The 57671-nt window shown below is 56.3% G+C and carries 49 protein-coding genes and 1 pseudogene; 16 read left to right on the top strand and 34 right to left on the bottom strand.

Translation table 11 applies throughout. The features are described from left to right. Window positions 1-243 precede the first annotated feature (243 nt). The gene (locus HY010_11925; protein ID MBI3476432.1) at window positions 244-858 is read left to right on the top strand and encodes a type IV toxin-antitoxin system AbiEi family antitoxin domain-containing protein; all 615 of its coding nucleotides are present in this window, start codon (window positions 244-246) and stop codon (window positions 856-858) included. Further along, window positions 855-1682 (top strand): nucleotidyl transferase AbiEii/AbiGii toxin family protein, encoded by an 828-nt coding sequence (locus tag HY010_11920; GenBank protein MBI3476431.1) that lies wholly within the window; start codon window positions 855-857, stop codon window positions 1680-1682. Before HY010_11925 ends, HY010_11920 begins: the two co-directional genes overlap by 4 nt. Window positions 1683-1848: 166 nt before the next feature. Here HY010_11920 and HY010_11915 read toward each other — a convergent pair whose 3' ends face one another. The 7 genes from HY010_11915 to HY010_11885 form a co-directional block, all read right to left on the bottom strand. After that, entirely contained in the window at window positions 1849-3606 is a 1758-nt protein-coding gene (locus tag HY010_11915; GenBank protein ID MBI3476430.1) for an ABC transporter ATP-binding protein, read from the bottom strand. Between the two features lie 389 nt (window positions 3607-3995). Continuing rightward, entirely contained in the window at window positions 3996-4343 is a 348-nt protein-coding gene (locus HY010_11910; GenBank protein ID MBI3476429.1) for a hypothetical protein, read from the bottom strand. Between the two features lie 168 nt (window positions 4344-4511). Next, window positions 4512-4700 carry a DUF2892 domain-containing protein gene (locus tag HY010_11905; protein ID MBI3476428.1) on the bottom strand — a complete coding sequence of 63 codons (189 nt, stop codon included), beginning with the start codon at window positions 4698-4700 and terminating at the stop codon, window positions 4512-4514. Window positions 4701-4727: 27 nt separating this feature from the next. Next, window positions 4728-8030 (bottom strand): efflux RND transporter permease subunit, encoded by a 3303-nt coding sequence (locus tag HY010_11900; GenBank protein MBI3476427.1) that lies wholly within the window; start codon window positions 8028-8030, stop codon window positions 4728-4730. Then, window positions 8030-9157 carry an efflux RND transporter periplasmic adaptor subunit gene (locus HY010_11895; GenBank protein ID MBI3476426.1) on the bottom strand — a complete coding sequence of 376 codons (1128 nt, stop codon included), beginning with the start codon at window positions 9155-9157 and terminating at the stop codon, window positions 8030-8032. The genes HY010_11900 and HY010_11895 overlap by 1 nt, the downstream gene beginning before the upstream one ends. Then, window positions 9154-10530 carry a TolC family protein gene (locus HY010_11890; protein MBI3476425.1) on the bottom strand — a complete coding sequence of 459 codons (1377 nt, stop codon included), beginning with the start codon at window positions 10528-10530 and terminating at the stop codon, window positions 9154-9156. Before HY010_11890 ends, HY010_11895 begins: the two co-directional genes overlap by 4 nt. Then, window positions 10527-10994: an OsmC family protein gene (locus HY010_11885; GenBank protein MBI3476424.1), complete on the bottom strand. Its 468-nt coding sequence runs from the start codon at window positions 10992-10994 to the stop codon at window positions 10527-10529. The genes HY010_11890 and HY010_11885 overlap by 4 nt, the downstream gene beginning before the upstream one ends. Window positions 10995-11143: 149 nt before the next feature. Here HY010_11885 and HY010_11880 point away from each other — a divergent pair, with 149 nt between their 5' ends. Further along, on the top strand, window positions 11144-11620 hold the full coding sequence (locus HY010_11880; protein ID MBI3476423.1) for a rhodanese-like domain-containing protein: 477 nt from the start codon (window positions 11144-11146) through the stop codon (window positions 11618-11620). A gap of 93 nt (window positions 11621-11713) precedes the next feature. Beyond that, window positions 11714-12208 (top strand): TlpA family protein disulfide reductase, encoded by a 495-nt coding sequence (locus tag HY010_11875; GenBank protein ID MBI3476422.1) that lies wholly within the window; start codon window positions 11714-11716, stop codon window positions 12206-12208. Between the two features lie 6 nt (window positions 12209-12214). Here HY010_11875 and HY010_11870 read toward each other — a convergent pair whose 3' ends face one another. Both HY010_11870 and HY010_11865 read right to left on the bottom strand, forming a co-directional pair. After that, a complete protein-coding gene (locus tag HY010_11870; protein MBI3476421.1) occupies window positions 12215-13093 on the bottom strand; it encodes a sigma-70 family RNA polymerase sigma factor in 879 nt (292 codons plus the stop codon). A gap of 215 nt (window positions 13094-13308) precedes the next feature. Next, window positions 13309-14886 (bottom strand): hypothetical protein, encoded by a 1578-nt coding sequence (locus HY010_11865; protein MBI3476420.1) that lies wholly within the window; start codon window positions 14884-14886, stop codon window positions 13309-13311. 342 nt (window positions 14887-15228) lie between these two features. On the opposite strand from HY010_11865, the gene HY010_11860 reads away from it, so the two are divergent. After that, on the top strand, window positions 15229-16047 hold the full coding sequence (locus tag HY010_11860; protein ID MBI3476419.1) for a hypothetical protein: 819 nt from the start codon (window positions 15229-15231) through the stop codon (window positions 16045-16047). Between the two features lie 450 nt (window positions 16048-16497). Here the strand turns inward: HY010_11860 and HY010_11855 are convergent, their stop codons facing one another. After that, window positions 16498-17184: a GntR family transcriptional regulator gene (locus HY010_11855; GenBank protein MBI3476418.1), complete on the bottom strand. Its 687-nt coding sequence runs from the start codon at window positions 17182-17184 to the stop codon at window positions 16498-16500. A gap of 347 nt (window positions 17185-17531) precedes the next feature. On the opposite strand from HY010_11855, the gene HY010_11850 reads away from it, so the two are divergent. The 4 genes from HY010_11850 (at window position 17532) to HY010_11835 (ending at window position 23195) form a co-directional block, all read left to right on the top strand. After that, window positions 17532-20399, top strand: a complete 2868-nt coding sequence (locus HY010_11850; protein MBI3476417.1) for a TonB-dependent receptor — start codon at window positions 17532-17534, stop codon at window positions 20397-20399. 11 nt (window positions 20400-20410) lie between these two features. Then, window positions 20411-21175 carry a cyclase family protein gene (locus HY010_11845; protein ID MBI3476416.1) on the top strand — a complete coding sequence of 255 codons (765 nt, stop codon included), beginning with the start codon at window positions 20411-20413 and terminating at the stop codon, window positions 21173-21175. 164 nt (window positions 21176-21339) lie between these two features. Beyond that, a complete protein-coding gene (locus tag HY010_11840) occupies window positions 21340-22395 on the top strand; it encodes a hypothetical protein (protein ID MBI3476415.1) in 1056 nt (351 codons plus the stop codon). Then, window positions 22392-23195, top strand: a complete 804-nt coding sequence (locus HY010_11835) for a nucleotidyl transferase AbiEii/AbiGii toxin family protein (protein MBI3476414.1) — start codon at window positions 22392-22394, stop codon at window positions 23193-23195. Before HY010_11840 ends, HY010_11835 begins: the two co-directional genes overlap by 4 nt. A 594-nt stretch (window positions 23196-23789) precedes the next feature. On the opposite strand, the pseudogene HY010_11830 reads toward HY010_11835, so the two are convergent. The 21 genes and pseudogenes from HY010_11830 to HY010_11730 all read right to left on the bottom strand — a co-directional run bounded on the left by HY010_11830 (window position 23790) and on the right by HY010_11730 (window position 45152). Beyond that, window positions 23790-24178: pseudogene (locus tag HY010_11830) on the bottom strand (DUF302 domain-containing protein). An 88-nt stretch (window positions 24179-24266) separates the two neighbouring features. After that, entirely contained in the window at window positions 24267-24701 is a 435-nt protein-coding gene (locus HY010_11825; GenBank protein MBI3476413.1) for a hypothetical protein, read from the bottom strand. 191 nt (window positions 24702-24892) lie between these two features. Then, window positions 24893-26320 (bottom strand): hypothetical protein, encoded by a 1428-nt coding sequence (locus tag HY010_11820; GenBank protein ID MBI3476412.1) that lies wholly within the window; start codon window positions 26318-26320, stop codon window positions 24893-24895. Between the two features lie 145 nt (window positions 26321-26465). Beyond that, window positions 26466-26825: a hypothetical protein gene (locus HY010_11815; GenBank protein ID MBI3476411.1), complete on the bottom strand. Its 360-nt coding sequence runs from the start codon at window positions 26823-26825 to the stop codon at window positions 26466-26468. A gap of 47 nt (window positions 26826-26872) precedes the next feature. After that, the gene (locus HY010_11810) at window positions 26873-27589 is read right to left on the bottom strand and encodes a FecR domain-containing protein (GenBank protein MBI3476410.1); all 717 of its coding nucleotides are present in this window, start codon (window positions 27587-27589) and stop codon (window positions 26873-26875) included. Window positions 27590-27660: 71 nt separating this feature from the next. Further along, window positions 27661-29046, bottom strand: a complete 1386-nt coding sequence (locus tag HY010_11805; protein MBI3476409.1) for a sigma-54-dependent Fis family transcriptional regulator — start codon at window positions 29044-29046, stop codon at window positions 27661-27663. Then, a complete protein-coding gene (locus tag HY010_11800) occupies window positions 29012-30883 on the bottom strand; it encodes a CHASE2 domain-containing protein (GenBank protein MBI3476408.1) in 1872 nt (623 codons plus the stop codon). Before HY010_11800 ends, HY010_11805 begins: the two co-directional genes overlap by 35 nt. A 360-nt stretch (window positions 30884-31243) precedes the next feature. Next, window positions 31244-31573, bottom strand: a complete 330-nt coding sequence (locus HY010_11795; GenBank protein ID MBI3476407.1) for a hypothetical protein — start codon at window positions 31571-31573, stop codon at window positions 31244-31246. 263 nt (window positions 31574-31836) lie between these two features. After that, window positions 31837-32148, bottom strand: coding sequence for a glycoside hydrolase family 13 (locus HY010_11790; protein MBI3476406.1), 312 nt, complete (start codon window positions 32146-32148; stop codon window positions 31837-31839). Between the two features lie 250 nt (window positions 32149-32398). After that, a complete protein-coding gene (locus HY010_11785; protein MBI3476405.1) occupies window positions 32399-33061 on the bottom strand; it encodes a tetratricopeptide repeat protein in 663 nt (220 codons plus the stop codon). 134 nt (window positions 33062-33195) lie between these two features. Further along, complete coding sequence (locus HY010_11780) at window positions 33196-34488, bottom strand: type II restriction endonuclease (protein ID MBI3476404.1); 1293 nt, start codon at window positions 34486-34488, stop codon at window positions 33196-33198. Between the two features lie 13 nt (window positions 34489-34501). After that, window positions 34502-34981, bottom strand: a complete 480-nt coding sequence (locus HY010_11775) for a GAF domain-containing protein (protein MBI3476403.1) — start codon at window positions 34979-34981, stop codon at window positions 34502-34504. Window positions 34982-35151: 170 nt separating this feature from the next. Then, a complete protein-coding gene (locus HY010_11770; protein MBI3476402.1) occupies window positions 35152-35493 on the bottom strand; it encodes a cytochrome c in 342 nt (113 codons plus the stop codon). A gap of 55 nt (window positions 35494-35548) precedes the next feature. After that, window positions 35549-37807 (bottom strand): hypothetical protein, encoded by a 2259-nt coding sequence (locus HY010_11765; protein ID MBI3476401.1) that lies wholly within the window; start codon window positions 37805-37807, stop codon window positions 35549-35551. 39 nt (window positions 37808-37846) lie between these two features. Beyond that, entirely contained in the window at window positions 37847-38818 is a 972-nt protein-coding gene (locus HY010_11760; protein MBI3476400.1) for a DmsE family decaheme c-type cytochrome, read from the bottom strand. 49 nt (window positions 38819-38867) lie between these two features. Then, window positions 38868-40136, bottom strand: a complete 1269-nt coding sequence (locus HY010_11755) for a cytochrome c3 family protein (protein ID MBI3476399.1) — start codon at window positions 40134-40136, stop codon at window positions 38868-38870. Further along, a complete protein-coding gene (locus HY010_11750; GenBank protein ID MBI3476398.1) occupies window positions 40117-41202 on the bottom strand; it encodes a cytochrome bc complex cytochrome b subunit in 1086 nt (361 codons plus the stop codon). The genes HY010_11755 and HY010_11750 overlap by 20 nt, the downstream gene beginning before the upstream one ends. A gap of 1 nt (window position 41203) precedes the next feature. After that, on the bottom strand, window positions 41204-41668 hold the full coding sequence (locus HY010_11745; GenBank protein MBI3476397.1) for a Rieske 2Fe-2S domain-containing protein: 465 nt from the start codon (window positions 41666-41668) through the stop codon (window positions 41204-41206). A gap of 40 nt (window positions 41669-41708) precedes the next feature. Next, a complete protein-coding gene (locus tag HY010_11740) occupies window positions 41709-42059 on the bottom strand; it encodes a cytochrome c (protein MBI3476396.1) in 351 nt (116 codons plus the stop codon). Window positions 42060-42802: 743 nt separating this feature from the next. Continuing rightward, a complete protein-coding gene (locus HY010_11735; protein MBI3476395.1) occupies window positions 42803-44215 on the bottom strand; it encodes a sigma-54-dependent Fis family transcriptional regulator in 1413 nt (470 codons plus the stop codon). After that, complete coding sequence (locus tag HY010_11730) at window positions 44208-45152, bottom strand: sensor histidine kinase (protein MBI3476394.1); 945 nt, start codon at window positions 45150-45152, stop codon at window positions 44208-44210. Before HY010_11730 ends, HY010_11735 begins: the two co-directional genes overlap by 8 nt. A gap of 655 nt (window positions 45153-45807) precedes the next feature. On the opposite strand from HY010_11730, the gene HY010_11725 reads away from it, so the two are divergent. From HY010_11725 to HY010_11715, 3 genes are all read left to right on the top strand, one after another. Then, entirely contained in the window at window positions 45808-46266 is a 459-nt protein-coding gene (locus tag HY010_11725; protein MBI3476393.1) for a DUF302 domain-containing protein, read from the top strand. A 929-nt stretch (window positions 46267-47195) separates the two neighbouring features. Continuing rightward, the gene (locus tag HY010_11720) at window positions 47196-47618 is read left to right on the top strand and encodes a hypothetical protein (protein MBI3476392.1); all 423 of its coding nucleotides are present in this window, start codon (window positions 47196-47198) and stop codon (window positions 47616-47618) included. A 183-nt stretch (window positions 47619-47801) separates the two neighbouring features. Continuing rightward, a complete protein-coding gene (locus HY010_11715) occupies window positions 47802-48167 on the top strand; it encodes a serine/threonine-protein phosphatase (GenBank protein MBI3476391.1) in 366 nt (121 codons plus the stop codon). Between the two features lie 46 nt (window positions 48168-48213). Here HY010_11715 and HY010_11710 read toward each other — a convergent pair whose 3' ends face one another. The 3 genes from HY010_11710 to HY010_11700 all read right to left on the bottom strand — a co-directional run bounded on the left by HY010_11710 (window position 48214) and on the right by HY010_11700 (window position 53552). Beyond that, a complete protein-coding gene (locus HY010_11710; GenBank protein ID MBI3476390.1) occupies window positions 48214-50349 on the bottom strand; it encodes a glycogen-debranching protein in 2136 nt (711 codons plus the stop codon). Next, a complete protein-coding gene (gene glgP / locus HY010_11705) occupies window positions 50346-52187 on the bottom strand; it encodes an alpha-glucan family phosphorylase (GenBank protein MBI3476389.1) in 1842 nt (613 codons plus the stop codon). Before glgP ends, HY010_11710 begins: the two co-directional genes overlap by 4 nt. Before the next feature lie 1107 nt (window positions 52188-53294). Continuing rightward, a complete protein-coding gene (locus tag HY010_11700) occupies window positions 53295-53552 on the bottom strand; it encodes a hypothetical protein (GenBank protein ID MBI3476388.1) in 258 nt (85 codons plus the stop codon). 683 nt (window positions 53553-54235) lie between these two features. Here HY010_11700 and HY010_11695 point away from each other — a divergent pair. The 4 genes from HY010_11695 (at window position 54236) to HY010_11680 (ending at window position 57521) form a co-directional block, all read left to right on the top strand. Then, entirely contained in the window at window positions 54236-54655 is a 420-nt protein-coding gene (locus HY010_11695) for a hypothetical protein (protein ID MBI3476387.1), read from the top strand. Between the two features lie 172 nt (window positions 54656-54827). After that, window positions 54828-55217 (top strand): hypothetical protein, encoded by a 390-nt coding sequence (locus HY010_11690; protein MBI3476386.1) that lies wholly within the window; start codon window positions 54828-54830, stop codon window positions 55215-55217. 113 nt (window positions 55218-55330) lie between these two features. Continuing rightward, window positions 55331-55543, top strand: coding sequence for a hypothetical protein (locus HY010_11685; GenBank protein MBI3476385.1), 213 nt, complete (start codon window positions 55331-55333; stop codon window positions 55541-55543). Between the two features lie 889 nt (window positions 55544-56432). Next, on the top strand, window positions 56433-57521 hold the full coding sequence (locus HY010_11680) for a trypsin-like peptidase domain-containing protein (protein ID MBI3476384.1): 1089 nt from the start codon (window positions 56433-56435) through the stop codon (window positions 57519-57521). Window positions 57522-57671 lie beyond the last annotated feature (150 nt).

Here is a 57671-nt window from a genome sequence, read left to right as displayed (position 1 = left end):
AGCAGGCTTGGGCAATCGCAGTGGCGTGGGTGTCTGTTCGGCTTTCCGCCTTACTTAATAGCACTAGCGGTAGAGTGCACTGAAAAGGCTCGCGTCCGGGGCAACTCTCTCCCTCGTACCACTGGCGCTATCTATCTGTCTTTGAGCACGATAGAGCCAGACAGGCCCAAACTACCATTTGTCACTTTAATTCCAATATGGAACTATATTGACAGGTAGGCGAGAGCGGCGCATACTGCGGACATGCCCCGTTCCCGCATTCACGAACTGCTTGCTCTGGCCGAAGAGAATGATGGCCTGGTAACCGCAAGCCAGGCCCGTGCCATCGGCATCGTGGATTCTGTCTTGGCGCGCATGACGCGCCGAGGAAAGCTCGCACGGGCCGCGCGCGGCGTCTATCGAATCCCTTACTTTCCTACTGATCGGTTATCTCAATACAGGGAGGCAATCTTGTGGGCGCGCGCGAGTCATGGGCCCGAAAAAGTCGCGCTCTCGCACGAAACCGCGCTGGCCGTGTATGAGATCTCCGATGTTAATCCGGCGCGGATCCATATTACAGTCCCCAAAGATGCAAGACTCCGGCGCACGAAGCCGAAGGGGATCGTGATTCATCGCGGCACCCTCTCGCCTAGGGATGTGACCACGCACGAAGGCCTACCGGTCACGACCGTGGCCAAGAGTGTGTTGGACGTCATGGACACAACCGGAAGATTGGGATTGGCCCGCCAAGCCATCAAAGATGCGCGCAAGGAAGGATACATAGGCGCGGCGGAAGCGAACCGGATCACACGCCAACTGAACCAGCACGCACACGACGGCGGTAGAGTTCAAGCGGCTACGGAGCACGTGACGGCGTGAGTGCAAGACCCGTCGAACGCCTGGAGAAGACTCTTGCCCGCGTGGCACGCGAGCAAGGGCTCGACCAGGAACGTCTCCGAAGGTGGGTGTCTTTTCTCGCGCTCTGCGGAGTGCTGGAACGTGCGCTCGAGACTGGTGTGATTGACACCTACTATCTCAAAGGGGGAGTTGCGATGGAAATGCGCTTCGCGCGCGCCGCTCGCACAACCAAAGACTTTGACCTTGGCCTTCAAGGCAACCGTACGGAGCGCATACGGAGATTGGAGGCGGTGCTGAAGTTGGGATTCGATGACTTCACCTTTCGGCTGAAGCCCGAGATACATCAGATGGAGCTTGCGGACACGGTGCGAGTAGAAGTTGCGGTGCAGTACCGAACGCGGGCGTGGCAGACGGTCGATATCGATCTCGGTCCGGGAGAGGCGCAGGAAGTGGACTTGGTCGAACCAGCCATTACGGGGCTGACTGAGATGGGCTTACCGATGACACCGCAGGTGCGATGCCTGGGCATCAACGAGCAGATGGCCCAGAAGCTGCATGCTTGCACGGGGCCACAGCGAGAGGACCGCGCGCGGGACGTTCTCGATATTCTACTGGTGGACATGCTTGGCCAGCTCGACTACATTCGCGCCCGCGCCGCTGCGGAGCGAATTTTCACGGAGCGCGCTACACATCCATTTCCCCCGAGCACGTCACTTCCGGCAGAGTGGCGACGGGAACTTGAGAACCTTGCCCAGGAACTGGGATACGCGACGGCAAATGCGGAGGAGATTGAAGCCAAGTTCGCGTTGGTCGTTCAAGCAATCGCAACCGCATCCGCTGATTAGCAACATCCGTCGAGTCTGCGTCGGCGGCCTTGGCCTGCTTGGTCGTGAAAAGCCCTTGCTGGTCCTCGGCGAGCTCGTAGAGCCGCCGAAGTGCTTCTGTGCGAGGTTCGGAGACACAATACTTCAAATAGATTGAGGTATTTTGAAAGTCCCATTTTGACCAGCTCTATTCGGCCACCAGCGCGCAGGGTGGGGCGCCAGCAGTGAACAGTCGAGAGTATGCGCCACTGTTCGCGAGAAGTGCTGCTGGAACGTCATCCTCGACGATACGCCCCGCATCGAGAACGATCACTCTGTTAACGCAGTGCAATGCGGATAGACGGTGTGAAACCACGACGATCGTAGTACCCGGCAAGATTCTTCGTAGGCTGCTTAGCAACTGTCGTTCTGAACCCGCGTCGAGCGAAGAAGTGGCTTCGTCCAGAATCAGGATGCGCGGCCGCTGGAGGATTGCTCTGCCGATCCCCACGCGCTGTCGTTGACCGCCCGACAATTGATGGCCTCCCGGGCCGATCCGCCGGTTGAGACCCTCCCGCAAGGCGCTTGACCCAGTTGCGAGCCCCACATAGTCCATCACTTCCTTCAGTTCGGATTCCGAGGCTGTGCCTTTTCCCAGCCTAAGGTTGCCGGCCAACGTCGTATCGAAGAGCACTGGGTGAGGTGGGACATAGCACACCTGCTCACGAAGGCTTTCGATTTCGATCTCTCGTACATCCTGGCCGGCAACGGAAATCGATCCCGAGTCCACGTCGTAGAGACGGGCTATGAGTTTTGCCAGCGTGCTCTTACCAGCGCCGTTTTCTCCCACAATGGCCACTTGATCGCCTGCCGGAATCTCCAGGCGCGGAATGCACAACAATCCATCGCTTTTCGGGTATCCAAAGCGCACATCGGCCAACTGGATTGTCCACGGACGATTTTCAGGGAATTTGATCGCGGTCGGGCAGGTCTTGATCGCAGGCTCTAACGCCAGAACGCTTTGCACGCGACGGATACTGGCAAATGTTTTCTGCGCCCGTGCGTAAGTCTCCGCCACACCACTCAAGGGTTCAAAAAGTTGGGCCAGATACGTGTAGAACGCGACCAAACCGCCCACCGTCAGCGTACCTTCGAGCACACTCCAGCCACCGTATCCAATAACGCCGGACATCGCCAACCCGATAGTCAGGCTGGTGAAGAACGTGAACCAAACCCCAGTCCGGAAAAGCCTGGTAAGTGACCGAACCGAGGCACCCAACAAACAAAACGCCGTGCGCTCCTGTCGTTGCTCCCGACGGAGGAGTTGTATGGCAATGATCGACGAAAGGTGTTCCTGCAGGAAACTGCTCCACGCTACTTGGTTTTGCTGCACTGTCTCGGAATCGCGTTCCAACCGGTTTCGGAAGTGCTTTCTCGTGAAGACAAAGACAGGAATGAGCGGCAAAACTACCAGGGTCATCCGGGGATTCAATATCAACATCGCTCCCAGCGTCAGTAGTGTGGCTAGAAGGGTCCGCAGGATGGAAGGCACCAGATCGGAACCTAGAAATGAGATTTCATCAATCGGATCCTTTAGCGGATACATTGAGGCGCCCACCGGTGTGCCTTCGTGATAGTCGGCGGAGAGTGTGTCTAGATGCCGGAGAAGCCGCATGCGCAGAGCTAGCGCCAGCTGCTGGGCTGCGAGCATAGTCAAGTAGCCGCCTCCCGTCGTCAGCACCGCTCGTCCCTGATGGCAGAGGAAGATGAGCACGACAGCCGCGACCAAGAGTCCCACCCTCCGACCCGGGAGAACCACATCAATCATCCATTTCAAGACAAGCGGCGAGAGAAGCGCTAGAAAGCTGCCGACCGACATGCAAAGAAAGCTGGCGATGTGCCAGCGAAGGAAAGGGCGCACCTGCCGGAACAGCCAGCGCATTTCTGAAGGGATCCACGAGATCATGCTGGTCCGCGCAGCTTGCGAAACGAAAGACCGCTCCAGCGGAAGAACGAGCAGGTTACGCTGACGGTCGGAACAGCTTCCACACTTCTTTCAAAGTGTTCGCGATTCTGACAATCGGAAGTGATTCGTCAGCAATCGGTCAGAATGCATCTCCAAACGATCGCGGTGCACGTTCGGAATTTCAACTGCAAGCCGTTCAGAATGCCCGATAGGCATTTCCAGTGAGCCTCTAGAGTTCCCTAATATGGATTCGTTTCGGAGTAACCCGACTTCGGGGTAGCAATCCGGCCAACTTCCTTGAGGCTCGTTTATTGATGGTTCCGGTTTGCTCGTCAATCAGGCGCAATCCCTGCGAATGGCCCCGGGATATTAAGCGGAGGGCGAAGTTTCTACGCGACGCCTGCCAGCGCCTGATTGACCATTCTTACCCACAGAGGTGGATCGTCTGCCGGGCAGTTGTAATCTGCTCCGCTGACATCCTTATCTCGTCGGCGAAGGGATGCCACAATCGGAACTCCAGGCAGAGTCTCTCGGAAATGACTGACAAGGTTGCATCGTTCTTCCCAAGGGGCGCCATGCCCGATCAGGACGACACCCACTGATTCATGGGACAGATTGAGACTTCGCGCAGCATGCGAACCGAGAGCAGAAATCACGGGATGTCCAAGTGATTGGAGGATCTCGTTACGGATTGACAGCAAGCTCTCACGAAATTCGACCTGCACTATCGTAGTCATCGTTCTTCGGAATGCGTGCCTTTCGGAACAGCCTTGCGCCGAGACTCGGCGCAACCCTGGCTCCTTCAGGTAGGAACGCCAAGTTTTGGCAGAAGCCATTGCGTCAAGACTACGTAGGCGACAAGAAATACCACTCCCCAAACCCAATTAGGCATGTTCACTCTCCCCCTACTTGCCCACGCCGAGTTTACGCAGGAATGTCATCATCGGGCACCAGTTCGTGAATCCAGACTGAAACAGATTCAGGCCAACAAAAGCCGTGAAAAGATACCAGTACGGGTTCACGTAGTGCCCAAGTGCCAGGGACAACAGAATAAAGCTGCCAGCGATCAAACGAAGTACACGTTCTACGGTCATTGCAGTTCTCCTTCAAACAAGGTGCTCCTACGTAATTTCGCATTGCGGTGTTTCGCATTCAGCGACATTTTCGGGGGAATGCGGGTGCTTCGGTGGAACCGAGGTTCCCCTCTGAGAGAGGTAGTAAAGGACCGGGACTGCCATCCGTGACAGAACGGTAGACGCCACCTCACCTGCCATTAATGAGAGCGCCAAGCCCTGAAAAATCGGATCGAACAGGATCACGCTCGCTCCTACAACGACCGCAGCCGCAGTGAGTAGCATTGGGCGGAAGCGCACTGCGCCCGCATCGACGACGGCATCCTCCAATGACATACCTTGCGCACGGCGGAGTTCAATGAAGTCAACGAGAATGATGGAATTGCGCACGATAATGCCGGCGCCGGCGATGAAGCCGATCATCGAGGTCGCTGTGAAAAATGCCCCCATCAGCGCATGCGCGGGCAGAATGCCAACCAGCGTGAGCGGAATCGGCGCCATGATGACCAGGGGGGTGACGAACGATCGGAACCAGCCCACGACCAGCACGTAGATCAAGACCAGGACAGCCGCAAAGGCGAGTCCCAGGTCGCGGAACACTTCCACCGTGATGTGCCACTCGCCATCCCACTTCAACGAGAAGCGGTCGGTGCGCTCCGGCATGGTCGTGCCCTTGTACTGCTTTACCGCATAACCATCGGGCAACTTGATACTGTCGATGGCCTCGCTCATCTTCATGATGGCGTACACAGGGCTTTCTTCTCCGCCCGCAACATCTCCCGTCACGTAGACGACTGGTTGCAGATTCTTGCGGTACACGCTGGTATCGATTGTCGTTTGTTGAAGGCTCGTTACTTCCTGCAGGGCGATTTGCCCACCGGAAGGCGTCGGCAGCTTCAGATTGCCAAGGTCTTCGATCCCAGAGCGATCCGGGCGCGCCAGTCGCACATCGATAGGGATGTCTTCTCGTGAACGGGAATCGTGAAGCAATCCCGCGTTGGCGCCGCCGAGCCCGACCTGCAGAGTGCGCGTCACGTCGGCGGGTGAGATACCGTGGAGCGCGGCCTTGTCCAGATCCACCTTCATGTCGTACTTGATTTGCGGGTCTTCGACGTACCAGTCCACGTCCACGACGCCTGGCGTTTGCTGAAAGACCTTCTTGACTTGAGCGGCCAGTTCAATTTGCCCTTTGTAGTCAGGCCCATAAACTTCGGCGACAAGAGTTTGCAAGACCGGCGGACCAGGCGGGACTTCCGCGACCTTGATACGCGCACCGAAGGGCACGGCAATCTTGTCCAACTCCGGCCGCAGCCGTCGTGCAATTTCGTGGCTCTGAGCCTTGCGATCATGGCGCGAGAGCAGATTCACCTGGATATCAGCCTGGTTGGGCTGATTCCGCAAGAAGTAATGGCGCACAAGCCCGTTGAAGTTGTAAGGACCGGACGTTCCGGAATAGACCTGATAATTGATAACCTCGGGCTGTTGGCCGAGATACTGTCCCAAGGCTTGCGCCACGCGGGTCGTCTGTTCCAGTGGCGTGCCATCGGGCATGTCGATGATGACCTGGAACTCACTCTTGTTGTCGAAGGGCAGCATCTTTACACGAACCCACTTCAACGGGACAAAAGTGACCGCCGCGAGCAGTAACAATACGACACCACCGAGAAACATCCAGCGGCGGCGTGCGTCGCGGATGAGCGGGTTCATCATCCGGCGATACAAACGAGTGGTCCAGCCTTCAGTCTCATGCCCGGACTGATCGCTACTACCGGCATGTTTCCTCAGCAGCCGCAATGCTGCCCACGGAGAAACCACGAAAGCAACAATCAGCGAAAACAACATAGCCGCCGACGCTCCCACTGGAATCGGGCGCATGTATGGACCCATCAGTCCGCGCACGAAGGCCATGGGCAGGATCGCGCCGATTACCGCGAAGGTGGCAAGAATCGTGGGATTGCCAACTTCGTCCACCGCCTCGACCGCGACTTCAGATAAGGATCGCCCTCGGCTTTCCGGCAACCGAAAATGGCGCACGATGTTCTCGACCACAACGATGGCGTCGTCGACCAGGATGCCGATGGAGAAGATCAGAGCAAACAATGTGACCCGGTTCAGGGTGTAGCCATACAAATAGAACACGGCGAGTGTAAGAGCGAGCGTGACCGGCACCGCCAAAAGTACGACGCCCGACTCCCGCCAGCCCAGGGCAAGTGCAATCAGCAATGTGACCGACAAGGTCGCGATCAGGAGGTGTTTGAGAAGTTCGTCGGATTTGTCCTTCGCGGTCTCACCATAGTTGCGCGTGACCGTGATGGTCAGATCATTGGGAAGCACATAACCACGGAGAGCATTGACCTTGTCCAGCACGTGCTCGGAAATGTCGGTGGCGTTCGTACCTTTGCGCTTGGAAAGCGTAATGGTTACTGCGGGATATTCTGCCCCGCTTGTCTGTCCTGCGCCACCGCGAGCATTAGCAAACAGGACGTAGGTGTTTGCTTCGGCGGGGCCGTCCTCAAGCTTCTCCGCTACATCACGCAAGTAGACGGGGCGTCCGGTATGAACCCCGACCACGACCTGACGCAGGTCGTCGAGACTCGTGAAAAAAGTTCCGGCTTCGACCTGAAACTCGCGATTGTCACGCGCAAAACTACCGGCTTGGCCACGGCTGTTCGCGTTCTGGAGTTGCTCCACGATCGTGCCCGGCGTAAGGCCGTAGGCCGCAAGTCGTTGCGTGTCGAGCACCACTCGTATTTGCCTCGGCTGCCCGCCGATGATCTTGGTCTCAGAAACGTCGTTGAGCGGTTTGAGTGAGTTTTCCAGCTCCCCCGCGATTCGCCGCAGGCGATAAGAGTCATAGTCTTTCCCCCACAACGTCAGGGCCATGATCGGCACGTCGTCAATCGAGCGGACCTTAATAATCGGTTGTGAGACGCCGGGCGGGATACGATCAAAGTTGGAGTAGAGCTTGTTGTAGGTCTGTACGATCGCATCTTCTTCTTTGGCGCCAACGTAGAAACGCACAACCAGCATGCTCACACCCGGATGGCTGATCGAGTAGATGTACTCAACGCCCGGCACTTCGCGCAGCAACTTCTCCATGGGAAGGCTGACGCGCTGTGCCACCTCGTCCGCCGACGCACCCGGCATCTGCACAAAAACGTCGAGCATTGGCACCACGATCTGGGGCTCTTCTTCCCGTGGCGTCTTGAGAATGCTGAAAGCGCCAAGGAGCAGCGCAGCGACGATCACCAGCGGTGTCAGTTTCGAATCAATGAAACTGTGGGCAATGCGACCGGCTAGGCGCAAGCTCTTCGGGGGCTGTATTACTGATTTGGATTTGCCATCAGTCATTACTGGACCTCAATCCGTTTGCCATTCAGGTCGACGGCACCCGGTTTGGCCACGAGCCGCTCGCCATCCTGGAGGCCTGCCAGCACTTCGACCTCAGCCCCGGAAACCTTCCCCAAAGTGATGTAACGCAAGCTCGCAACCTTGTTTTGGTCCAGCACATAAATACCCTGCAATTGGCCGCGTTCGACGACCGCCGAGCGCGGAATCAACAGCGCCTGCCGCTCGCCCCGAGAAAACTGTGCTCGCCCGAACAGCCCCGAACGCAGCCGTGCGTCTGTGGGCAAATCGATTTTCACCAAAAACGTGCGACTCTCAACGTCAGCGGCCGGAACGATTTGCACAACCTTACCTTTCAGACCCGCGTTGTCGAGAGCATCAATGACCACCGAAACCTGCTGTCCGGTACGCACGTACCGGAGATCGTTCTCATTTACGGTGGCCTCCAGTCGATAGCGGTGCACGTCCTCGACGGTAAAGATCGGCATGCCGGGTGAAGCCAACGTGCCGGAATCGGCTTTCTTCTCCGTCACCACGCCGTCGAATGGCGCACGAATCCGCGCGTAATCCAGAGACGTGCGCGCTTGGCTCAATGAGGCTTGCGCCTGCGTCTGGCCTGCCTTTGCCATATCGCGATGCGCGAGTGCCGCTTGTTGACGGGCTTTCACTTCGTCGAACTCCTGCGGACTTACGGACTTTTTTTCGAAGAGAGTTTGGTAACGCTTCAACGTTGATTCCGCCAGGGCCAGGTCGGAATCTGCTCCGACCAGTTGCTGTTGGGCGGCAAGGTCGGCTGCGGTCGCGCGGTCTGCGGCGGCTCGCGGCTGGGACTCGTCGATCACGGCAAGCACTTGACCGCGCTTCACGTGATCTCCTTCGTGAGCCCGGATCTCGACGATGTTCCCCATCATTTGGCTGGAGGCTTCGCTGGTCTGGGCTGCACGTACCGTTCCTACCGCCACCAGCAAATCGGGCACGTTGGCTTGCTGCACGGTGAGCACGGGAATGTTCTGCACGATTTCCGGCGTACGAGCCGTCGGGTTTTTTTCGTCGGAGCAGCCGGCTAGGCTGACAACCGCGAGTAGCAGCACCAACAACGAAAGTCTGCGCATGTTATTTATACGATTCATGGCATCACCACGGGAGATTGCGGATTCAAGCTTCCGCTCGCCAACTCCAGGTTGGCGTAGCTGGTCTGGAAGTGATAAATGGCTTCCCAGTAGTCGGTCTGGCTGCGGCGCGCCGCATCTTCAGCGCCCAACAAATCGGTAATCGTGGTCAATCCGCTGTCGTAGCGGTCCTGGTTGATGCGTAGACTTTCCTGTGCCTGGGCGATTGCCGCTCGCGCCACTTCGATCTGTTGTCGGCTAGCATCCGTCTCATAGTAGGCTCGTCTCACTTCGAGTCTGACTGCATCGCCCGCTGCCTGCTTCATTGCCACAACCTTTTCTTCGAGGGCCCGCTGCTTGGAGAGTTCCGCGCGTTTCGCTCCGCCTTGAAAGATGTCAAATTGCACTTCGATCCCACCCAGCCAATTGTTGCCCCCGCCACCGGCGACGAATGTAGGGTTATCCATTTCCCAGCCTGCAAAGGCGTTCACCCGCGGACCGAATGACGACTTAGCAATCGAAACGCTCTGTCGTTGCGCGGCCTCCTCGGAGGAAATGCGCTTCAAGTCTGGACGATTTGCGAGCGCCTGCTTTTCAAGATCCGGCATGGCCGGGATCGAAAGTGTGCGCTCAGACAACAGTTCGGTAGTCTGGAACGGAGAATCAAGCGGCACACCCATCACCGTGTTCAGCTGTGCACGCGCCACTTCCAGATTGTTCCTCGCGCGGATCACTTCCTGCTGTCGCGCCGCCATGCGAACCTTCGCTGTCAGCAGATCTGACTCTACAGTCAGCCCGCTGTCGAATCGCGCCTGGCTGCGGTCCATGATCGACTGGGCTGTTTTGGCCGACTGCTCGGCAACTTCCAGTTCCTTGGCCGCCAGCAGAACGTCGTAGTAGGAACTGACCACCCGGAAGACAATCTCCTGATCCGTGCGGTCTAACTGGTGTCCGGTAGCCTCGTTCATTTGTTTTGCCTGATTGATGCCGTGCCAAGTGGCGAACGAATCAAACAGGTTCCAGGTTCCCCCAAACCGCGTGCTGAAGTTGCCGAAGGGCAGAGGCGTGTTGAGCTTGTTCAGTGTGAAGTCGGCCTGGGTAAAACGCTGCTGTCGTAGCTTGCTCCCGAATACGTACACGGGGTCATCACCACGAGTCACCGTTTCCGAAAAACTCAAGTGCGGCATGAGGAAGGAACGCGCGGCGCGAACTCCCGCAGAGGCCACCTTCGTATCCGCCATCGCCACCTTACGCAGTGGATTTTTCTCCATCGCGATATTCACCGCCTGCTGCAGAGTGAGGGACGAGGGTTGGGCTTCTTGCCGAGCCGAAGCCGACACACAAGATAGCCACAACGTCGCGATGCTCAGAACCACTTTGAATAAGGTTTTCAACCTTGCACTCCCGCGGCTTGAACCGGTTTCACCCACTCTCTCTTGTCTTCAACGATTTCGTAAGTTGTATGAAAACTCGCGGTCTTCTGCACCATCGCGCCCACCGAGCAGTACTTCTCTTCCGAGAGGCGGATGGCCTCCTCCAGCGCCGCCACGTCAAGCTCAAAGCCGGTGACTACATGGTGGATTCGCACTGCCGTGAACACCTGGGGCGGCCGTTCTGCTTGATCGGCTTCGACCCGTACCTCGTAACCAGTCACCTTCTGGTGGTACTTCTGGCGGAGGACGGTGACAACATCGAACCCCGTGCACCCGGCTAGTCCGGCGGCGACCAGTTCAATCGGCTTCGCTCCGGTGCCTCCGGCCGCATCGTCTAACAGCAGGTGGTGGCCAGTTCCGGTCTGGGCCACAAATTGGCGCTGCTGCTTAAGTGGTTGAGTCAGTTCGACTTTGGCTGTGATCATGATTGCCTCCCGCTGTTTGTATCGACCAAGCACACGAATAAATGCAGAAGGGCGGATTTTGTTACAGGAAAATTTCGGCGATACGCGGAGTTGCGCGCTCTCTTGCCACCTATATGATTAGGAATTGATAATGCGGAGAGAATTTCAAAATGAGTCCGATCAAAGTTCGTCCGACACTCCTTGTCCTCGTCTTTGGGACCGTTGCTATTGCACTGGCATCCGTGGCGCTTGCGTCTCAGGCGAACCTCATCCCGGCCTCCCGCCTGATCAACCCCGACGACCTGGTCAAGATTCTTCAGTCCGGCAAAAGCGAGAAACCGCTAATGATTCAAGTGGGTTCCCACGTCCTCTACACCCAGGCTCACATCCCCGGCTCGGAGTACATTGGACCGGCCTCCAGTGAAAGTGGCTTGCGGTCTTTGCGGAAGCGAGTGGAATCCTTGCCGCGAAACAAGTTCATCGTTTTGTATTGCGGCTGCTGCCCGTGGAGCCACTGTCCGAACATCAAACCGGCCGACGATGCGCTGCGTGCAATGGGCTTCACCAATGTGAAAGTTCTCTATGTTGCGGACAACTTCGGAACGGATTGGGTCGAGAAAGGCTATCCGGTTGGCAAGGGAGACTAGGGAACTGGACGCTTCCTGGCTGAGGTCGGCATATTGAAGAAAGGGATTGTCCGCGGTTTGGCACTGATCGCAGTGGTAGCGGGACTCTATTTCATGGCCCGTCATCATGGCGTGCCCCCCGGCACGAGGGGCACGAGTATCGGCAAAGAATCTCTGGCCCCCGATTTCTCACTTCCCGACATAGCGGGACAGAAACTCGATCTCTCATCCTATCGGGGTAAGGTCGTCCTTTTGGACTTCTGGGCAACCTGGTGCGATCCCTGCCGGGAGGAGATCCCGCATTTCGTCGAACTACAAAACAAGTACGGGGATAGGGGCCTGCAGATCATCGGCGTTTCCATGGATGATGGACCGGAACCTGTACGCGCGTTCTACCAGCGCTTCAAGATGAACTACCCGGTTGTGATGGGCAATGCGCAGACGGGTGAACTTTATGGCGGAGTCCTCGGGTTGCCGATCGTGTTCGTGATCGGGCGGGATGGCCGGATCAGTGCCAAACACATTGGCGCAACCGACATCTCGGTCTTTGAAAAAGAGATCGTCAACCTTCTGCCGAGCAAAGCTGGCTTGAGTCGGCCAGGCTCGTAACCGTGACTACTGTCGGATGTTGTTCGCGACCAGGCGCTCGTAATCAGCAAGCACCTTCCTGCGCAGTTCGACTGCCTTCTCGCGGGCGGGACGCTCTGCGGGTGATCTTCGGCACTGTTCGACGGTTACCTTGAGACTAGAGAGGAACGCCTCGCACGGTTCGCAGCCTTTCAGGTGCCGCTCCAATTCCTCACAAAGCGTATCATCCAACTGCTGGTCAAGATAGTTCGAGAGCTCAGCAAACATGGCCTTGCAGCGAGCAGGTCTGGGCTGTTGGCTGCCTGGCTGTTCTTGGGAAGACGGTCGCGAAGCGACGGACGATCTCCCGGAGCGTGGTTTCAACGCTCTCATCAATTCTCTGCGGACAAATAGCCTTGCACGGTGAAGACGAACGCGGACTGTTCCGGAACGCAGCCCGGTAATCTCAGCAACCTCCTCGTCGGTTAGACCCTCCATATCGCGCAGGACCAAAACAATACGGTATTGTGGCGGCAGCTGCTGAATAGCGTCGCGCAAACGACCCGCTTCTTCACTCCGGATAGCGAACGCCTCTGGGTTGATGCTGCCCTCACTCCCCAGCTGCTCAAGTTCTTTCCGATCGGGCATTAGTTCTTCCAGGGAAAGATCCTGCTTCGGAGCGAACTTGCTTCGGCGCCGACTCATCAGGCAGCGATTCTTTGCCACTTTATAGAGCCACACCCCGAGGGCTTTGGGGCTGTCGAATTTGGGCAGGTGCGGAACCGACTTGAGGAGTACCTCTTGCATGGTGTCTTCCGCGTCCTCGCGTTGGCCGCAGACCCGCATGCTAAAGGAGAAGACGGTATTTTGGAGTAGAGCCAGGGCCTGCTCCAAAGCGTCGTCGTCACCCCGCTGCAAGAGTTGCACGGCTTCTTCTATGTCGGAACGCATCGCGTCGAATGTAGCACTCAGTCGCTTGGCTTCGCCAATCGGTGTGTTCGGTTCTTCATGACCAGCTCAAGCCGCCAACTCAGAAGCACAAATGGCCAAATCCGGATTAGTCGCAATCCGAAGCTGTCGCACCGGCCCTCATTTTGTGTAGGCAGCGACTCAGACAAATCGGGAGTCACTGAGGGTTCTTCTCACAGGGTTCTGGCGATGGCCACAATCTCCCCGACGACCTCAGCATCGTCGTGATTCCGCAGTTGCTCCTGGGGCTGATAGTTGGCCGAGAACGGATGAATCACCAACATGCGGTTCTCAAGGCTGCAGCATCCGCACGTGTAGGTTCCATTCCGTCTCAACAGGACATATACCGGTTGCTGCCACAGCGGTTTTGACCGGAAGTAGATGGGCTTTTTTCTATGGCGATTCAAAATCACGAGCAGTCCGTTGATGAGTAAAGGGTGTAGCGGGTTGGATTCTCCTCCAACCCAGAAGAAATCACGCAGAGAGAGACCGTTCAGGCCGGACAAATCGGAGAGCGACTCGCGCAGAAACCATGGCACATGCCCTGATTGTCTAAGCAAATTCCCAAGGAATCCGTTTTCGGGCGGCTCATCAGTTTCGTCGACAATCCCCCTTGAGGCGGCCGAAACCTTCCGAGGAAGCAGCCTATCGGGAATTGGCTCACGGCCTGCGTCCTCCAAGCGTAGTCCGATGCTCTTCAGAAATGTGACGAACTGCAAGCCGTAGATTGCGCAAAGCGTGATTGCCTTGTGCGCATGCCGCGGCGGAACATCACGCGCCTCGTAGTCAGACAGCGAGCCTGCCGCTGCGAAATATTGTTCATCTCCAAGTTCTGCGGCAACCCGGCGGCTCATCGCGGAGGCCTCCCGAAATGACAAGGCCGCCCTCAAGCGGGCGGCGCGAAGCAGATTGGTGAGTTTTGTGTCATCCCACCTTAATGCCAGCGGCCTCCAATGCTTTGCCAATTCTGTCGGCACCTGCGGTTGCTCTGCCTTGAGCAAAGGTCGTATTTCGAGATCGAGGATCCCAAGGACCCTGGCTTCCTCATGCAGTTGCAGTTCGATCTGAGCATATGGAAGCTGCCCACACAAAGGCATCACGCGGTTCTTGCCCACGGTTTGCAGTCGGCAGCAGTTCAAGCCGTTCGAGTGCTGGATCAGAAACAGCGGCTTTGAATCTGTTCCATGCCCGGATGAAAACATCTCTTGCGTAACCCGTGTGTCAGCTCGCACGATGCTTCCCGGAAGCAAGTCCGGAAAGGCGAGCGCGTCTTCTCGGCCAATCTTCACATACACGAAATTGCTTTTGTAGGTTCGGGCAATCGAGCGAAGGCGCCGTGACGGTGCCAGTTCTACTAGTCGTCCAAGCGGAGAAATTCCAGGAGCGCGAACATTCCCAGGTTTGTTTCGCACCCATGGAATCCAACCCTCGGGGTCATCGAGCGAGGAATCGAGCAGCAAGGTGCGTTTTGCGGACAGCAGAACTTGCAACCGTGCGATGTCCTCAGGTCTGAACCCAAAGACTCGCAGCCAATCATTGAAGTTGTAGCCGGAGACCTTGCTCAGCGCAAATAGTTGGTGAAGGCTCGGGCTGAAGGTCCCAATGCCGATATCGTAGTACAGGTTGTGAGGCACGAAATATGGCGACGACCTTCCATACAGATTCCTCGTTTTTTGTGAGCATTGATAGAGGGTGAGTCCCTTGCCCTGCAGGATCGCTTTGACTCGGTCCACGAGTTCTGTCTTCGACAAGCTTCTGGGCTCCGCCACGAAGTTCTCGCTTTGAATCCACAAGGATCCTTGGTGCGGTGATATCTGCTCGCAAGGCTGTGCCGTTTTGTATACGCGGTACCGATGGCAAGGCTGAAAAGTTTATGAACTTTGCTCGTTTCTACGACCAGGCTTCTTTCTGACCCTCTACGACTGCCCTTAGTAGTTTCTAGCTATGATCGGTCGGATTAGCGACCAGCGAGAAAATGCTGGTTTCACGGGGAATAGAACGGAGTATGATTTTGCAGCTTCCCCTGTGTCCGGTTGTTGCGTTTTTGTAACCCCAACGTTTCGGTCTACGCGACGAAGGAAGTCCTCTGTATCATGCCGACGCGTATGTTGGAGTCGACCCCGAGCCCGGAAGCTGGGAAGCTTCTTCGAGAAGAGCGCCGCCGCGCCCGCCTCTCAACACGTGCGGTGCAGAAACTTAGCCAGCAGATCGCTCACGAAAAGGACAGTAATCAGGACTATTACATTTCCCACGGCTGGCTCACAGACGTCGAAAATGGGAAGTTTACCCCGAGCATCTACAAGCTCTACAGTTTGAGCCTCATCTACAAATGCAATTACTTAAGAGTCTTGGGCTTCTTCGGGATCAACATCCTCGATGCCGCCAAGGAGCAACGTCTGGTCAGCCTGCCGCACACTCATTTGATTGGGTCGAATCTCGAGCTGCCCGGACAGACGATTGTGCTTCCCGTTGAGCTTCGCAGGAACGTGGAGCTTGCGAGGACGAACCTGGTCTCTCGGATGTTTGAAAGCTGGGGTGAGATTCCCGTCGCTCTCTTGCAGCAATTGGACCTGCGGAATTGCCTTTGCGGGTACATCGGACTTGAGGACTACACGCTCTTTCCGATGATTCGCCCGGGCTCGTTCGTCGAGATTGACGAGCACCAGAACAAGGTAAAACCAGGCAATTGGCAGAACGAGTTCGACCGCCCTATCTATTTCGTCGAACTCCGCGGTGGTTACGCCTGCAGCTGGTGTGAACTCGACGGGAATCAACTTATCCTAGTTCCAAGTCCACAGTCGAGGGGGCCGATCCGGCACCTTCGATACCCAACCGAAGCGGACATCGTCGGCCGGGTTACCGCGGTGACTATGCGTATTGCAGAAGTGGAGGGGCACCAACCAAGGGAGTGAACTACTGGCAGTACGGACGTATTGGCTACCACAGCGGCGCTCAATCATTCTCTTGACATTCGGGAACGCGAAGCATATCGAGGCCGGAAATAGGCCTTGCAACAGATACGCCATAGGAGAAGATCTCAAAGATTGTGACACTTGCGCCGCGTTGCGGTAGCAACAAGATAGAACAGCACTAATCAGCCGGCTGCGCCATCAGCTTTCAATGCGACGGCAGCCGGCGGTGGGGTTACAGAGCTGTTGAGCCGGCTCGTTCCGGTCTATCTAGCACTTGGACCCAAATCGAAGCTTGTTACTTCCACGCGCCTGCGATATTCGCGGGCGTAGTCACATCGTACCCCCCTCGATTCTGAAATGCGCGAGTGAGAAACGCAGCACGGCGGAACTGCCCTTACGTCGTGGATCACGACCGTCATTAGGACACATCGTTTGAACACGAACCAAGGCTCAGCCGTGGCTCGACCTCCCAGTGGCCAGCTGTAAAACCTTGTCCTTGGAACCGACGATGTGGTCGTACATGAGCCTGCGGGCGTCCGGCGCATCACGGCGTCGAATAGCATCCACGATTTCGGTGTGCTCTCGAGATGGGACCTCGCCGTAGTAGCCAATGTCAATGGCGGCATACATGATTCTTTCCATTTGACAGCGGAGGTCCGCGACGGCCCGAACGAGGAGGCGGTTCCGCGTAAGCTGCGCAATACCGACGTGGAACTTGGTGTCCGCTTCGATGAACTTCTCGTAGCCGGCACGATCGTTGGTCCTATACTGCATCTGGGCCAACTCGACAAGCTGTTCCATAAGAGAGGCATCCGCCCATCGACGGGCTGCTAGCTCGGCGCAGAAACCCTCCATTTCGGAACGGTACTCATACATTTCATTCAGTTCATGAATCGCTAAGTAGCTGACGAAGTAACCCTTGTTGGGTACCAGGCGGAGAAGATTCTCCTGCTGCAGCCGCATCACTGACTCACGCACGGGCGTGCGGCTGCCCCGGTATTTTCTCGCCATCATCTTCTCGTTAATAGCCTCGCCAGACTGGTAAACGCCATGGACGATGTCACGTTTGAGCTGCTGATAAATCCGCTCTGCGAGCGTGCTCCGGTGCCGGGCGGCGGCAGGGGATTTGGACTCCATTCTGCGGGCCGGAACCTGGGTACCTCCAGGTGAGCCCGATCGCGAGCGACCTGTACTTTTGGTCTTTGGCAAAGGCACCTCTCTTGATTCGCGAATGTCCACAGGGGCCCAATGAGCGGGGGGAATCGCTATGCTCACAATTTGTTTACGGTATACCACAAATATACGCAGATGAATAGTCTTGACATACCCTAAAACACTGCGGTAGCTTTCTCAGCCAGCCTCGGCGGATCCCGGAGCCAACAGCGAAGTGTAAGCCTCTGAAGCCGAATCAACCATTGCGGCACCGTGGAAGTTAAGCAGCATGGAGGAAGGTGTCAGAAACTCGAGTCTCGCGAGGGGGCAATATGCACGTTTGTCGGTGGTTAATTTGTCTAGCGGTTCTGCTGGGGTGTGGAGTAGGGGTTTGGGGGCAGCTTTCTACGGCTTCGCTACGAGGTACGGCTCTCGATCCAAACGGAGCGGTCGTTCCGGGTGTCACGGTGACAATTGAAAATGCCGGGACGGGAGTAGTGGAGAGGACCCTAACTACGGATGACACTGGAGGCTACGCCGCCGACGCCCTGTCGCCCGGGGCGTACACGATTTCTGCCAAGAAAGACGGGTTTGCGACTCAAATTCACAAGATCGACATACAGGTTGGACGAGTCGTAGTTGTGGACATTCGCCTCACCCTAGGCTCCCTAGAACAGAGTGTTACTGTCAGCAGTGCAGCACCCCTGGTAGACCGTGAAAACTCCGGGATCGGGGGAGTGGTCGATCCGAAGTCGGTGAGCGACCTTCCCCTGAACGGACGACAGTTCGGGGATTTAGCGGCTTTGGTTCCTGGAGTTTTAACCGCGCCCAATTTTGATCCGATCAAAACCCGAATCTTTAATCTTTCTGCTGGCGGTTCTGATGGGCGCAGTTCCAACTTCACCATCGATGGCGCGGAGAACTCCGACATTGTCAACGGTGGGCTCCTGCAGAACTTCACCATCGAGGGCGTTCAAGAGTTCTACGTTGCTACTGCGCGATTCGGCGCCGACCAGGGCAGGGCACTCGGGGCGGCTGTGAGCGTCGTGACCAAGTCGGGCACGAATGACCTTCATGGAAGCTATTTCGTGTTTTATCGCAACCAGGATCTGAACGCTCGCGATCCTTTTCAGACGCGTAAGGCGGATTTTCATCGGGCGCAGCAGGGTTTCACCCTTGGAGGTCCTGTATTGAAGAACCGCACTTTCTTCTTCGCTGCGTACGAGAACACGGGCGAAAAGAATCTAGGAATCGTAAATACGAACGGGGCATATCCAGAGTTTGAGGGAAGTGTTGGCTTACCGTTTACCTCGCGTCTTGCTACTACCAGGCTCGACCATCAGCTCAATAGCAAGCAAAAGTTGATGTTTCGCTTCAACTATGAAAATAACTTCAGCCTGCAGGGGATCGGTGGGATACGGGCGGCCGACAATGGCATCCGCAGTACGAACCAGGCCTACTCCGCAGTCCTGTCGCACACCCACGTTTTGTCCCCCCGAGTGCTGAACACAATCATGTACCACTATGCCCACTTCAACAATCACCTCCTGCCGCTGTCCGCGACGCCCGAAGTGGACCGGCCGAGCCTGATTACAGGCGGTGCTTTCAACACCACACAGAAGACCTTCATTGAACGGCACCAGCTTCGAGACGACTTGGCTCTGAATATCCCCTCTTCTTTGGGCACTCACAACATCAAGCTCGGGGTGGATTACAACCATGCTTTAGCAAAGTCATTCCTCGAGTTCGCCGCTCGTGGCCAGTTCATTTTCTTCAGTGATGCACCCCTAACCCAGACGGACGCCGACTTTGCGTTCTTTGGGGTGGGAAATTTCCAATTCCCGGATTACAAAGACAACATTCTCGGACTCTATGGCCAGGATGACTGGAAAGTAAATCAAAGGCTGACGCTGAACCTCGGGCTACGCTGGGATCTCTCCACCAATGAGAATAATCCCGGTTTCAGGTCCAACATCGCTCCTGGCGGATCGAGGAGCAAAGACTTGAACAATTTTGGGCCACGCATTGGTTTTGCATGGGATCCGGTTGGTCACGGCAAGACAATCATTCGCGGAGGTTACGGAATTTTTTACGCACTGCCGGTTGCTACCGATCCTGCGGTTGAGAGCGCGTTTGACGGTCGCCGCATCGGATTCGCATTTCTACCGGGACCGATCAACATCAATGATCCATTCCCGGGGCTTACGCAAGAGCAGATTCGAGCCCTAGTGTTTTCCCAGCCTCAGTTCCTGCTCATCTCGCTTGCCAATCATCTGCGGACTCCCTACGCACAACAGACTTCCATCGGGGTCCAACATGCATTTACCGACACGTTGGGAGTTACGGTTGACTATGTGCACAATCTGGGATTGAAAGAGCGACTCGGGATAGACGTCAATATCGATCCGGCGGGGGGCATCGGTTCGCCGGACACCCCGCTGGCTCAGGAGTTTGGAGCTGTGACGGCAGCTTCCTATGGCCCGGTGATTCGTGTCACGGATGCCGGGCGTTCCTCCTACAACGCCCTTGAAATGTCTGTGAACAAGCGGCTGAGTCATCGTCTTACGTTTCTGGGGTCGTACACGTGGTCCCATGCGGTCGACTTGGGCGACGATTCGATTGGTTCAACCGTGGCAAATCCGTTTGACCTGAGGTCCGAGCGTGGGGACTCGAACCGGGATCAACGGCACAAATTCGTCTTCAGCGGATCGGTGTCGATGCCGCACGGGTTTGACCTTTCGACCATCACTTCCTTTGCCTCGGCCCGGCCTTACGACCTTGTGACGGGCTTTTCAGCCGACGGTTTTGCACCGAACCGGCCCGATGGTGTGACGCGCAATAGAGGTGCGCGGGATGACGCCGCAACGATTGCCGCCATTAACGTCGCACGTGCCTCGCAGGGTTTGTCACCGATTACAACGACATCGCCTCGGTCATTCTTCTTCTATTCAACCGATCTGCGGCTGACGAAGCAATTTAAGATAAAGGAGCGGTTTCGTATTTCAGCTTTGGCCGAGGCATTCAATATCTTCAATCACGTGAACTATCTCTCGAACGGCGGCCCGACTTTCTCGGGGCAGAGTGGAGCCCAGAACAATGTCTTTGCTGCCGATTTCGGGAAGCCTCGGCGCACGGCTGGAGGCGTTTTGGGATCCGGAGGTCCGAGGGCAGCACAACTTGGATTGCGAATCGAGTTCTAGGAGCGTACAGTATGCGTCGCTTGTCACTCACGGGGGCAATTCTTGTAGCGTCGGCAGCTTTTGCAGCGGGCGCTGACAAGGGGAAGATCATCGACCTGACCGACACAATCCGCGTCGGGCTCGTGGAGCAAACGGCCGGTCGAGCCATGATCGACCAGTATGGGATCCACGAAGTCACGATGGAACCTGAGATGAACTTCAAGGTCACCACTGGCCGGTCTACCTTCCTCGGGATTTCGACTCAGGTGGGAACGCACGTCGATGCTGGAGCACACGTAGAGCCGGATGGGTGGACGGTGGATCAGATCGATCTGGATCACCTGATGGGTCCCGGAGTGCTAGTGGATGTGCGTGGAAAAACCGCTGCGGATCCAGTCACTCCTGCTGATCTGGAGAAGCAGAACATCCAAGAAGGGGACATCGTGGTTTTCTACTTCAACTACCATCCGCCAAAACCCGGGGAATTGTACTCGCAATCCTACTTGACCGACGAGACTGCACGTTGGCTGGTCGGGCGCAAAGTGCGCGCGATCGCCAGCAATACTCCCGGTGTTGAGAACTTTAAACGGGGTGTGTCTCAGCACTGGACAGATCCGGAGAACCAGAAAGTTGCTTGGCCAGTGCACAAGATTCTGCTTTCCCAACGAATCCCAATTCTTGAGGGACTAACGAACCTCGATCAGTTACTGGGAAGAACATTCCGGTTTATCGCTCTGCCCCTAAAAATTGCCGGCGCAGATGGTTCGCCGATTCGCGCAATTGCGATCCTGCAATAGGCCCCGCAGACTTGCGGGCACGGTCAGTCGGATGGCGCGCGAACACAAGCTAGCCTAGCGCCATTTGATTTCCAGAGATCGAGGTCGTCAGGAGTCGAGGCGACCCATATGTCCTCGTTATAGCCTTGTCCGTTACTAACGGACATGATATATTATCGGACATAATGAGACAGGGAACCGAATACGAACGCGATCTGGGGCGCTACCTGGAAGCCATCCGGGCGCTGCCGTTCGTGACGGCGCTCGACTGGAAGGTTGCGCCGCGAGGCGCCGGAGACCGCGAAATCGACGCTGAAATCAAAATCACGACACCCCGGCGCAAGTTCAAATTAGCGGCCGAGTTCAAGCGCACCTATATGGACCGGGCGAACTTGAATGCGCTGATCGCGCAGCAGGCCCACGTTCGCCAAAAACTGAAAATGCCATTACTGCTAATCGCCCGGTACATTCCCGCTCCGATGGGGGAACGATTGGCCGAAGCTGGCATCAATTTCGTCGATGGGGTCGGAAATCTGCATGTGAATCTGGGAGGTGACTACTATGTTTTCGCGGTTGGGCGCAAAGAAATAAAGCCCAAGGTTGCGGAACGAAGGACCACCGCCGCGATGGTACAGGCGGCGTTTGCCTTCCTAGTGGACGCCGACGCCGTTCATTGGCCGGTGCGGAAGTTGGCCGAGGTGGCGGGGATTGGTAAGACGGCGGCGGCAGAGGCGCGACAACGGTTGACGGAAACGGGGGTGCTCCACGCGGCGCGCGCAGGGCTCAAGATCGCGGACCGGAAAGCGCTCGAAGAGGATTTCGTCGGCGGGTACGAGCGCGTGCTTCGTCCGGAGTTGTTAATGGGAAGGTTTCGCCCGCTGGAGCGCAACCCGAATACGGTTTTAGAGAAGATCAAACAACGTGCCGGGCAAAATGAGGTGCAATGGGCAGTGACCGGCGCGCCGGCCGCTTTCCAACTGCAGCGTTTTTACCGCGGCGAAGAGGTGCCCGTTTTCATTGGAACAGCCCCGGATCGCCTTACCCGGGACTTGAAGCTGTTGCCGGACAAGAATGGAACGGTCACGTTGCTTCGTGAGTTCGGTACGTTGTTTCCGTGGCGGGTTGAAGGCGGTGTCCCGATCGCGCACCCGTGGCTCATTTATGCTGAGTTATTGCATGAAGGCGGACCACGCGCCATCGAAGCCGCCACGGAAATTCGAGAGAAATTCCTCCTGCCATGATTGAGCTTTTGCCAGAGCAAGTCGAAGCCTTGCGGCAACTGCAAAGAGCGTGTCAGGACGCTGGTGTGGATGCTGTCATTATTGGCGCCACCGCCTACCGCGTTTGGATTGACGATGATCGCCGGACACAGGATGTGGACGTCGCCCTAGCTGTGGACATCGACCAACTCGGATCTCTGACCGACCGCCTGCAAGCGGCGGGATGGACGCAGGACCCCAAGCGAGAGGAGCGCTGGTTGACGCAGACCGGCGCCCGCATCGATCTGCTGCCGATTGGAGAGCAGGCCCGCCGGACGGGCTACGTGACCTGGCCGAAAGCTGAGATGAGGATGAGCGTGGTTGGCTTTGAGCATGTCTTTGCCGAAGCGGTGGAGAAGGAGCTGATACCAAACCTGGTGATGAAGGTCGCTCCGTTGCCTGTGCTGGCGCTGCTCAAGATCGTCGCCTACATGGACGATCCGCATGGCCGTGGCAAGGACCTCGAAGACCTGGGCCGGCTGATGGAGCAGTATGAACTGGAGGGGGAGCGCCGGTTTAGCGACGAAGTTTTCGAAGCGGGCGCCGATTTTGAATCGGCTGGCGCTTTTCTACTCGGGCTGGATGTTGGCCGGCTGTGCACAGAGAGCGAGGCCAACCTCGCAGGCAACCTGATCGCGGTGCTCCAGGATGAAGACCAGCCCGCCCAGTGGACGTGGGCGAGAAGGCACGTCGGGGAGCCTGCGGTCGAGGAAGGGAAAAAGCGGCTGGAATCCTTCGCCGCGGGTTTTGTCATCGGACAGCGGCAAAGCCATGCTCGCTGAAACTCCGGTCAGCGTCCGTCACTTCATCTGACAGCGCCCGCCATGCGCCAACAGTCGGACCCACCGCGTCTCATCGAAATCAGCCCTAAAATTCACCTTCCAGACTTTTCACTCGTATCGACCTAACTTCTCCTCAGAACGAGTAGCGGAGCGCCAGAGTCAGGTTGTTGGCGTTAAAATCTTGGCTCCCGATCGGAGCAAGGCCCGGCGGGTTCGGAACAGACCTTGGATTGTATCCATAATACGCCCAGGTGGTTTTCCGTGAGGAAGTAAGGAGTTCCGGAATGCGTTTGCATCGCTCGGAATGATTCATGGCCTCCCTAGCCTTTTGAAACAAAAAACTTTGCGCCATCAACAACGGCCGTCCCAAGAATCGGATATTGCGTTCTTAGGCACTCGCTACCTCTCAGGTCAAAGCCGTAAAAAAATCGTGCTACGCTTAGTTTCAACTGAGAGAACCGGGTCGCGGGTTCGTGGAAACGATATACCTCCACAAGCTCACTGCAGGAGAGCCCACGGCCCGCCCCGGATCTTTAGGTGGAGCCTCGTCATTACCGGCTGTTGGTCCGGGTTGTGAACGTCCGTTCAAATGCGTCATTTCGCTTCGTTAATGATCTCCAGTACCACCTGTTCCACTTTGGAGGCGATCTCGTCAATACCGGCTTGCGGATAGAACTCCACCAGAGTGGACGGCAACATCGTGGTGATAAACGTCTTCTCCGCTTGGGTGTAGACAGCAACAGGACACGGCAGCATCAGCGCTATGTTGATATCTTTCTTCAGAACCTCGCTCGCGTAGCGCGCATTGCAGATCTCGATGATCTTCAGCGGGTCTCGGGGAAAGCCCTTTTCCGCGAGCGTGGCGGCAACGTCGTGAGTGTGCAGTACACGGAAACCTTTTCCGCGGTTTTTTGTTCGATGGCCTGGACGGCCACCTCAAACGACTTGCTGGTCTCGACTGTGTAGTGGAATTCTTTTTTCATGAGCACCTCATCTGAATGGTGATAACGGCGAAAAACGCAGCGGTCAGGCGTTCGACAGAATAGTTTCTTCAGATCATATCGCTGCCGGTCACGAGGCAGCAGCCAAGTTCCATGCTGGCCGGGACATATCCATCGCATCTTCGCAGTGCAGGTCGTTGCGCAAGTAGTTCGTACTCGTAGGCTTCCAAAATGGATAGAAGAGATCGGTCGTCGTGGAGTCCTCTACCCAGTCGGAGCCGTCCCAATACTCAACCGTCCAGCGAAAGCGGAAGCCGCCCTTGCTCCGAGTCTTTAGTCGGTAGTGGCCCGAGACGGCGAGCGCAAAGCAACGTACAGCTTCTTGATACGTGTCGAAATCCTGATGCCAGCCGTCCAGAAATACGGTGAAGTGGGTGTCCCAGATCCACTCGATCACGATTGAAAACCCCGCTGAGCTTGTTGGAGGGATACGAATGAAATGTTGCCCAGTCTCATATGGGACTTGGTCGCACTTCTTCAATTTCTCCAACAGATCTTCAAACATATATCCCTCCTGTTCTGGACACTGCCCCCGTGTCAACACGTGGCGACCGTGTCACGTTGCTGTGTGCACTGATGCTTGCCGCTACTAGCCTTAATAAACGCGGTTGGCCGGATCTTCGTTACACAAAATCGCATGGAGGCGGCGGACATCCGACTTCTACGGGAAGCCGCGTGCCCCCCCTGCTCGCCAATCTACGGTGCCATAATCCGGCCGGCGACAAGCTTGTACGAGCCGGCGTCGAAGAACAACAGGCCGCGGACGTGCACCGTGCTGCCGTTGGTGATCGTGGTCATACCCCACAGTTCTGTTCCCGCTTGCTGAAAGACATTTACGGTCGTCGAGCCGGTCAGAGTCGTGAAGGCGCAGTCAGCGGGAAGCGTGAGCGTGAAGGTGGTCGGCGCAGCGCCTGCGTAACCTGAGACGGTCCCACTCAGACCCTGCTGCTCCAAATCGATCTCGCTGGCGTTGATGGTTCCGCCGCCCATCATCCCACCCATGCCGCCGCCATGCATCATCCCGGTGCTGCTGACAGCCTCGACTCGTTGCCCTTTGAACACGTTGGTTCCATCAAAAGTAGGAGTGAACGGCAAATTACTCATGTCCACGTGATCGCTATCGATATTGAAGACAGCCGTTGGACTGACATTCACCGTTAGTGTGCCCGCAAGGTCAGAGCCCATCATCCCCGAACCTGTGCCATCCATCGTGCCAATGGTCAACTGTGTCACAGGACTGCCGGTCAGGCTCGTGACCAGACCGTCCGCCATCGAGCCGCCGGACATCGACATCATCGATTCGACTTTCTTGGCCATGAAGGTTCCGTCCGATTGCATGTTGGCGTCTACCATGACGATCATGCCGTTGGACATGCCGCCCATCCCGCCCATCCCTTCAAACTGTGTGCTGGAGCCGGTCGTCACAGAGATGTTCTGGGAACTCTGCATCATCGACATCATGAAAGAACTCCCGGAGAAGCTCATCACCGTTCCCGTCATGTGCTCCATCCCGCCATTCTGGGGATCTTGAGAATTGCCTGTGCAGCATGGATTCATCGAGGCCGTCATGGTGGGCGTCATAGTTACGTTGCCGGAGTTGTCAATCGAAACCGACGACGCCATGTTCATGTCTAGGTTCAGAACCATTGGCGTGGTGCCAACTGTAAGGCGTGGATTGAAATTCACCGTCGCCCTCATCGGCCCAGAAACGGATTTCTGTACTAACTGCATCGAAGTCGGGTCCATGTACAAAACCATCGCCGAGGAAATATTGATGGTGGCACCTGAATACGTGCCCTGAGGTACGTTCAACAGGGAGATCGGCGCTACCGTTCCCATGAGATGCATCATTTCCACCGGAGTAGAAGAGGAGACGACGGTCACGCTGCGTCCACTCCCATTGGTGAGTGTCATGGATCCAATGGTCATGCTGACCGCGACCAGTCGGTCCGAAGGAGAGTCTCCAAGATTGACCTGGAGAGCCGTAGTGTTCGGCTGGGGATTCGGTGAAGAGGAGGACGTTCCGCCTCCGCAACCAAGCAGGAACAGGATTGACACAAACAGGGCAGCGCATGCGCCGTAAGTTGCGCCTCGCCAGATTTCTTTCTCTAACCAGTTCTTCATGATCTTTAACCTCAGAATAGGATTTCTTAGAAAGGTGGCCTTGCTATCGAAGCTTTCACCTGGACGAATCGGGAACGGGCCTGCTGCCAACCCGCTCCCGACTGACGTCGCTACGGATTCCGTCCCGCAGCGATGCGGGTGATCGCTAGTGTCGGTGTGTGCTCCCCTGACGTCTGCCGCCCTGGTTGCTTCCGTGCTGACCATTGTTCGTATTGCGGTTCCGGTTCCTGTCATGACGCTGATTCTGGTTTTGGCCGCGTCCCCACTGGTTATTGCCCTGATTGCCCGCCCAGCCGCCGTTGCCCCACTGTCCCATTTGGCCGCTACCCATCGAGCCCCAGTTTCCGGAACCCATGTTCTGCGAGCCGCCCATCTGGCGTCCGGAACCCATGCTCCAGCCACCACCATTGCCATGACCCATGCTGCCGCCCCTCTGGGCCAATACCTGAGTTGGAACAACTGCCAGCAAAACCAAAGTAAGAAACACCGTTACCATGCTTTTCATTGCTTTCACCTCGAAATGAGATTGAGGCTAAAGTGCACTCGGACTTACTACTTGTGCGGCCCCGTTTGTCCCATGCCGCCTTTGTTGCCCATGCCGCTGGCCGATCTGCCTGCTCCCATGCCCATGTCGCCCCATCCGCCCATATTCATCCCATCCATGCCCATCAGACCGGGCATTGGTTGGGTCATCATCTGCGGTTGAGTTGGCCGTTGCTGGCCGTGCTTCATCCAGCACGACTGCCCAGGCTTCAGCAGCACCTCGTTCTGAGGCTGGAGCAGGCTCGCCACGCTGACGAGACCCTCTCCAACGCCCACCTGAGTGTCCCCAGTCTGATCGACCGACACACTAAAGATGGTTCCTCTTACCGCGATAATTGCGGTGGGTGTGGTCATCGATTTGGGATTGGGTCTGCCACTCAGTTTTTCGATCTGCACGCGTACGGTACCGAGGAAGACTTGAAGGAATTCTTTGCAACTGCCGGTCTCGTTGCGAAGCACCACGTGCGAGTCGGGGTAGATGCGGACAGTGCTGCCATCGGGCATCCGGATCGTGGCCGACGATTTGTGATCCGTGAGGATCTCGTCGCCGGCTTCGACTGTGTCATGCTTGCGCAGAACGACAGGAGACGCCTGGCCGCGCACCAGGCTAACCTTCCCCTTCACGGCGGCCATTTGTCCCTGCACGCCGCCGGGGGCTGCCCACATGGGCAGGGCAACCAGCAGCAGGACAACCAGAACCGTCAAATTGAAGTAGGTCCGAGTCACTTTAGCCTCGCTTTCCGTTAAAGCAATCCGATGACCGCTACGGCGCGGTGCAAGTTATTGATACTAGGGGCCTAGCTTTCCTCTTCTCCGTCCGTTCCGTGCGTTCCGGGCACACCAGCGTGCCCATCGTGCATGAGACCCCAGCGTTGGAGTTTCTTGTAAATAGTGCGGCGCTGGATTCCGAGGCGCTCGGCTGCCAAGGTGCGATTGCCCCCGCACAGCTGCAGCACTTCCAGCACGTGCTTCTTTTCCGCATCTTCGAGTGTTTCGGAGTTCGTTGGCCGTACTCCTTCTGTCAAACCGGTCGTCAGCGCCCTGCGAACTTCCGTTTCACCGAGAGGACCTGGGGAAAACATCGCCACCATTCGCGCAATGGTGTTCTTCAGTTCGCGGACATTCCCTCGCCATTCGTGCGCTTCGAGAGCCCTAATCGCCGCGGGCTCCAACCGTGCTTGCTTGCCGCGGTGGCGATTGGCTTCATTGAGGAAGCGTTCGGCGAGGAGAGGGATATCCTGGGTTCGTTCGCGCAGTGGCGGAACGTGGATCTGGAGGACGTTCAGACGATGATAGAGGTCGGCACGAAACTCCCCGTCCTCCACCATTGCTTCAAGCGGCCGGTTCGTGGCTGCCAGGATTCTCACCCGCGCCGTTCTGGGTGCCGTGGCGCCAACGGGGCGATACTCCTTCGCCTCGATAAAGCGGAGCAGCTTGGCCTGGAAAGACGTGGGAATCTCGCCAATCTCGTCAAGAAATACGGTGCCACCGCGAGCCTGTTCAACGATGCCTGCGCGATCCTTCTCGGCACTGGTAAAGGCGCCCCTGATCGCACCGAACAGCTCGCTCTCCCAAAGGTTCTCAGGAACGGCGGCGCAGTCGACGGGTACAAACGGTTGCTGGGCTCCAGGGCTTGCGCGATGAATCGCGTGCGCCACCAACTCTTTCCCGCTACCGGTCTCTCCGCGAATCAGAACTGTCGCCTCTGACCGAGCTGCGCGCGCGATGCTCTTGTACAAGTCGATCATCGCTGGCGTTACGCCAACCATCTCGTCGTCAGAGGAAGCTTCTGGAGCCGGGCTCTCCTCGGATTGGAGCGAATAAGCTGCTCTGTCCACTACTTCGAGCAAGTGGTCCAACTCCAGCGGCTTGGCAAGGTAATCGAACACACCTTGGGCTTCCGCTTCTACGGTTGTTCCGATCGAGCCCTTGGCTGTTATCAAAATGACCGCACAAGCCGGGTTCGCCTGCCTTGCGGCCTTCAAAATGTCGAGTCCCGTCACGCGGTCAATGTAGATATCCGACAGGACCACTGGGAAGCTTCCTTCCGAGGCGAGTCGCAACCCCTCGCTCCCGCTATTGGTCACCGTGATCGGATAGCCCTTGGCTTCCAAAAACGTGGCAATCGAGAAGGCAATGCCCTCGTCATCATCGATTAGCAGAACTGGTGGTTTTGTTTTCATGGATCGCCTCTCGCGGCAGGAACACCCTGAAGGTCGAGCCTTGTCCCGGCTTGCTCTCTACTTCGATCCTGCCTTCGTGCTGGGTGACGATTTCCTTTACCAACGCCAAGCCGACGCCCGAACCTCCCGTGGCATCGTCCCGATGTCGTTTGGTTCGATAAAAGCGCTCGAAAATTCGTTGCTGCTCAGAAGGCTCAATGCCGCACCCTTGATCCGCTACGGTCAGACACGCGGCCTGCCCGTCGGATCGCAATGTAATGCGGATCGATGATCCGTCCGGGCTGTATTTAACGGCATTGACCAGTAGGTTGTAGATCGCAAACTGAAGCAACTCGGCGTCAGCCGCGATCACTTCAGGTTCGAGATCCTGCTCGATTCCGATGCTCTTCTTCAGTGCCAGCAACCGGGTGCGCTCAATCGCGTCGGCCACTAGCGAAGAGAGATCAACCGGCCGTTTTTGCAGCTTCAGCACGCCGGCCGAGATACGTTCCACGTCAAGGAACGTGGTGACGACGCCGGACAGGCGTCCGGCTTCTTTGTGAATCCGTTGGGCGATCTCTTCCTTCTTATTCTCGGGAATGTCTGGCTCGGACATGAGTTGGCTGGAAGCGTGAATCGCGGTCAGAGGCGTCTTGATTTCATGCGCAACCGCTTGCAGGCGGAAAGCATAATCTTGTCGCCCTTCTATGGCTTCACCCAAACGACGGCGAATGAACCGAGTCTGCGCCAGGAAACCAACGAGGGACGCGGCCACCTCTATAACCAGCCAAGACGCAACCGGAACGATGATGCCAGCGCGCAACATCCAATAGGACAACACAGGGATCAGAATGACCCCCGTGACGGCTACAGGCGTCAACAACTTTCCTTGGCGCCACCAAGCAGCGGTCCCTACAAGTGCCGCAATAGCGATCAACGACAGGAACTCCAATGGAGAACTTAGCGGAGACAGATACGCGCCATCGAATAACGTGCTGAAAATGTTGGCATGGATCTCGACGCCGCTCATGCCGAGACCACTGGAAAATGGCGTGTAAACACGATCTCCGGCACCCTGTGCGGTCACCCCGAGGATAACGATCTTACCGGCGAAGCTAGAGGCCGGTGCGTGGCCGTCCAGGACGCTGGCAAGCGAGATACGACCGAAGGTTCCTTCAGGGCCGTTGTAGTGAATCCATAACAGTCGTCCGTTTGAGTCCGGAGAAGGGACGAGCCGGCCCTCAACCTTTAGTTCTTTCGCATCTTCGGTTGGCGGTCCCTGTGTTCCAAGCGCAGCTCGAAATGCTTCGAAGGCGAGTGCCCAATAACGGTTGTCCGCATTGGCTTTTGTGAGCAGTAGGGTGCGTGCAAGGCCATCGCGATCAGGCTCGAAGTGAACGTGCCCAAGCGCAAATGCGCGGGTCTGAAACTCGGGAAGAGGCGTTATCCACTGGGGCTGTTTGTTATCCTGAGTCGCTTCCAACGCCACTGCCAGCACCACTTTTCGAAATCGGCTGAGTGCGCGGGACAGACTGGCGTCGTCCTGTTTTCGTGTTCTTTCTGACAACAGCACATCAACCACCAGCACTCTCGGTTCTGCAATTGCGATGGGCTCCAGTGCTTCCGCTACGATAGCCCGGTTCAACGGCAAGGGGCCGTAGCGCCGGACGGTCTCGTCATCGATGGCTAGCAGTACCACGCTTTCCCGAGCCGAGCCGAGCCGGGCCGGGCTCAAGCGCAACAGCATGTCGAAGGCGGAGGCGTTGCCCTGCTGTACGAGACCATTCCAAGCAAGGGTTGGCAGGAGTGCCAGCGTGAGCAGGCCACCAACAACGATAAGGGTCTTCCGGCCCATCATGTTAGACAGAAACAGATACTCAACTCCTTAACCAGACGTTCCCCGATATGGCGTGCTTCGAGGTTCTCACCCGCCGCTGCCTGAGGGTGTGATCAGGATCACAGGCCAGAGTGACGCGGCACTTTCGCATTCGTCTCTCGCTCAGCCTCCCGAGTATTCGCGCGGATGTTTCTTCACAGACGACGGGTCCTCGTCGCAAGGAAAAATGCACGAGCTGAAGCGCGTCTTTCTGCTCCCTTCCAAAAACATGCCGCAGCTCCCGCATTTTCAAAGCTGGACCTCTGCCTTCGAGCGCAACACGACCTACCAAGTGGCCATGCAGTGCAGGCTTGGCTCGGGGGTCTGCGTCATGACTGAACTTCACTTTGCCGCTTCGATGGTGACAACGTGAACCACATCGCCGGTGAGATTTCCGGTGACTCTGGCTCTCCTTGCGGCCAGCCTGTCCACCTCGGCGTTCTGGCCTTCAAGCTTATAGAGCTTGTCGCCAACCAGCAGCGCATGTTCGCGTCCTGCTTTGACACAGGCGCGCACGCAATCTGAATCAGGTTTGCCCGGCATCATCGTGTGTTTGCGAGCACACATGTCATCGGTGACGGTCCCGGTAAGGGGTTTATCGGCGGCGAAAGAATAGGATCCAAGAATGAACAGTGCGGCAACCGCAGACTTGATCACGAAGGTATTACGCATCTATGTTTTCTCCTTTTTAGGTCGATATGCAACATCATGAGTTCTGACCATCCGACGGCTGGAGATGTTGCAGGGCGAAAAACCTTGTTACCTGCCACACAGGTCTGCAGCCGCCAGGCGCTTTCGGGTACGCCGCCTACTGATGAGGAGGACTCTTGCACGTGTTCTGCAACTAGGGCCGGCCTTTCCGAAAGTTGGACATTTTGCGAACCCACCATGGCGCTGCATGCGCGGGACAGGCGCATTTCCCGGATCGAAAATGTTCAGACCTGCAGTTTGCGATTCATGGATCCGAAAACGTTAGGGACACAGTCGGGCGAACCGACGAGCTTGGGATCGAATTCGTCTACACCCGGCTCGCATACCCATTTGCCGTCCACCACGAATTTGTATTCGTAGGATCCAGTCGGAACTTGCAGCATCACTCGCCAGATTCCGTCGGCACTCTCTCTCATTGGAGTCTGGCTGGGATCCCAACCGTTGAATGTCCCACCAACCAATACTTCTTGCGCTTCCGGGGCAAGACACGTGATTTCGACCGATTTGAGATGATCGCGTTCTTTCTCTTTTTTCATAAGGCCCTCATGACCTGATCTGACCGTCAGGCCTACCCTTCAAGGGCAACTGTCGTACCATCGAACCAGGAACCTCGTGCGGCTAAGCCCTTGAAACAGCTTGGTGTGAGCCTCTGGCTGAGACGGATGCCGGAACCGATTGCCTCAATTTCTCCGGGGGTTGCCGGATTTAGGGCACTGCGTCTAGGTTGGGCAGAACAGGAACCTGGTGGTTTTGGGGCCGCCAGTCGGATTTCCGTCGCCGAGCGGATTAGGAACCGCTGCCAATCTCTCGCTTGACCTGATCCAGCAACTGCTGCACCTTGGGACGGTCAGGATAGCTGGGGTTTGAGGCCAGCAGCCTTTCCCAGATCTGGATAGCCCCTTTGCCGTCCTTCTTACCTTGCCATTTGACAATACCCATGTTGAACAGAGTTTGCGCGTGCGTCGGCTGGAACTTAAGCGACAGCTCATATTGCTTGATCGCTCCGTCGGCGTCGCCCGAGTACCACATCGCGGTCGCCATGTCAGTGCGCACGTTGACTTCTTCCGGCCTGATTTTCAGTCCCTTCTGGTAATACTCGATGGCCTTTGCGTAGTCCCGGCCATCGTAGTAGCTGTTTGCAATATTGATGAGCAGGTCGGCGTCGTCCGGCCGAGTTTCGAGCTGCTGCAGGAGCGGCTCGACTGTGCGCGCTGCGAATTCCGCTGATTTTGGCTGTTGCTCGCCGACGCCCGTCCCGCCGAAGGTGGGTACAGTGAAGGGTGCACTTGGCGTTTGGCCTAGGGTCGCTGTCGTGGCCGACCCGCGGAGCAGGTAGCCAACGGCGACACCGAGGAGCAGGGTAATGACCGCCAGGACATAGGCCTGCGTTGAACTCCAGTATCCCGCTGGCACTTCCTCGACTCTTTCGTGACGAGAGTGGTGACTCATATCTGCTCCTGCATCGTGGTTCGAACCTCTTCAGCTGCGATCGCCTGTGGTTGTTCGTGTGACTCCTTGAACCAGTGCCTTGCCACGGATCGAGAAGCGCAGTTGTGAGATCAAGCCGCACCTGATCCTGTGCATCACACGAGTTGTTTCGCTATGGCCTCCACAGCCTTCATCCCTTGCCCGAATCGCGCCATTGCTTCACGGTGCGTCTCCAATTCTCCATACGGTAGGTAGCGCAATCGCAGTTGCTGTGTCGCCGCGTGAAAAGCTGGCCGCAGCAATTGTTCTCGGACTTCTTCCTGCCGTTTGTCCGGCGCGACAAGGAACAGTGGAAGGGTGTCACTTAGCGCAGCCCCCTGGGCGAGGTCGAGCAGGCGAACGATGCCCGAGTAAATGGACGTTGTGTGCTCGACTTCAAAAGCCGCCGCCGGAGCGCCTTCTTTTGTGAACCATACGATATCGATTAACGCAACCGCATCTCCGCCACCAGCCACCGACGACGGTAGCTGTGCCATGCAACCGTCGGCGAGCTTGCCATCGGCGAATGGCCGTGATCTATCGTTGGCTGCGACCCAAACGTCAAAACCGAGCGATAGGCCGAGATTGCGCAGCCATCCCTGAATCTCGGTGTGAGTCCGGTCACTGTCTTGCGCCTCTTCTGTTGCTTTTTTCTCTTTCGCACTCGCCTCCCGGACTCGCGCGAGATCGGCCTCCCAAGCGGCACGTGTTTCGGCATTGCCGTCTAACGGTGGTGCAGCGTATCTCCCGCTGCCAATATCGAATAGAAGTCCGCCTATCGCCCCGAGATCGTTCGACAGCAGCGCCCGGTTCTGATCGACCAACCGGAGGATTCCTGAACGCATGGCTAGGTACTCGCTCCAATCGCCCAGCTTCACATTCGCACCGGTCAACGAGTTATAGCCTTTCACAATCGCTGTGTTAAACGGCGGAATCACGGTTGGGTGCAGAAAGTACAGCAGGTTGGCGGCAGCCGGACCGAGTCCCTTTATTTTCTTCTGGTCGAGCCGCTGAATAGCCGCGAGCAACTGCGCCTCGGTGTTACAGCACATGCACGTATTTAGGAAATGCCCGAAGGCAACCTGGTTCTCCCGGGATTCGTAGATGTCTGGAATGCGAAGCTTCGGCTTCCACAGAAAGGGATGGTCCGCACCCTTGAAGATTTGTCGCTGCTCGGCGATCGACTTAACAACGGTTTCAAGCGACGAGCCGCGGTACGCCGTACCAAATGTGTTCTCCTCGATCTCGGCAATCACCTGCTGCATACCGCGACGAATCGACCTGAAATTCTTCAAGCGTTCTGGCCATAGAAACCAGCTTTGGTACGTAGCGTCGGGGTTTCCGCGCCAGTGCAAGATCAGAGCTCGAATACCAGTGTCAGCGGCAACGGCCGAAGTTGGGACCGACATTAGGCGCCCTCAATCAATGTGAACCGTCAGTTTCGTGCAATGACCAAAGCTGGCGGGCAGCTCGGGCGCAATCCTGTAAAAAACGAACATCCTGGCTCGAAAACGCATCGACGCGTTCGCTTTCCACATCGATCGTACCCGGCACGGCGTCCCCGACCAGTACGGGCACAATGATTTCCGATTTCGTGGACGGGAATGTGATCACATATCTGGGGTCTATTGAAACGTCTTCAACGATCACAGGAGCGCGCGTGCGGACGGCATCGCCCGAGAGGCCCTGCGAAAGCGGAAACGTCGCAAACGCCGGAGCTACTGCGCCGGTCCAGGCAATGGCGGTGATCTGCTCGTCGCCGACATCGTATAGTCCAACCCACCGATAGGCCCCTGCCGATCGAATGAGCTCAGCCACAGCTTTAGCCTTTTCCAGACGAGTTCCACCATCTGCCATCAGTACCACGACAATCTGATCAATGACACCCCAGGTCGGAACCATAAACGCTCGTCTGCTTCTGCTCCCCGCGTCGCGGAAAGACTCTCGACTTCGAAGATTCCCTACATCATGAGCGCCGGGGGCTTGAAGCCGCTGTCGTTTGTCCACCCCGCTAACGTCGGACAACCACTTCAATCTCACGCAGGGAAGGGAAGGGAACGTTGACGAGCACATCAGTGCTTCTTGCCCAGCTCCCGAATGTAGGCAACCAGGTCGGCCATCTGTTCTTTGGTCAGCTTGCCGGCATAGGCGGGCATCTTGTTCTTACCCTTCGTCATGACATCGACGAGTTGTGCGTCCGATTGACCCTGCACCTCGGTCGAGCTCAGGTTGCGGGCACCAAGTTTCTTTCCCATCGGCACTTCACCCTTCCCATCCGGTCCGTGGCAGGCTGCACACTTTGTTTTGAACAAGGTTTCCCCGGCAGTCTGGGCCGGAGAAGAAATTACGCAGATCGCAACCAGCCCGTCGAGAACTACGCCATGCGCTAACACTCGAATCAAATTCCGCGTCATCGAATCATCCTCCTTGAGTTCACATCAGAGTTTTCACTTGTTTCCCACTACTTCATCAGAACGAATAGCGCAAAGACAACGTGGTCACATTGGCGTGGAAGTCCCGTGGATACGTGGGACCAAAAAACGGATTCTTCTCTCCGTAGTCGTAGTAGTTCCACTTCGCGACAGCCGTCCAGCCTTTGGCGACCTCGAATTCGAAATCGGCGAACGGCCGGTGGAAGTTATTTCTTAGGCTGCCGTACGGCTGCAGCGGATTGATGATCGTAAAGTCGCCGTCAGAGGTGACGATGCTATAGCCAACGTTCGTCGTGAGCCGTTTGACCGGCTTCAACAACAGAGTTGCTGTGCCGAAATGATTTTTATTGCTGTAGACCTGGTACAGCTCGAATGGTGCTCCGCCCTCGGGATCAGCCGCGCAGGGTCCGGGGTTTCCTGGAATTAGAGAAGCCGTGTCCTGGAAGCAGATAAAAGCATTCGAACCTACGTTGTTGTAGTTGTATGCAAGCTCCACCCCGAACCGCTGGTTGCGATTGGCAGTCGCGGTGAAACCGAAGTTCCGGGTATGAGCGTTGTAGCTAATCTCCTGGATTCCGTTTCGTGCTTCGTAGATGCTTCCCGTAGCAGCCAGGGTGACCCAGCGGACGGGCTGATACCTGATGCGTGCCCGGTACTGCTGCAACCGGCGCGGACTAATGCGAGTCAAAAAGTTGTTGGCCGTGGTCAGTTCAGCATCAAAGTTGGCTCGCAGCTTGTCGTTAGGCCGGAACCATACGCTGGCCAGGGCGGTGTGAAAGTTCACGTCGACAAAGTCCTCGCCACTTGAGACTTCGCCGGTGGATATGTCATTGGTGTCGTCCTTGTGGTGGTAGGTCATCTGGCGAAAGCGGTAACCCAAGGTGCCACCGACATGCTTTGAGAAGTCGTACTCTACGTCAATCTCATTCGATTTGGTATTTTCGCCAAGAAACCTGGCAAAGATGGTATTGTCCACGTCGTCTGGCGTGGGACCCACGGGAGTCAGTGCAGAGTCGCCTAACCAAGTCGAGGTCGTTACGTCCCACTGTGTTGGGATGCGGAAGTTGTAAAAACGAAAACGATCGCTGATCCTGAGTCTGCTGGTGATTTGGAAGGTACCACCGAAATCGGCACTGACGGAAATTCGGTTGCCCTTCATGGGCCCCGTCGTAGTGAACTGGCGGATGCCAGAATCAGCGTAAAAGCCGTTAAAGAAATCGTTGAATGGGCCGGACATATCCAGGTTGCTGTAGCTTGCTCGGCCGCTGAGGTTCAATCTGCGGAAGTAGTTCGATTGGAAGCTCAGCTGCTCGGTCGGCGTATGAGAGCGCATGTGGTCGGTTCGCGAGTACGCCAGGTACAGACTGCAGAACTCGTTTGCAGTGGGCGGAGCCGGATTGAATGGAGTGGTGCAAGGCGAGCCCGCCTGAGTATCCCAGGAAATGCCCAAGTCCGCTGGAGTACCGTTCGATAGCACATACGGGAATGAGTCGTCTCGCCAGGAACCGTCGTTGTGGGTATGACTAATGGTCTGATCGTAGCTAATGTTTGTACGGGGCAAGAACTTGAAATCCACCCCAAATTGATAGACATCACTCAGCATGCTGTTACGTTGTGCAAGTCTGGTCTCGATCGGTTCGGCGTCAGAAGCTTCCGGGATCGTTGTGGATGACGGTCCTTCGGAAACATTTCGGTTGTATCCCATGCGGAAACTGATACGGGACTGTGGCAGCAGTGTTAAGCCAAGGTCCGTCATACGCCGAACGCTGTTCCAACGATGCGGCGAATTGTTGATCAAAATGGTCGGCGTCGAAGTGGACGGATTCAGCGGATTGGCCAGCAGGTTGTAATCGAAGTAGTTCCAGTCGCGACGGAAGAGTGCGTTGAAGTCGTACCACTTGTACTTGGAAATCTGGGCGCGTGCGACGTTGTTAGGATCGCCTCCAAATCCGAAGCTGCTCACGAACAGATCGTCAAAGAGCAACCCATTGTGATCCGGCGACCGGAGGGAGAGGGTCTGCTCAAGAAGACGAGGTCCCGTGTGCTGGTTCACCAACGTGTCGTACATGGCATAACTGGTCGGGTCGGCAGGACTCAACTTCTGGCTGCTGACATCCACAGCGCGATAGCCAAACTCGAAACTCTGCTGCACGACGAAGTCTCCGAGTTTTTTCTCTTCCGGCGGCGGAGAACTCGGGTTTCCGGCACCGGTCTGACCGGCAGCCTGGGCCGATGTGATCACCGGCATCCCTTGCACCACGACCAACAGCAACATGAAGAATCGATAGAATTTCATATCGCACTCCCTGAACTTCGATTTCTGAATCCGCGCCTTTTACTTCATGAAAGTCTCATCAGCGTTCGAACCATGTAGGAATACGTGGCAAATCGTGCATGCTTGAAATTTTGCGTTTTGGTCATGCACAGGCCCGGGCGGTGTTCCGGGCGCGATCGAATCTTTGGCGCGCGTATTCGGAGTGGCAGTTGGGGTATGGCACTGCAGGCAGAGAATGTTCACCGAACTCACCGTCAGCAAACGTGAGTTAACCGAGCCATGCGGCAGGTGGCAGGAAGTGCAACCCTGGGTCTTCATGGGCGGATGTTCGAAGACCCACGGCCCTTGAAGATTCCGATGGCATTTGAAGCAGACGGCGTCCTGTTCCTCCGCAACGCGCAAGGAGCGCGGCATGGGGCTGCCGTGCACGTTGTGGCAATCGGTGCACTTCAGCAGGCCCTCGTTAACCCGGTGACGGAAGGGTTTGCTGAAATCGGCCTTCTGATCCGTGTGGCAGTTGTAGCAGAGCTGTGGTTGCTTCTCGACCAGCAGGCGGCGCTGCTCTTTCGCAAAGTGGGGAGAGTGGCACGAGATGCAGCTCACGCCGGCGTCAGCATGAGCCGAGCGCAGGAAATTGGCGTGTTCCTGCTTCAACGAGTGGCACGACAGGCAGCGTTTACTGATGACATCGGGCGCCTGATCTTTGAAGACGAAAATCTTGGTCTTGTCGCCGCCGCCGTTGACGTGCTCCGCTCCGGGCCCGTGGCAGGTTTCACAGCTGTGTGCCTCGGCACCATCTTTGGTTTTCAGCAGGTTGTTCCAGTGCCTAGTCTTCTGCAGACCATTGAAAAGATCTTCGTGGCAGGTTTTGCAGGTGTCGGCCCCAACGTATGGAGAGGAAGCCGGTTCCGGCGCAGCTTTGGCAGCCTGATCTTTCCCCGGTACCTGTGGATAGGCGGCGAGTCCCGAGATCATGAGTGCCGTGATTGCTAGTGGCGATGAAAGCCGCCGAAAGCCCTTTAGGAATTTCATAGCTTTGCTCCTCAATGTGGGCATCATTTCCGAAATTGGTTCTTGAGACCTAACTCTCAATCCGCTTGATGTACAGCCGGAGTCCAATCAAAACCAGAGCGATAGCGATCAGCGACAGTCCTAATCCAACACGGCGATGATTGCGTTCCGCCAGAGCTTTCTTTCCCGCGTCATATTCCTTAGCGGCGGTCTCCAGGCCCGGCTTGACGTTGGTTTCGACCTTGGCCTCATTCAAACTGTGGATGGTGACGCGCGCCTTGATCAGTGAATCCTTGGCTTGCGTCAACTCGAGCTTCGGCTGGCTTACTTCCATGCCTGAGCGTTCGGCACGACCCAGAATCTGGTCCGCCGCGTCGATAGATCCTGCAAGCTTGACTAGTTGTTGCTTCATTCTTGCCGCGGCAACGAAACCCGCGTCGCCGTCGGTGTGACACTGCGTGCAGATCGCCTTGTCGCCTATTCCGATAAATTCGTCTGTCGGGTGCACGATGTCGTGATTGCTGTGGCAGGTTACACAACCCGGCAGACCGGCAGACGCGAAGGCCTCTTTATGAGGACTCGATTCAAACAGCTGCGCCTGGAAGACGTGGCAGGTCGAGCAAACGTTAGCCACAGAGGCAACTCCCGGCGGCGCTGCGCCGTGATTGCCGTGGCAGGTGGTGCAGGTCGGGGCGCTAAGGTCGCCGCGAATGGCCAGCGCGTCGTGGTGGACACTCTTGCTGTATTGCGCAAACTGGCTCGTCGGAATCTTGTAACCGCTCATGTGAACGGCGTCCGCGTGACAGCGAGCACAAGTGTTGGCTACGTTGACGGGGTTCACAGTCGAACGTGGGTCGCTGGGAGTTCGCAAATCATGGACGCTGTGGCAGTCGGTGCAGACGGCGACTTTGGTGTCACCTGCAGCCAGGCGTATGCCGTGTACGCTTGTCTTGTATTGGCTTAGCTGGTCGGTGCGGAGGCTGGGATTGAACTGCCGTATGTAGGCCGGATCGGAGTGGCAGCTTCCGCATAGCTGCGGGACTTGGCTGCGATCAATATTGCCCTTCCACCCAGCCTTGCGGCTCATGGCCTTCTCGGGGTCATCGCTGGTCGGGTCGCCACCGTGACAACTGGCACAAGATAGACCTTTCTGCGAGTGAATGTCTTGGCTGAACTTGTCCTGGCTGACCCCTAGAAAGTCGGGCAAGGTGGAGTGGCAGTCCAAGCAAGAGTTTTTGGCCTGTCCGTGGCTAAGGGTGGCGCAGAGCACCATGAACCCCGCCAACAGAAAAAGGCGGACGCTCGTCAGTGATAGGGCGCTATTGCGCGAAATGGCCATAAATAGTCATACCTGCCATGTAAGCAAGAGCAAAGACTGCAGCTCCAGTGATCCACCGCTTGGTGCGCGAGGTGTTATTACTCTCAAGAAAAGGCAGTAGAAGCCATAGCAGTGCAATTGCGCCGAAAGCCAGCACTCCCAGAACTTCTCCATCGATGAACCAAAGCTTGGGAGGAATAAGCTTCAGCGTCTGAAACATGAAGAGGAAGTACCATTCCGGCTTGATTCCAGCGGGTGCCGACACAAAAGGATCTGCCTTAACTCCCAGATTCCAGGGAAAGACCGCCGCCAAAAGCCCGAGCACTCCTAAGGCTACGTACCAAGCCATCATTTCCCGCAGCATGAAATTGGGAAAAAATTTCATTTCCCGCTTCGCGGACGGATTCGCCGTCCACTCAACCTCCAGCTTCGGAGGCACGCTGATGCCCAGCCGCTGAACTAAAAGCAGGTGCACCAGAATCAGCGCCGTTGCCAACCCAGGCAGGACCGCAACGTGAAATCCGAAGAAACGGGTCAGCGTCGCGCCGGTGACGTCCTCACCACCGCGAAGAAAGATCATCAGGGGCTTGCCGATGATTGGAACCTGTCCCGTAATCTCGGTGCCGACCTTGGTGGCGAAGAAAGCCAGCGTGTTCCAAGGCAGCAGGTAACCACTGAAGCCGAAGCCCATGACGAGAAACAGTAGAATCACTCCGCTCACCCAGGTAAGCTCACGCGGCTTGCGGTACGCCTTGAGGAAAAGCACGCTGAACATATGCGCGAAGGCAGTGAAAATCATAAGATTGGCCGACCAGGAGTGGATGGAACGAATCAGCCAACCAAACCGCACCTGGGTCATGATGTACTGGACGCTTTCGAAGGCCTCGTTGGCGCCCGGACGGTAATACAGAAGGAGCAAGATTCCGGTAAGCACCTGAACTACGAAGAGAAAAAGAGTGATGCCTCCGAGGAAATACCAATAGGAGAGCCGGTGGAGAGGAACAGTTTTCTTGCGCAACGGAGCGATCAGGTCCTCCCACCCGAAGCGCTCGTCCAGCCAGTTACGCACGTTGCGTAGACGACTCATCTCAAGTCTCCCGCCGACGCCTCACGAAGATTTCGTCACCGCGCACTTGAGCTTCGAACAATTCCAAAGGGCGTGGCGGTGGTCCAGCAATATTTTTGCCGTTCAGGTCGTAATGACCGTTGTGGCAGGCGCACCAGACGTGCTGCATGTCATCGCGATATTGGACCGTACAGGAAAGGTGAGTACAGATCGCCGACATGGCGCGATACTCTCCGCTGGAGGTGCGGATCAGTATGCCTGGGCGGTTGCCGAAGCGAAAAATCTTCCCGCTGTTCGGCTTAAGTTCTCCTGTGCGGCCCGCCACCACTGAATCACTTCCCAGATCGGCTTCCTTGGGCGGAATCAGGTATTGCAAGACGGGGTAGACGAAAGCGACAACCGTGGCCAAAAATCCCCCGCCGAGCAGCACCTCGACAAACCGCCTGCGCGGTAATGGTGGAGACAACCGATCACCGGGACTGATCATGCCCTGATCACTCGTTGCCATAGCCGCCTCTCTAATGGATTTATTTCTTGCCCAGTTCGCGGATCGAAGCTACCAACAGTTTGATTTGGTCGGCACTCAACGTCTTGCTGAACGCTGGCATCTTGCCTTTGCCTTGGGCAATCGCCTGGGACAACTCAGCATCCGATTGCTTCTGGACTTCAGGAGAGTTCAGGTCGTGGATGTTTAGTTTCTGTCCCATGGGCGTTTTGCCGGCGCCGTCGGGACCATGGCACATGGCGCATTTTGCTTTGAAAAGTCCGGCCCCGTCAGTTGGAGCAGTCTGCCCCTGGGCCAAGCTGGGCGCAATTGTTACCGCGAAAAAAAGGAGGATAACAACGGACAGCCGCACAGCATGCGAGACAAACCTCATGTCGTACCCCTTGTCTTGGTTTCCGGGCTTGCAATTTGAGATTGAGACCGACGGTGGCGGTGAGCGGGCAACGATCACTTAAGCATTGCGGCTGACGCCAACACCGGCGACGAGTCAGAGTGGAGACAATCCTAGATCAGGAAGGTACAAATGACGGCCTGTTTGGAATTCGACCTTAGCGGGGGAGGGCTTTCGGGCAAGCGCGGTAGGGCTGCAACTGGCACTGCATCTCCAACGTTCGCCTCGTCGTCAGTGAGTGAAGGACCTGGCGTACGATCAGGCGTAACGAGAGTGGCGCTGGACGGTCGACTGGCTCGGGAGCAAGAGTGGCACGCAACGCGATGGGTCACCGCTTCCAAGGTGCGACCGAGTGCCACATGAGACATGTGGTGAGAGCATTGGTCGGAGGGAGAAGGCGTAGTCTTCTGATTCACATCTTCTTTGACGCAATGCCGGCAACAAATTGCCGCAGGTGCGCCCAGCGATGTGATCAGCAGCACTACAAGAACGAATTGGGCTGCGCGTCGCAGACTCTCCCCTCCCAAGGTTCAGCAGCCAGAGACTAGGGACAGTTTGCCCCACCTGGCGATGACGACGAGCACGCAACGATGTGATCTTCGTCACAAATGGCAGAGACGAGTCATGGTAGCGCTAAAGCTCGAACCAGACAAGGCCCCCAAATTCGTGCTCTTCAGACATGGCGGCGGTATACCGACTGTAGCAGTTGCTAAGTGAGTCGAAGCCTATTCGTCCAAATCGTCAGCGACGACTTGTGCTTCCCCCTTTTCATCGGGGGGAGTAAGCCCGTACTTTTCCATACGATAAATTAGCGTCTTCCGACTGATGCTCAGATATCGGGCCGCTTTCGTCTGGTGCCAGTCATGTTTTTCCAGTGCCTGGACCAGAATTTCCTTTTCGATGTCCTCCAGACTGATGCCCTCTTCGGGCAGTTTGAGGCTGATGTTTGCAATTCGAGACCGGTGCTGCCGGAGGTCTGCCGGCAAATGCTCGACTCTGACGAGGTCTCCCTTGCCCAGCACGACCAGGTGCTCCACTACGTTCTCCAGTTCGCGCACGTTCCCGGGCCAGTTGTGCTGCGCCAATACTTCAAGCGCGTCTTCGGAGATCGAAACCAGGGGCATTTGGTACTTTGCGCATTGCTTCTTCAGAAAATGCTCCGCCAGCAGTGGAATGTCTTCCTTTCTTTCACGAAGAGGCGGCAGATGCACCGTGACCACGCTTAGCCGATAGAATAAGTCCTCGCGGAATTGGCCATCTTCCACCAAGGCCTTGAGATTGCGGTGGGTAGCGGCCAGAATGCGCACGTTTATCTTGATCGGATGTGGGTACCCGATCTTGTCGATCTCTCGCTCCTGAATGACACGGAGCAACCTGATCTGGAGACTGGGTGTCAGGTCACCAATCTCGTCTAGAAACACAGTTCCTTCGTTGGCGGCTTCAAACTTGCCCACGCGATCGGCCAAGGCTCCCGTAAAGGAACCCTTCCGATGCCCGAACAGCTCAGATTCGATCAAGTTTTCCGGTATGGCCCCGCAGTTGATGGTGATGAACGGCTTCTTGGCCCGCAGGCTGTTCTGATGGATGGCTTTGGCAAGGAGCTCTTTGCCAGTACCTGTTTCGCCTGTTAGTAATACTGTGGAATCACGGCGGGCCACCTGTGTGGCCACATCGAAAACGTCACGCATTTTGCGTGACTGGCCGATTAGGTTCTCGAAGCGAAAAGTGGTATCGGCAAAATCGCGCAAGTAGCGGTTTTCATCCACCAGTTCCTTGCGCTCGAGTGCTCGGTGAACGCTCAGTTTCAGTTCATCGGGATTTAAGGGCTTTAGAATGTAGTCGACGGCGCCCAGTTTCATTGCGTCCACGGCATTGCCGACCGTGCCAAAAGCGGTGATGAGAATCACAGGCGTGTCCTGGTTGATCCCCTTGATGCGGCTGAGCAAATCAAGCCCATCCATTCCAGGCATGCGTATGTCGGCAATCACGAGACAAGGAGATTTCTGCTCGAAGGCGTGCAGGCCCGCTTTGCCATCGTCGGCAACGAGGGTCGAGTAACCTTCCTCTTGTAGCCAGAACTCAATCAGCCGCCGCTGGCTGGCATCATCATCGACTATTAAGATGGGCGCGCTAGGCACGATTCTCCTCCTGCAAGACCGTTTCAGGAAGATTCGCCTCGGACCCCAGCGGGAGAGTAACCCGGAAGGTCATGCCTCTTTCGGGATTTCTGTGCGCTGTAATGTGTCCTCCATGTTGGCTGACGATCTGGTAGGCAATCGATAGACCCAAACCGGTTCCATCTGCGCGGGTCGTGACAAACGGGTTAAAAACCCGTTCCAGGTCTTCGGCTGGAATGCCTACCCCTGCGTCCTGTACTTCGAGGACTACGAAGTCTGCTTCTCTGGCTGCCCTTATGACCACCTCGCCTCCGGCGGGCATCGCTTGGATCGCATTGATTACCAAGTTTAAGAGCACTTGCTTCATTTGTTCGGGGTCGATTGACACAGTTGGCCCCCCCCCGGTCGACTCGATGCGCACTTTTGTTCCTGACATCTTTGCGGTTTCCGCCGCCAGCTTGCTTACAGATTCCAAGAGTTGCGATGGTTCGGTGGGTACCCGCTTGGGAGTCTGGGGTCGGGCAAAGTCCAGGAAATTTGTAAGCAACCCCTTTAACCGGTTGACTTCTTTTTGAGCGAGGTCTCCAAACTCCTGCCTGGTTTCTGTCGGCAACTCGTGTCTGCACAAAATCTGTACTGCACCTTCGACAGAACCCAAAGGGTTTCGAATCTCGTGGGCCAACCCTGCCGAGAGCTCACCAAGTGCGGAGAGACGGTCGGCGCGGCGCAGTTGCTCAAATGAAGCCTGTAGTTGGGCATAGACATCGCTGAGCTTGTGGGCAGTTTCTTCCACCTTCTTGCGTTGCATCCTTTCATCGTCGGCCAGGACGCCCGTTAGGCCACCTATCACGAAGAACATCCCGATTTCGACATATTGAGCGGCGCTGTACTCAGGATGGGACGCCCAGGACATCAATATGTGAGGAATGTAGAAAAGACCAGACAGGGTGGCGGCCAAGATCCCGCCTCGCCAGCCAAACCACAACGCCGTTAACAAGATGGGTACGTAGTATGCACGCTGAAGCAGTGGATGTAGCCAAACGTGGGAGATTGGAGTTTCGTAGTGGAGCAGTGACACCGCTGCAATTGCCGCGACCAAACCCCACGCTCGCCACCGTCGTTTTCTCACCTGCTTGTCCATTTCAGCGCGATTCTAGCACCGCGTAACGCCGAGGGATTTTTTCCCGCGCCTTTCCCAGGTTACTGCACTTGCCCGTGCTGCAAGGGCTACCCCGTTCGTCGCGATCGCGACCCACCACATGTAGCAGTCAGATCAAGGACGATCACATCGGGCGCCCGTCTTTCAGCACAACACGAAGAGCGTCCAGCCCGTTCTCCCGCAGCCCTGACGTCATCCGGAGACGCAATTGCCTACGATCATAAGGGTCTTCGGACAAGGTCTTGTCTCTGGAGCCCGCCGAATTGGCGCATATAGCGCTGTCCTTGCCGCAAATCGGGCACAACTCCAAAATCCTTAAGCCCTATGTGGCCGGGTAGGAGAATGTAACTACTTCTCAGTCAACGGCTCACGAGGATCGGGAGACGGCACCCCCACTCTGGCAGGCTGCGTGCCATTACCCGAGTGTACTGAGCCAAAGTATCAAGGAACGCCAATGACCACGATGACGCGAGACTTCTCCTTTTCCCTACGCACGACGCTGGGCTTCCAGGATTGCTTGGATTTACTGCGGCAGAAACTGCAGCGCGAAGGCTTTCGTGTCGTGTCGGAGGTGCAATTTCATCGCGAGTTTGAGAAGACTGTGGGACTTCCATGGGAGAAGTACACCGTCTTGGTTATCTGGAGCCCCTTCCACGCATACCAAGCCTTACTCAGCGACCGCGATGGAGGCCTGTTTATGCCGTTCAACCTGGTGGTTGCTGAAGACACTGGCTACACGTCAATCGCCGTCACGAACCATGTGTTGGCTGGGCTCAATCAACGACCCATCGGTATCCAGGTCTTAGTGCGCGAACTTAACTGCAAGATGCGGCAAATCTTCCTTGAGCTTGCTAGCCACGAGGTGATTCCCGGGAATGGAACGGCGAGACGCTCTGCGAGGGAGGCCCGATGAGCTCGATACTTTGGACAACGCTCTTTGCGGTGTTGATGGCTGGAGCCATCGTAGTGATGCTTGGAATCTTGGTTGGACTCGTGACGGAGAATGCCCCATGGGAAAGCCGCGAAAGTAGGGTTTGGCTGGCAAGGCTCTGTCCCTTTTACCCGGTGGCTGTCAACCAGCGTAGTCGCAGGTGCAATTCCTAGGAACTATAGCAAGTGGAAATGTCGCGATTTCAATTTTGCAGAAGGAGAAAGGCGTGAATCTACGAATCTACGCTGAATCAGGGCCAGCCCGACGGAGACGTTGCAACAGCGGTTGGTGCGGGGCGGGCACGTGAATCCCACCCTCCGAAGACAGGGGTTGGGTAGCTTGATAACTCGACACATATTCCGAGCAAAGACATCCCAAGGACTGAGTAAGTGACGAACAAGGCTCTAATTCGACGGCCGTGGGTTGTTGTCGCGACCCTTGCAGTGGCTCCGGTGCTGTGCAAACGCCGCAACCGGTCTGGATGTCCACCATCCCAGGCCCCCGCGGCGGCAGCTCTCCCCCTAGACGCGCAAGCACCGGGCCCTGCAAGTAGTGTAGAGGCCCAGCGGAGACCCGAGAAGACGCTGATCCTCTTCAGGTGCAAACGCTACCACCGCCCCCGACAGGTTCTGCGACAGCATCGGGGGGGAGTACTTGAGGAATGGGATCAGCGAGCGGCGAGTAAGGATCGACTCAGCGGCGAAGATTTAGGGCGCACCAGTACGAGATGTAGCCTTGAAGGGCTCCTTACAAAGGAATAGCCGAAAAGAAGAACAGGATTCGGCGCTCGCGACGGGAGGCCAAGGCATTAAAGTTCGTCATCTCAATCTTATCGAGGACGAGATGCAATGGAGCAAAGAAGCAAAGGAATCAGCAGTAGTACCACTTCATAGATCACGGAGGATAAGGAAATGCAAAAGCGTTGGTTGTTATTGCGCATGGCTGTAATGGTCACGGGGATGCTGCTACTCAGCATCACTGCCGCCAGTGCAGCAGACGAACAAGCGGTCAAAGTCGGCAAGAAAGGCGAGATCATGTTGAGTCAAGATACCCAGGTCGGTGACTTAACCCTGAAGGCCGGCCACTACCAAATGCAACACCGAGTAGATGGTTCGGACCATATGATCCATTTCACCGAACTGAAGGGAGTTCACCGTAATCCCTACTATGAGAGCGGGGCAACCGGGACGGCACACCCTGGGGAAGTGAAATGCCGATTGGAACCGATGAGTGCCAAGGCAAAGCAGACAGCCGTAAGCATGAGCACGGAAGGAGGTGCGCGTCGGATCACGAGAATCGAAATCGCCGGCGAGAATGTTGCTCACGTCTTCTAGGCAATGGCCCGAGTCGGCCGCACAGTCTCAGAGAGTAAAGCCGTCCACGCTGATGTCCACTTCTTGGCTGCCGCTGATCCAATTGCCTTCATGGCAAGGCTGCGAACAACTCGAATCGAGCAGACCGAGAATTGTGAACCCCGCGAATGAGCGCGTTCTCACCAGCAGTCATGATATTCACCGATGTTGTTCCGTAAATTCGAGGGTCGCTGGCAGCCACAGCGACTGGAAGCGGGCGACACGGCAGTAGGTCTGCTGCCGGGCATCCTGTTCGAACAGGAGACGTTGGAACTGAAGGCTGGCGATCTGCTGGTGGCTTTCACCGACGGCATCAGCGAGGCCATGAACGCAGCGGATGAGGAGTTCGGTGAGCTGCGTCGCATGGAAACGATAGAGTGCAATGGTGGCCTTTCGTCCGACGAGTTGGCGAAGCGCGTGTTGTGCGCCGTGGACGAGTTTGTAGGCAGTGCGCAACAACGTGACGACATGACGCTGATGGGGATGAGATTGATCGAGGCCCCACAATCCTCGGCACCCAGAGCGTGGTAAGGGCTGAAACGACCGCGACAGCGAATTCCGGAGAAGAGGACACCATTCACCCCCGAGAGAAACCGCGCGTCGTGCGGGTGAGGAGAACAATCGACCGATCTTTCAAGACATACTGGCCTGTTAGGCGCGACGGATCGCCTGACACGCAGAAGTCTTCCGGACTCGGCTTACCGGTGTCGATTACACAGCACCACTCGTGGGCTTGTCCTTCTTGAATAGTAAATGTCAGGTCATGCCAGAATCCGTTGATCATTACGTAAAGGTCTAAATCGCCATAAGAGCTACCATGCAAACAGAAAGCAAGTGTGTGGGAGTCGTTTGACAAATCGGGTCCGCTGTTGGGACCGTACCAGCGCACATCGTCCCGCCAGTACCTGCTGCGCGCAATGGACGGGTGCGACCTGCGGAAAGCGATCATGCTCTTGAAGAATCGGAAGACGTCCTGGTTGCGATTCAATAGGTCCCAATTGAGCCAAGAGATCTCGTTGTCCTGGTTGTAAGGGTTGTTGTTCCCCTTCTGAGTGTTCATGAATTCGTCGCCGGCACTGAACATAGGGGTTCCGTTCGAGAGGCATAACAAGCAGCAGAGATTCTTGACCTGGCGCTTGCGTAGATCCAGCACTGGCGGCGGGAGATCATCATCTCCTTCCCAACCGCAGTTCCAGCTCAGGTTGTTGTCCGTGCCGTCGCGATTGTCGTGTCCGTTGATCTCGTTGTGCTTTTGGTTATACGAAACGAGGTCATAGAGCGAGAATCCGTCATGGCAGGTGACAAAGTTTACGCTCTGATAAGGACGGTATGAGTTCGGTAAATCGTCAGGGAAGAGATCGCAGCTCCCATAAAGCCGCGTCATAAGTTTGGGGACCATGCCTGGATCGCCCCGCACGAATGCCCGCACATCATCGCGGAACTGCCCGTTCCATTGCAGCCATGAGATGCCCGGGAAGGATTTTCCCAATTGATAGCTCGCCGGGTCCCAGGCTTCGGCAATGAGCCGAATCCTTTCCAGTTCTGGGGCGCTGCTGATTTCCGCAACTACCGGCGGATCGTGAAGATTGATCGTGCCGTCCTCATTCCGGGTAAAGATCGAGGCCAAGTCAAAACGAAAACCATCGACGCGCATCTCCTCGCGCCAGAAACGCACGCTGTCAAGAATCATCTTGCGCACATAGGCATGGGAACAATTCAGGGTGTTGCCGGTCCGGCTGTCATCTCGATAGCGGGTGCGGTCCTCCTGCAGCAGGTAATATGTTCTGTTATCAATGCCACGATAGCTGTAAGTCGGACCGTTCTCAGCTCCCTCCGCGGTGTGATTGTAGACGACATCCAAGATGACTTCGATTCGCGCAGCATGCAGCGCTTTGACCATCGTGCGGAATTCCTCGAGCGCGTCCAAGGGCTTGCCTTCGGTGGCGTATTCATGATGAGGGGAGAAAAAACTGAGGGGCATGTATCCCCAGTAGCTGCCTTCCTGAGGATCTTGCTGGGTCACGGGCATGAGTTCAACCGCCGTTATCCCCAATTCCTTCAAATACGGAATCTTCTCCACGATCCCCATGAATGTGCCACGACGGGCAGATGTGACACCGGATGTCGGATGACGGGTGAATCCCCTGACGTGGAGTTCGTAAATCACCAAGTCCGACGTATGAAACGGTACGCTGTCGTCTCCCCATTCATAACTGGACTCCTGGGCCAAAAGACCAAGTGGAGCCCTGCCGGCACTCGACCCGGGTTCTCGCGCTGCCTGCCGGCTGAAGCCAGTTGGAAAGCACACGCATCTGGCGTACGGATCGAGAAGAACTTTCTGGCTATCGAAGCGATGCCCTTCGCTGGTTTTTCTTGGGCCATCGACACGATAGGCGTAATAACGGGCTTGCGGAACGGAGAGCGCCTTCACCCGGCAGTGCCAAATGCGCCCTGTTTTGTTAGCGAGAGGATCAAGAACGTATTCGTAAGTCGGAATTGAAAGGTCTGGTTCGGAGTAAAGCAAGAGCGCAACGTGCGTAGCGAACTCCGCATACAAAGCGAAATTGTACGCGGCTTCATTTTCGACCGAGGTCACACCCAGCGGTGATGGAGTCCCCTCCACAGCGTGCCAGTGTTGCGATGGGAGATCGGCCCCATGGCTGGTCGGAGCAGGGGACAGCGCGGGGAGTCGGTCGGGCAAGCGTCCTTTCATGACAGATAGGCGTTGGTGACGTATTGCTGAACCATGCGATGGGTATTGAAGAAGGAAGCGTTCAAGGCAATGGAGTGGCGCATGATATCGATCCATTTCTCCCGTCCGCCGTAGAACAGGGGGACAATGACATCCTTTAGTTTCCGGTATAAATCGTCGGCATCCTGTTCATCTGTTGCTTGAGCCTCAGAGCCAATCGACCATCCGGTGAGTCCTTCGATCTGGCCTTCAATCCACCATCCGTCTGGAGTGCTGAAGCTGGGAACACCGTTATGCGCAGCTTTCATTCCCGATGTTCCCGATGCCTCTAGCGGCCGTTGAGGGGTATTGAGCCACAAGTCCACTCCAGAAACCAGCAGCTTGGCCATCTCCATGTCATAGTTCTCTAAGTAAACGATGGGAATCTGGGATTGCACCTCGCGAGCAATTGCAGAGATGTGCTCGATCAATTCCTTGCCTCCGGTATCTTTCGGATGTGCCTTTCCGGCAAAAACAAACTGCAAAGACCCCGTCTGCGCGGAGATTTCGAGCAGTCGCGGCAGATCTCTGAAAATCAGGTCTGCGCGTTTATAAGCCGTTGCCCTCCTCGCAAAGCCGACAGTGAGAGTGTCCGCCTTTAGAGACCGGCCGGTTTTTTCCGGGATGAGTGAAAGCAGCGCCGTCTTGGCTTCCATGTGTGCTTCCCAGATTTTGTTGTCCGGAATGATGAACGCTTTCCGCAGCATGGCTGGATCATTGCGCCAGTCGGGAACGTACTGGTCGTAGAGTCGCTTGAAGCTGTCGCACGTCCAGGTTAAGGAATGAACGCCGTTCGTAATATGCTGTATGGGGTATCCCGGGAACATCTCGCGAGATACTTCTTCATGCCGCTTAGCCACGCCGTTTACATAGTGGCAAAGGTTCAAAGCCAACAGGCTCATGTTCAGTCGTGGCTGGCCCCCGAGCATCTGAAGCACGTCGAAAGGCACTGGGGCACCAAGAATGCGCCGTACGGAGTCGTAGTCAAACTGATCGTGGCCTGCGGATACTGGAGTATGCGTGGTGAAGATTGCCCGGCTTCGGGCGCCTTCGAAGTCCCATTCCGTGGGCTGGGGACCACCCAGCCAATTGAGGAGTTCGAGGACCAAAAAGCTGGCGTGTCCTTCGTTCATATGGAATCTTTGGATTCCGTTATAGCCCAGCGCACGAAGCATTTTGATCCCCGCGATTCCCAGGACGATTTCTTGCGCAAGCCTGTAGTCCTGATCGCCTCCATACAGAAAATCGGTCAAACTGCGGTCATATTCGCTGTTGTCGTCCAGATCGGTGTCAAGCAGAATCAAGGGCACGGTAGAGCCGCTCTGTCCAAGGATGTTGTATTGCCAACCGCGCACGGCGACCGTGCGGCCCGCGATCTGGACTTGCACTCTCGCTTCCAGGGGCTGAAGGGCCTGTTCAGGAGAAAACTGTACGGGCCTTTCTTGTTGCCGACCGCGGTCATCCAGAACTTGTTCAAAATAGCCCTTGCGGTAAAGAAGGGTGACGCCGACGGTAGGGACTTTGAGATCAGCGCAAGACCTCAAGGTGTCGCCAGCTAAAATTCCAAGTCCGCCGGAGTACGTCGGAATCCTGGGGTCAACCGCGACCTCCATGGAGAAGTAAGCGACACGTCTGTTTTCCTTGGCTTCCTCATGAACAGGCGTGACGACGGCCGCCAGATAACGGTTGGGGTGTTCTTGAAATTTGCTCCGGCAATATTCAGAACAAAAATGGATGGTTCGATTGTCGTAGGAAACGGACAGCCCAGCTTCCGCTGAAGCGATCATTCCGCAAACAGGATCTTTGTGAACATTGTTCATGTGCAATATGCCTCGGGAGCAACCCAAAATCTGGAGACGCCTTTCCCACCACAAGCTCGGGGCCGGGTCGGCTGCGTGCGGCAGGAAAAAATCAAACCTGGGCCCCGCCATCAGCATTAGAGCAGACAAGCCACAGAACGTGGTGCCAAAGGTTCCGGAGAGACGCCCCGATGAACCCTTGCTGATTGCTGCCCAACCTTTCGAGTGGTGCACCTCGCGTGCCAAAGGCTCTCCAGCCTAGAAGGAAACCGGCAAGGCAATCACCTTCCTCAAGTCTGTTCACGGCAATCCTATTTTCCGGCTGAATGGGAGCGGATGACGGACTTAGGGTAACGCGGCGTGTTGCCGGTCTCCGGGAGGCGAACAGTGCGGAGGCGGAATCCTCCGCCCTTACCAGTAACTATTCTTGTCTGATATCAGCCAAGCTGTGTCGCAAATGAGACCAAGACCTTCATGCTTGCTTGTTCTTACTTCTGCCACATGGGGACGTAAGTTCTTTCTCGACTGCAATTTCCAGAGTGTCTAGAAAGCACATGTTTGAGGCCACGTCCGTGCCGATAGTAAGGAGCAGGAGCGTTCGAAGCGGCGGTCTCCGAAGGGGGTAAATATGAACCAGCGCCGGCGAAAGGGGATTTTGAAACTTGTAAGGCTCTTCGCGATGGTTGGTACTGCACTTCTCGTTTCCACAGGCGGCAAGACGTACGCACAGGTGCATGGCTCTTCGTCTGGCAGTTTCGGACACTCAGGCGAGCGATCCGCGAGCTTCCATAGTGCTGCTGTGGGCCACTGGGGTGTGCCGCAGCACAGGTTCGCTTATGGAGGCGGGCACCGGAGCAATCGGTCGCCCGCGTGGGGGCATGGTCGGTATGGGTATGCACGGTCCGGCCGTCTGTATTCCTCGGGCCCGCGGTTTTACGGGAACCGGTACGGCTCACATGCATTCTATGTATCTCCACCCGGTCACAGGCCGCGCTATTACTTCCGTCGGTATAACCGGCCCCGCAATTAAGGGGGATGGCGTTCCCACTACTAGGGGCACCACTGAGACCTTATGTCGATAACGACAGAGTGCGAACGCGCAGTCGTTCGCCCACCGCTTCTCAAGTTCTACTGTGCCGTTTTTGCCATGTCTTCATGCATCGCCGTTAGCTCCCCTGCCTGAGTAGCCGCCTCGCGGAACCGCCGCGCCATTTCATGGCAATGGCCCTCGCCGATTGCTTCCGGGTGTTTGACCGCCATCGGACTTGGGTTCTTCTTGTAGGCATCTGCCATTTCGTCATGATCCTTCGCTTCCGCTTCCAGCCGCTCCGTTTCAGCCTTGTAGTAGTCGGCCAGCTTTTGATGGTCTTCCTTTAGTTCTGGCACTCGCGATCAGCGCTTTTACTTCTTTCTTGGAGAGCGTGGGGTTGCTTCCCGCTGTGACAGGGAAAGTCCGGACAAAGGAGAGCAAGGCCAGAAGGAGGACGATTGCCAGGGTTATCGAAACGTTGCGCGTTCTGTTCATGGTTCCTTTCATGTTTCTCCAGTGAGTGGAATGTGGCTTGAACGCGGGAGTTCATCGCCCCTCCCTCGACCCCAACCAAAGACAGCCTGACACTAGCGCGGTGCGTTGCGGATTGTCCAATCGCATTTTTTGATTGGTTCAATCAGCGTGCCCCATAAGGGCTGAATGCCGCCCGATATCAGGCAAACCCGATCGCGGCGCGGCTCGTGTCCTTCATGTCGCCCATCGTGCAACTGTTTAGGGGAGAAGCGGTTGCGATTGGACAGAGGCCGTCGCAGCTCTTGGCACAGAGCGTGCCCATATCAGTGTGCAGGCTAGCAAACGGCAATTTTCATGCGTCGCCGAAAAAGCACACGGAATACGGGGCAATCTGACACATGAATCCGTGCTCAAAAGGAGAAAAATGCAAACGAAAAGGTTGTTCTTTGCAGCAATGATTTTCACTGGGGCGTCAACGCTGGCTTTGGCACAGCATGGAGGTCATTCAGGGGGCGGCTCTGGGTACCCGGGGCAAGATCGGACCGTGGACGACCTGCAGAAGAAAATGAAGGTTCAAGCTACCGAAGAACAGCGCACCCAACTGCGCACCTGTGTCGGAGCGTCCGAACGTCTTCTTATGCTGGCCGCCGATATGAAGAAGGCTGCAGCTCTATCAGAACCCGGATCGGCAGAGGCCCATCAGCGATGGAATGAAGTGTTACGGCATGCGATGCAGAGCCACCACCAAGTCTTTCTGCAGAGCCTGAATACGGACCAGCAAGCGGATTTGAAAGATCGCCTCCGAAAGATGGACAAGACCTGGTCCGAGCTTTCCGCCCGCTTCGAAACTATGGATCGCGATCTGGCCGAAGGTACGCCAGATGCCAAGCGTCTCTCCGCCCATGCCAAAGAATTGGAGAAAAGCCTCAAGAAGTGGCAGAAGCAGCACCGGGAACTGGGATTGGAAATCGGAGTTGAAGGCTGAACCGAACACGCTTGGGACAAGCCAACTAATTCCGGAAGGAGATGGAGCGATGCACAAAACGGCATGGAAGAGATTACTCCTAAGTGACCTAATACGCAGGTTCTCGATTTCCTTTCGGCTCAGGCCGGCTTACGGGAGCGTTGCTGGGGACGGACCCGAGATCGGCTGTGAAGTGGAACTCGTCGGGCAACACTACGCTATGGGAAAGCATGTGGGCGGCGGATGCCCGCACTGCCTCGAAGTCCTGCTTGTACTGCTCGAACTTCACGACCGCACTCTTTCCGCAGAACAACCTCCCTACGCGGTTCGGGGAGTCAGTGCTCAGTGTGAAAAGTTGATTCGTTATGTTTCAGCGGCTGGAGACTGGCCCGAGGTTGTTCTAGACGTGAAGATTATCCGGCGGCCGACTCATCAACAGGTATCTGAAAACTGGGCTGTGAAGCTCACTGACGAGATCAGAACGGAACTGCTGGATATTGGTTGTCACGAAGCCCCCTTCGTTTATCTGCCAGCGGAATCGGTGGACGACAGAGGACTTTTGTTGGCGCAGAAGGCAGTGTGAACTGCCGCTACGACCGTGATTGGCGCGATACACCGCATGTTGCCGCACGTGGCCGTGGAATTGCCAGAGCCTGGGCCAACATCTAGCCTGGCTCATGCCAGCGTTGCTTGTATTTGCCGCCGGTACCCTGCGAGCAGGCGTGCATCACCATTGCCCACGAGTTGCGGCAGCAGCACGCCGTGGGAAACTACCCAAGTTTTCGACTTCAGGATGGCGGTTGGCACAACGTGGAGGTGCGCCTGAATCTGGAGAACAACATGCGCGATCTAGAACTGAAGGCCCGGACTCGCGCTGGCTATTACGCACCGCACGAGAGTGAGCAGTAACGTTTCGTGGACGCACAACTCGATCATACAAACGAAGCGGCAATGTGTCACGACTAGTGGCAATCAGATCACCCCGGATCGGCGATGGGAGTCGAAGAGGGAATTGGGCCACATGCTTGGCCCCAGGATCGCTCGTCCGTGTTAGGCAGGAGGAAGTGCCCACAGAACGGAACATGGTCGTAGAAAGATGAAAACACAATGGATCTGTAGCTCAGCTTTCCTTGTCGCCATGGCTTTGCTCGTGGCCTGCGGGGCGCGAAAGGCTGTAGTGACGATCACGAACAAACCTACAGACGTGGCCGCCGGAACTAGCATCGTCCTAAATACCACTGTCATCGAGCACCTTCATCATAGAAATCTCGGTGTGACGTGGAGCATGACAGGCGCAGGCGCGCTTACTAACCAGACGTCTCATTCCGTCCAGTACAACGCACCTCTAACGGTGCCGTTAAACCCCTCGGTCACCGTGACTGCGACTTCAGTCTTTGACCCAACTGTCTCGGACTCGGCGACATTTACCATTACCCCTTGACATTTCCGCCTCTCACCAGCGTACGTTCTACGGGCTTTCTGCGATGAATGTAGGAAGCGCAAACGTGAAGCACGCGGCAGAATCAGACGAGATGAGTCGCAGAGGGAATCCTCGGGAGTCGCAAGGTTTGACGAGTAGCAGGTGCTTCCGACGACTTGGGCCGAAAGCCGGTCTGCCTCATATGGGCTGACTAAGTCCCAAATCAGGCAAACAGTCGCCAAAGCCAGGGCAGAGTGCCACACTATGTCGGCTGTGCGTAAGTGTCTGTCAACACAAGAGTTAGGTTTCGCCGTACAGAGGTTGGCTGTCGTGGCAGGGCGCGTGCTTATTTCAGGTGTTACAGGTCAAGGGAGGTTCATGAAGCGGTCAAGCACAGGTCACATTGTCTCTTCCTGGTTGCTCATGATGCTGACAATGTTATTCGCGGGATTGCCCGCGTGGGCTCAGGAATCCGGGTTAGCTCTCGATGAGCGCAAAACGGTCGAGGTCTTCCGCCGAGCAAGCAAGGGTGTGGTTCACATCAGTGCCCAAGCCTCCATGACCTCCCCTTTTGAGAAGCACACAGTCGACAGTTCGACGGGCACAGGATTCTCGATCGATAGCGACGGCCGCATCTTGACAGCTTTTCATGTCATTAAGGACAAGGATCAAATCACGGTCGTCCTTGGCAACCGCCACGAGTATGCAGCGCGGCTATTAGGAACTGCACCACAGTTGGATATCGCGGTGCTCCAGGTTGATGCACCCAAGGATGAGTTATTTCCCTTAGCGTTGGGTAATTCCGGATCTTTGGAAGTCGGGCAGAAAGTGATGGCGATCGGTAATGCCGTCGGGTTACACAACTCCCTGACTGTGGGGGTGATCAGCGCGTTGCAGCGGAGTATGGGCGACACGGCAGTCGAGTTGGAAGACGCGCTCATTCAGACCGATGCCGCCATCAATCCAGGCAATAGTGGCGGGCCATTGCTGAATTCGGCAGGCGAAGTGATCGGCATTAACGACGCCATCATCGAAAGAGCGCAAAACATAGGCTTCGCCATTCCGATTGACTTGGCTCGCAGCGTCATTCCCGATCTGATCGAAATGGGGCATCCCTATCGTCCGGTGCTCGGCTTCAGCGGAAGCGAGATCACACCGAGCTTGGCCAAATTGTTCGGACTGCCTGTAGAGAAAGGATTCCTGATCGAGGAAGTTCTACCCAATTCTCCTGGTGCAGAGGCGGGTCTACGAGCTGGCGGCCGCATCGTGATGGTGGGCCAGAAGCCTTATGTGCTGGGCGGAGACATCATCGTTGGCATAGACGGTGAGGTCTTCAGCGTGGCTTCGCAGATCGCCAAGAGTTTGCTGCGATCTCAGCCCGGTCAGGAACTGCGTCTTCAAGTGTACCGCCAGGGCCGCACTCTGGACGTTTCGGTACCTCTTCTAAAGATGCAAATGCAGTTTTGAGTCAAGACTCCTCAGACTGTTTTGGAGAGTGAGCGATTGTGAACAGTAACACCATTACGGAAATAGTATTCGTTGAGCTTAACGTGGCAGTCCGCTAGGAAACCGGACTGCCCTTCCGGGGACGGTCATGGGTTGGTGGAGAGGCAGACG

Source organism: Acidobacteriota bacterium (assembly GCA_016196065.1).
In the GTDB taxonomy this organism is placed as follows: domain Bacteria; phylum Acidobacteriota; class Terriglobia; order Terriglobales; family Acidobacteriaceae; genus Acidiflorens.
This window is presented reverse-complemented; position numbering and strand designations above follow the sequence as displayed.

Coding starts and splice junctions, on each gene's coding strand:
- HY010_11925 (MBI3476432.1), top strand. CDS start 244: ATGCCCCGTTCCCGCATTCACGAACTGCTTGCTCTGGCCGAAGAGAAT.
- HY010_11915 (MBI3476430.1), bottom strand. CDS start 3,606: ATGATCTCGTGGATCCCTTCAGAAATGCGCTGGCTGTTCCGGCAGGTG.
- HY010_11910 (MBI3476429.1), bottom strand. CDS start 4,343: ATGACTACGATAGTGCAGGTCGAATTTCGTGAGAGCTTGCTGTCAATC.
- HY010_11905 (MBI3476428.1), bottom strand. CDS start 4,700: ATGACCGTAGAACGTGTACTTCGTTTGATCGCTGGCAGCTTTATTCTG.
- HY010_11900 (MBI3476427.1), bottom strand. CDS start 8,030: ATGACTGATGGCAAATCCAAATCAGTAATACAGCCCCCGAAGAGCTTG.
- HY010_11895 (MBI3476426.1), bottom strand. CDS start 9,157: ATGAATCGTATAAATAACATGCGCAGACTTTCGTTGTTGGTGCTGCTA.
- HY010_11885 (MBI3476424.1), bottom strand. CDS start 10,994: ATGATCACAGCCAAAGTCGAACTGACTCAACCACTTAAGCAGCAGCGC.
- HY010_11880 (MBI3476423.1), top strand. CDS start 11,144: ATGAGTCCGATCAAAGTTCGTCCGACACTCCTTGTCCTCGTCTTTGGG.
- HY010_11875 (MBI3476422.1), top strand. CDS start 11,714: ATGGCCCGTCATCATGGCGTGCCCCCCGGCACGAGGGGCACGAGTATC.
- HY010_11860 (MBI3476419.1), top strand. CDS start 15,229: ATGCCGACGCGTATGTTGGAGTCGACCCCGAGCCCGGAAGCTGGGAAG.
- HY010_11855 (MBI3476418.1), bottom strand. CDS start 17,184: ATGGAGTCCAAATCCCCTGCCGCCGCCCGGCACCGGAGCACGCTCGCA.
- HY010_11850 (MBI3476417.1), top strand. CDS start 17,532: ATGCACGTTTGTCGGTGGTTAATTTGTCTAGCGGTTCTGCTGGGGTGT.
- HY010_11845 (MBI3476416.1), top strand. CDS start 20,411: ATGCGTCGCTTGTCACTCACGGGGGCAATTCTTGTAGCGTCGGCAGCT.
- HY010_11840 (MBI3476415.1), top strand. CDS start 21,340: ATGAGACAGGGAACCGAATACGAACGCGATCTGGGGCGCTACCTGGAA.
- HY010_11835 (MBI3476414.1), top strand. CDS start 22,392: ATGATTGAGCTTTTGCCAGAGCAAGTCGAAGCCTTGCGGCAACTGCAA.
- HY010_11825 (MBI3476413.1), bottom strand. CDS start 24,701: ATGTTTGAAGATCTGTTGGAGAAATTGAAGAAGTGCGACCAAGTCCCA.
- HY010_11820 (MBI3476412.1), bottom strand. CDS start 26,320: ATGAAGAACTGGTTAGAGAAAGAAATCTGGCGAGGCGCAACTTACGGC.
- HY010_11815 (MBI3476411.1), bottom strand. CDS start 26,825: ATGAAAAGCATGGTAACGGTGTTTCTTACTTTGGTTTTGCTGGCAGTT.
- HY010_11805 (MBI3476409.1), bottom strand. CDS start 29,046: ATGAAAACAAAACCACCAGTTCTGCTAATCGATGATGACGAGGGCATT.
- HY010_11800 (MBI3476408.1), bottom strand. CDS start 30,883: ATGATGGGCCGGAAGACCCTTATCGTTGTTGGTGGCCTGCTCACGCTG.
- HY010_11795 (MBI3476407.1), bottom strand. CDS start 31,573: ATGCGTAATACCTTCGTGATCAAGTCTGCGGTTGCCGCACTGTTCATT.
- HY010_11790 (MBI3476406.1), bottom strand. CDS start 32,148: ATGAAAAAAGAGAAAGAACGCGATCATCTCAAATCGGTCGAAATCACG.
- HY010_11785 (MBI3476405.1), bottom strand. CDS start 33,061: ATGAGTCACCACTCTCGTCACGAAAGAGTCGAGGAAGTGCCAGCGGGA.
- HY010_11780 (MBI3476404.1), bottom strand. CDS start 34,488: ATGTCGGTCCCAACTTCGGCCGTTGCCGCTGACACTGGTATTCGAGCT.
- HY010_11775 (MBI3476403.1), bottom strand. CDS start 34,981: ATGGTTCCGACCTGGGGTGTCATTGATCAGATTGTCGTGGTACTGATG.
- HY010_11770 (MBI3476402.1), bottom strand. CDS start 35,493: ATGACGCGGAATTTGATTCGAGTGTTAGCGCATGGCGTAGTTCTCGAC.
- HY010_11765 (MBI3476401.1), bottom strand. CDS start 37,807: ATGAAATTCTATCGATTCTTCATGTTGCTGTTGGTCGTGGTGCAAGGG.
- HY010_11760 (MBI3476400.1), bottom strand. CDS start 38,818: ATGAAATTCCTAAAGGGCTTTCGGCGGCTTTCATCGCCACTAGCAATC.
- HY010_11755 (MBI3476399.1), bottom strand. CDS start 40,136: ATGGCCATTTCGCGCAATAGCGCCCTATCACTGACGAGCGTCCGCCTT.
- HY010_11750 (MBI3476398.1), bottom strand. CDS start 41,202: ATGAGTCGTCTACGCAACGTGCGTAACTGGCTGGACGAGCGCTTCGGG.
- HY010_11745 (MBI3476397.1), bottom strand. CDS start 41,668: ATGATCAGTCCCGGTGATCGGTTGTCTCCACCATTACCGCGCAGGCGG.
- HY010_11740 (MBI3476396.1), bottom strand. CDS start 42,059: ATGAGGTTTGTCTCGCATGCTGTGCGGCTGTCCGTTGTTATCCTCCTT.
- HY010_11725 (MBI3476393.1), top strand. CDS start 45,808: ATGACCACGATGACGCGAGACTTCTCCTTTTCCCTACGCACGACGCTG.
- HY010_11720 (MBI3476392.1), top strand. CDS start 47,196: ATGCAAAAGCGTTGGTTGTTATTGCGCATGGCTGTAATGGTCACGGGG.
- HY010_11715 (MBI3476391.1), top strand. CDS start 47,802: ATGTTGTTCCGTAAATTCGAGGGTCGCTGGCAGCCACAGCGACTGGAA.
- HY010_11710 (MBI3476390.1), bottom strand. CDS start 50,349: ATGAAAGGACGCTTGCCCGACCGACTCCCCGCGCTGTCCCCTGCTCCG.
- glgP (MBI3476389.1), bottom strand. CDS start 52,187: ATGAACAATGTTCACAAAGATCCTGTTTGCGGAATGATCGCTTCAGCG.
- HY010_11695 (MBI3476387.1), top strand. CDS start 54,236: ATGAAGGTTCAAGCTACCGAAGAACAGCGCACCCAACTGCGCACCTGT.
- HY010_11680 (MBI3476384.1), top strand. CDS start 56,433: ATGAAGCGGTCAAGCACAGGTCACATTGTCTCTTCCTGGTTGCTCATG.